Source organism: Gemmatimonadota bacterium (genome assembly GCA_009692115.1).
Classification (GTDB): Bacteria; Gemmatimonadota; Gemmatimonadetes; order Gemmatimonadales; family GWC2-71-9; genus SHZU01.
Genome location: SHZU01000004.1, coordinates 230,685 through 283,199, shown reverse-complemented (window position 1 = coordinate 283,199; position 52,515 = coordinate 230,685). Strand labels below are relative to the sequence as shown.

The 52,515-nt window shown below is 65.7% G+C and carries 54 protein-coding genes (1 of these 54 cut by a window edge); 23 read left to right on the top strand and 31 right to left on the bottom strand.

Annotated elements, in window-relative coordinates:
• The 5 genes from EXR94_07145 to EXR94_07125 form a co-directional block, all read left to right on the top strand.
• On the top strand, positions 1–1,378 hold a 1,378-nt coding region (locus EXR94_07145; protein ID MSR02501.1), incomplete at its 5' end, for a benzoyl-CoA-dihydrodiol lyase.
• A 3-nt stretch (positions 1,379–1,381) separates the two neighbouring features.
• Positions 1,382–2,830 (top strand): benzoyl-CoA 2,3-epoxidase subunit BoxB, encoded by a 1,449-nt coding sequence (gene boxB / locus EXR94_07140; GenBank protein ID MSR02500.1) that lies wholly within the window; start codon positions 1,382–1,384, stop codon positions 2,828–2,830.
• A gap of 56 nt (positions 2,831–2,886) precedes the next feature.
• On the top strand, positions 2,887–3,387 hold the full coding sequence (locus EXR94_07135; protein ID MSR02499.1) for a hypothetical protein: 501 nt from the start codon (positions 2,887–2,889) through the stop codon (positions 3,385–3,387).
• Positions 3,384–4,778, top strand: coding sequence for a peptidase S41 (locus tag EXR94_07130; GenBank protein ID MSR02498.1), 1,395 nt, complete (start codon positions 3,384–3,386; stop codon positions 4,776–4,778). The genes EXR94_07135 and EXR94_07130 overlap by 4 nt, the downstream gene beginning before the upstream one ends.
• 5 nt (positions 4,779–4,783) lie before the next feature.
• Positions 4,784–5,338: a YaeQ family protein gene (locus tag EXR94_07125; protein MSR02497.1), complete on the top strand. Its 555-nt coding sequence runs from the start codon at positions 4,784–4,786 to the stop codon at positions 5,336–5,338.
• Here EXR94_07125 and EXR94_07120 read toward each other — a convergent pair.
• Positions 5,335–5,535: a hypothetical protein gene (locus tag EXR94_07120; GenBank protein ID MSR02496.1), complete on the bottom strand. Its 201-nt coding sequence runs from the start codon at positions 5,533–5,535 to the stop codon at positions 5,335–5,337. The two genes, EXR94_07125 and EXR94_07120, sit on opposite strands and share 4 nt — an antisense overlap.
• Positions 5,536–5,614: 79 nt before the next feature.
• On the opposite strand from EXR94_07120, the gene EXR94_07115 reads away from it, so the two are divergent.
• The gene (locus tag EXR94_07115) at positions 5,615–6,145 is read left to right on the top strand and encodes a hypothetical protein (GenBank protein MSR02495.1); all 531 of its coding nucleotides are present in this window, start codon (positions 5,615–5,617) and stop codon (positions 6,143–6,145) included.
• Here the strand turns inward: EXR94_07115 and EXR94_07110 are convergent.
• The 13 genes from EXR94_07110 to lysW all read right to left on the bottom strand — a co-directional run bounded on the left by EXR94_07110 (position 6,096) and on the right by lysW (position 15,559).
• Positions 6,096–6,299 carry a 4Fe-4S dicluster domain-containing protein gene (locus EXR94_07110; GenBank protein MSR02494.1) on the bottom strand — a complete coding sequence of 68 codons (204 nt, stop codon included), beginning with the start codon at positions 6,297–6,299 and terminating at the stop codon, positions 6,096–6,098. The two genes, EXR94_07115 and EXR94_07110, sit on opposite strands and share 50 nt — an antisense overlap.
• 206 nt (positions 6,300–6,505) lie before the next feature.
• Positions 6,506–7,276 (bottom strand): hypothetical protein, encoded by a 771-nt coding sequence (locus EXR94_07105; GenBank protein MSR02493.1) that lies wholly within the window; start codon positions 7,274–7,276, stop codon positions 6,506–6,508.
• Between the two features lie 651 nt (positions 7,277–7,927).
• Positions 7,928–8,401 carry a phenylacetate-CoA oxygenase subunit PaaJ gene (paaJ, locus tag EXR94_07100; GenBank protein MSR02492.1) on the bottom strand — a complete coding sequence of 158 codons (474 nt, stop codon included), beginning with the start codon at positions 8,399–8,401 and terminating at the stop codon, positions 7,928–7,930.
• 20 nt (positions 8,402–8,421) lie between these two features.
• Positions 8,422–9,171 carry a phenylacetate-CoA oxygenase subunit PaaI gene (paaI, locus tag EXR94_07095; protein ID MSR02491.1) on the bottom strand — a complete coding sequence of 250 codons (750 nt, stop codon included), beginning with the start codon at positions 9,169–9,171 and terminating at the stop codon, positions 8,422–8,424.
• A complete protein-coding gene (locus tag EXR94_07090; protein ID MSR02490.1) occupies positions 9,171–9,473 on the bottom strand; it encodes a 1,2-phenylacetyl-CoA epoxidase subunit B in 303 nt (100 codons plus the stop codon). The genes paaI and EXR94_07090 overlap by 1 nt, the downstream gene beginning before the upstream one ends.
• A gap of 19 nt (positions 9,474–9,492) precedes the next feature.
• The gene (locus tag EXR94_07085; protein MSR02489.1) at positions 9,493–10,458 is read right to left on the bottom strand and encodes a 1,2-phenylacetyl-CoA epoxidase subunit A; all 966 of its coding nucleotides are present in this window, start codon (positions 10,456–10,458) and stop codon (positions 9,493–9,495) included.
• A gap of 184 nt (positions 10,459–10,642) precedes the next feature.
• On the bottom strand, positions 10,643–10,846 hold the full coding sequence (locus tag EXR94_07080) for a hypothetical protein (protein MSR02488.1): 204 nt from the start codon (positions 10,844–10,846) through the stop codon (positions 10,643–10,645).
• A gap of 71 nt (positions 10,847–10,917) precedes the next feature.
• Positions 10,918–12,126 carry an aspartate aminotransferase family protein gene (locus EXR94_07075; protein MSR02487.1) on the bottom strand — a complete coding sequence of 403 codons (1,209 nt, stop codon included), beginning with the start codon at positions 12,124–12,126 and terminating at the stop codon, positions 10,918–10,920.
• Positions 12,065–12,856: an acetylglutamate kinase gene (locus tag EXR94_07070; protein MSR02486.1), complete on the bottom strand. Its 792-nt coding sequence runs from the start codon at positions 12,854–12,856 to the stop codon at positions 12,065–12,067. The genes EXR94_07075 and EXR94_07070 overlap by 62 nt, the downstream gene beginning before the upstream one ends.
• A 14-nt stretch (positions 12,857–12,870) precedes the next feature.
• Positions 12,871–13,509, bottom strand: coding sequence for a hypothetical protein (locus EXR94_07065; GenBank protein MSR02485.1), 639 nt, complete (start codon positions 13,507–13,509; stop codon positions 12,871–12,873).
• Positions 13,510–13,512: 3 nt separating this feature from the next.
• Positions 13,513–14,547, bottom strand: coding sequence for an N-acetyl-gamma-glutamyl-phosphate reductase (locus tag EXR94_07060; protein ID MSR02484.1), 1,035 nt, complete (start codon positions 14,545–14,547; stop codon positions 13,513–13,515).
• Positions 14,547–15,389: a lysine biosynthesis protein LysX gene (lysX, locus tag EXR94_07055; protein ID MSR02483.1), complete on the bottom strand. Its 843-nt coding sequence runs from the start codon at positions 15,387–15,389 to the stop codon at positions 14,547–14,549. The genes EXR94_07060 and lysX overlap by 1 nt, the downstream gene beginning before the upstream one ends.
• A gap of 2 nt (positions 15,390–15,391) precedes the next feature.
• Positions 15,392–15,559, bottom strand: coding sequence for a lysine biosynthesis protein LysW (lysW, locus tag EXR94_07050; protein ID MSR02482.1), 168 nt, complete (start codon positions 15,557–15,559; stop codon positions 15,392–15,394).
• A 114-nt stretch (positions 15,560–15,673) separates the two neighbouring features.
• Between lysW and EXR94_07045 the strand changes: the two genes are divergently transcribed.
• On the top strand, positions 15,674–16,321 hold the full coding sequence (locus tag EXR94_07045; GenBank protein ID MSR02481.1) for an aspartate kinase: 648 nt from the start codon (positions 15,674–15,676) through the stop codon (positions 16,319–16,321).
• A gap of 12 nt (positions 16,322–16,333) precedes the next feature.
• Here EXR94_07045 and EXR94_07040 read toward each other — a convergent pair whose 3' ends face one another.
• Genes EXR94_07040 through hpaB form a run of 3 tightly spaced genes read right to left on the bottom strand, consistent with a single transcriptional unit; the run spans position 16,334 to position 19,319 of the window.
• Positions 16,334–16,870: a flavin reductase gene (locus EXR94_07040; GenBank protein MSR02480.1), complete on the bottom strand. Its 537-nt coding sequence runs from the start codon at positions 16,868–16,870 to the stop codon at positions 16,334–16,336.
• Complete coding sequence (locus EXR94_07035; GenBank protein ID MSR02479.1) at positions 16,867–17,844, bottom strand: phosphoglycerate dehydrogenase; 978 nt, start codon at positions 17,842–17,844, stop codon at positions 16,867–16,869. The genes EXR94_07040 and EXR94_07035 overlap by 4 nt, the downstream gene beginning before the upstream one ends.
• Complete coding sequence (hpaB, locus tag EXR94_07030) at positions 17,841–19,319, bottom strand: 4-hydroxyphenylacetate 3-monooxygenase, oxygenase component (protein MSR02478.1); 1,479 nt, start codon at positions 19,317–19,319, stop codon at positions 17,841–17,843. Before hpaB ends, EXR94_07035 begins: the two co-directional genes overlap by 4 nt.
• Positions 19,320–19,437: 118 nt before the next feature.
• Between hpaB and EXR94_07025 the strand changes: the two genes are divergently transcribed.
• The 3 genes from EXR94_07025 to EXR94_07015 all read left to right on the top strand — a co-directional run bounded on the left by EXR94_07025 (position 19,438) and on the right by EXR94_07015 (position 21,617).
• Positions 19,438–20,100, top strand: coding sequence for a GntR family transcriptional regulator (locus tag EXR94_07025; GenBank protein MSR02477.1), 663 nt, complete (start codon positions 19,438–19,440; stop codon positions 20,098–20,100).
• Positions 20,101–20,132: 32 nt separating this feature from the next.
• Positions 20,133–20,888 carry an enoyl-CoA hydratase/isomerase family protein gene (locus EXR94_07020; GenBank protein MSR02476.1) on the top strand — a complete coding sequence of 252 codons (756 nt, stop codon included), beginning with the start codon at positions 20,133–20,135 and terminating at the stop codon, positions 20,886–20,888.
• Positions 20,889–20,981: 93 nt separating this feature from the next.
• Complete coding sequence (locus EXR94_07015; protein ID MSR02475.1) at positions 20,982–21,617, top strand: porin; 636 nt, start codon at positions 20,982–20,984, stop codon at positions 21,615–21,617.
• 4 nt (positions 21,618–21,621) lie between these two features.
• On the opposite strand, the gene EXR94_07010 is transcribed toward EXR94_07015, so the two are convergent.
• The gene (locus EXR94_07010) at positions 21,622–22,626 is read right to left on the bottom strand and encodes a glycosyl hydrolase (protein MSR02474.1); all 1,005 of its coding nucleotides are present in this window, start codon (positions 22,624–22,626) and stop codon (positions 21,622–21,624) included.
• Positions 22,627–22,699: 73 nt separating this feature from the next.
• Between EXR94_07010 and EXR94_07005 the strand changes: the two genes are divergently transcribed.
• Positions 22,700–24,022: a M20/M25/M40 family metallo-hydrolase gene (locus EXR94_07005; protein ID MSR02473.1), complete on the top strand. Its 1,323-nt coding sequence runs from the start codon at positions 22,700–22,702 to the stop codon at positions 24,020–24,022.
• Between the two features lie 299 nt (positions 24,023–24,321).
• On the opposite strand, the gene EXR94_07000 is transcribed toward EXR94_07005, so the two are convergent.
• A complete protein-coding gene (locus EXR94_07000; GenBank protein ID MSR02472.1) occupies positions 24,322–24,624 on the bottom strand; it encodes a hypothetical protein in 303 nt (100 codons plus the stop codon).
• On the opposite strand from EXR94_07000, the gene EXR94_06995 reads away from it, so the two are divergent.
• Positions 24,607–25,170 (top strand): hypothetical protein, encoded by a 564-nt coding sequence (locus EXR94_06995; protein MSR02471.1) that lies wholly within the window; start codon positions 24,607–24,609, stop codon positions 25,168–25,170. The genes EXR94_07000 and EXR94_06995 overlap by 18 nt on opposite strands.
• Before the next feature lie 41 nt (positions 25,171–25,211).
• Here EXR94_06995 and EXR94_06990 read toward each other — a convergent pair whose 3' ends face one another.
• The gene (locus EXR94_06990; protein MSR02470.1) at positions 25,212–25,679 is read right to left on the bottom strand and encodes a hypothetical protein; all 468 of its coding nucleotides are present in this window, start codon (positions 25,677–25,679) and stop codon (positions 25,212–25,214) included.
• Positions 25,680–25,714: 35 nt separating this feature from the next.
• Positions 25,715–27,478 (bottom strand): CocE/NonD family hydrolase, encoded by a 1,764-nt coding sequence (locus EXR94_06985; GenBank protein ID MSR02469.1) that lies wholly within the window; start codon positions 27,476–27,478, stop codon positions 25,715–25,717.
• A gap of 102 nt (positions 27,479–27,580) precedes the next feature.
• Here EXR94_06985 and EXR94_06980 point away from each other — a divergent pair, with 102 nt between their 5' ends.
• The gene (locus tag EXR94_06980) at positions 27,581–28,024 is read left to right on the top strand and encodes a hypothetical protein (protein ID MSR02468.1); all 444 of its coding nucleotides are present in this window, start codon (positions 27,581–27,583) and stop codon (positions 28,022–28,024) included.
• Positions 28,025–28,040: 16 nt separating this feature from the next.
• Here EXR94_06980 and EXR94_06975 read toward each other — a convergent pair whose 3' ends face one another.
• From EXR94_06975 to EXR94_06960, 4 genes are all read right to left on the bottom strand, one after another.
• Positions 28,041–31,334: a glycosyl hydrolase gene (locus EXR94_06975; GenBank protein ID MSR02467.1), complete on the bottom strand. Its 3,294-nt coding sequence runs from the start codon at positions 31,332–31,334 to the stop codon at positions 28,041–28,043.
• Between the two features lie 309 nt (positions 31,335–31,643).
• Positions 31,644–33,695, bottom strand: coding sequence for a S9 family peptidase (locus EXR94_06970; protein ID MSR02466.1), 2,052 nt, complete (start codon positions 33,693–33,695; stop codon positions 31,644–31,646).
• Between the two features lie 106 nt (positions 33,696–33,801).
• Positions 33,802–35,250, bottom strand: coding sequence for an aminotransferase class III-fold pyridoxal phosphate-dependent enzyme (locus EXR94_06965; protein MSR02465.1), 1,449 nt, complete (start codon positions 35,248–35,250; stop codon positions 33,802–33,804).
• Entirely contained in the window at positions 35,177–35,620 is a 444-nt protein-coding gene (locus tag EXR94_06960) for a hypothetical protein (protein ID MSR02464.1), read from the bottom strand. Before EXR94_06960 ends, EXR94_06965 begins: the two co-directional genes overlap by 74 nt.
• Positions 35,621–35,705: 85 nt before the next feature.
• On the opposite strand from EXR94_06960, the gene EXR94_06955 reads away from it, so the two are divergent.
• The gene (locus EXR94_06955) at positions 35,706–37,550 is read left to right on the top strand and encodes a S9 family peptidase (GenBank protein MSR02463.1); all 1,845 of its coding nucleotides are present in this window, start codon (positions 35,706–35,708) and stop codon (positions 37,548–37,550) included.
• Here EXR94_06955 and moeB read toward each other — a convergent pair.
• The 3 genes from moeB to thrC are packed head-to-tail and all read right to left on the bottom strand — an operon-like array spanning position 37,547 to position 40,250.
• On the bottom strand, positions 37,547–38,704 hold the full coding sequence (moeB, locus tag EXR94_06950) for a molybdopterin-synthase adenylyltransferase MoeB (GenBank protein ID MSR02462.1): 1,158 nt from the start codon (positions 38,702–38,704) through the stop codon (positions 37,547–37,549). The genes EXR94_06955 and moeB overlap by 4 nt on opposite strands.
• 5 nt (positions 38,705–38,709) lie before the next feature.
• Positions 38,710–38,994 (bottom strand): MoaD/ThiS family protein, encoded by a 285-nt coding sequence (locus EXR94_06945; protein ID MSR02461.1) that lies wholly within the window; start codon positions 38,992–38,994, stop codon positions 38,710–38,712.
• An 8-nt stretch (positions 38,995–39,002) separates the two neighbouring features.
• On the bottom strand, positions 39,003–40,250 hold the full coding sequence (gene thrC / locus EXR94_06940; GenBank protein ID MSR02460.1) for a threonine synthase: 1,248 nt from the start codon (positions 40,248–40,250) through the stop codon (positions 39,003–39,005).
• A 385-nt stretch (positions 40,251–40,635) separates the two neighbouring features.
• On the opposite strand from thrC, the gene EXR94_06935 reads away from it, so the two are divergent.
• From EXR94_06935 to EXR94_06925, 3 genes are all read left to right on the top strand, one after another.
• Entirely contained in the window at positions 40,636–41,934 is a 1,299-nt protein-coding gene (locus tag EXR94_06935; GenBank protein ID MSR02459.1) for a hypothetical protein, read from the top strand.
• A gap of 2 nt (positions 41,935–41,936) precedes the next feature.
• Positions 41,937–42,809, top strand: a complete 873-nt coding sequence (locus tag EXR94_06930; GenBank protein ID MSR02458.1) for an alpha/beta hydrolase — start codon at positions 41,937–41,939, stop codon at positions 42,807–42,809.
• A 126-nt stretch (positions 42,810–42,935) separates the two neighbouring features.
• Entirely contained in the window at positions 42,936–43,355 is a 420-nt protein-coding gene (locus EXR94_06925; GenBank protein ID MSR02457.1) for a hypothetical protein, read from the top strand.
• On the opposite strand, the gene EXR94_06920 is transcribed toward EXR94_06925, so the two are convergent.
• Positions 43,352–45,055 (bottom strand): M28 family peptidase, encoded by a 1,704-nt coding sequence (locus EXR94_06920; protein ID MSR02456.1) that lies wholly within the window; start codon positions 45,053–45,055, stop codon positions 43,352–43,354. The genes EXR94_06925 and EXR94_06920 overlap by 4 nt on opposite strands.
• A 69-nt stretch (positions 45,056–45,124) precedes the next feature.
• On the opposite strand from EXR94_06920, the gene EXR94_06915 reads away from it, so the two are divergent.
• The gene (locus EXR94_06915; protein MSR02455.1) at positions 45,125–45,436 is read left to right on the top strand and encodes a methyltransferase; all 312 of its coding nucleotides are present in this window, start codon (positions 45,125–45,127) and stop codon (positions 45,434–45,436) included.
• Positions 45,433–46,128, top strand: coding sequence for a haloacid dehalogenase type II (locus EXR94_06910; protein MSR02454.1), 696 nt, complete (start codon positions 45,433–45,435; stop codon positions 46,126–46,128). Before EXR94_06915 ends, EXR94_06910 begins: the two co-directional genes overlap by 4 nt.
• Here the strand turns inward: EXR94_06910 and EXR94_06905 are convergent.
• Positions 46,125–46,370, bottom strand: coding sequence for a GlsB/YeaQ/YmgE family stress response membrane protein (locus EXR94_06905; protein MSR02453.1), 246 nt, complete (start codon positions 46,368–46,370; stop codon positions 46,125–46,127). The genes EXR94_06910 and EXR94_06905 overlap by 4 nt on opposite strands.
• A 91-nt stretch (positions 46,371–46,461) precedes the next feature.
• Between EXR94_06905 and EXR94_06900 the strand changes: the two genes are divergently transcribed.
• On the top strand, positions 46,462–48,879 hold the full coding sequence (locus tag EXR94_06900) for a glycoside hydrolase family 95 protein (GenBank protein MSR02452.1): 2,418 nt from the start codon (positions 46,462–46,464) through the stop codon (positions 48,877–48,879).
• An 8-nt stretch (positions 48,880–48,887) separates the two neighbouring features.
• On the opposite strand, the gene EXR94_06895 is transcribed toward EXR94_06900, so the two are convergent.
• On the bottom strand, positions 48,888–50,525 hold the full coding sequence (locus EXR94_06895; GenBank protein ID MSR02451.1) for a class A beta-lactamase-related serine hydrolase: 1,638 nt from the start codon (positions 50,523–50,525) through the stop codon (positions 48,888–48,890).
• A gap of 331 nt (positions 50,526–50,856) precedes the next feature.
• On the opposite strand from EXR94_06895, the gene EXR94_06890 reads away from it, so the two are divergent.
• From EXR94_06890 to EXR94_06880, 3 genes are all read left to right on the top strand, one after another.
• The gene (locus EXR94_06890; protein ID MSR02450.1) at positions 50,857–51,072 is read left to right on the top strand and encodes a cold-shock protein; all 216 of its coding nucleotides are present in this window, start codon (positions 50,857–50,859) and stop codon (positions 51,070–51,072) included.
• A gap of 186 nt (positions 51,073–51,258) precedes the next feature.
• Positions 51,259–52,317 carry a radical SAM protein gene (locus tag EXR94_06885; GenBank protein ID MSR02449.1) on the top strand — a complete coding sequence of 353 codons (1,059 nt, stop codon included), beginning with the start codon at positions 51,259–51,261 and terminating at the stop codon, positions 52,315–52,317.
• A gap of 66 nt (positions 52,318–52,383) precedes the next feature.
• On the top strand, positions 52,384–52,515 hold the 5' end (the start) of the coding sequence (locus EXR94_06880; protein ID MSR02448.1) for a damage-inducible protein DinB. The gene runs 336 nt beyond the window's last position; 132 of the gene's 468 nt are visible here — the first part of the coding sequence; it begins with the start codon at positions 52,384–52,386; its stop codon lies beyond the right edge, outside the window.

Sequence of the window (52,515 nt, the reverse complement as noted above, 5' to 3'; positions counted from 1 at the left end):
CGCCGGAGCCAACATCCGGATGCTGAGCCAGTCGAGCCACGGCCACAAGGTGAACTTCTGCAAGTTCACCAACGAAACCCGAAACGAAATCGAAGACGCCAGCGAATCCAGCGGCCAACGCTACCTCGCGGCCGTGAGCGGCCCGGCCGCCGGCGGGGGCTATGAGCTGGCCCTGGCCGCCGATCATATCATGCTGATCGACGACCGGAACTCCTCGGTATCGTTTCCGGAAACTCCGCTGTTGGCAGTCCTCCCCGGCACCGGGGGCTTGACCCGGATTACCGACAAACGGAAGGTCCGCCGCGACTTGGCCGATGTCTTCTGTACCCTCGAAGAAGGGGTTCGGGGCAAGAAGGCCGTTGACTGGCGGTTGGTCGACGAGGTGGTGCCGAAGTCGAGCTGGCAGGAACGCGTGCTGGCCCGCGCCCACGCGATGGCCGAAGAATCGGACCGGCCCGCGACCGGCGCCCGTGCGCGGCTCACGCCGTTGAACCGGGTCATGGGCGACGATCGGATCGACTATCCGTCTGTTGGCGTGGAGATCGACCGAGCTCGCCGTCTGGCCCACGTGACGATTCGCGGCCCGATGGCGCCGGTGCCAGGGGCGGTCGAAGCGGTCGACACGTTCTGGCCCCTGGCCTGGGCTCGTGAACTCGACGATGCCATCCTCCATCTCCGATTCAACGAGCCGGAGATCGGCCAGTTGGTGTTCCATACCGTGGGCAGCGCGGCAGCGGTCCTTCAGTACGACGAGTTCCTGGAGGCCCACCAGCACGACTGGTTCATCCGAGAAGTCCGGCTGTTCATCAAGCGGGTGCTCAAGCGGGTGGACCTCACATCCCGCACTTTGGTCGCGCTGATCGAGCCGGACAGCTGTTTCGCGGGCACTTTGGCCGAAATCGCCTTCGCCGCCGACCGCTCCGCCATCCGCGACGGCGGCGCGCCCAAACCCGCACTGGTTCTGTCGCGGCTCAACTTCGGTGCCTACCCGATGAGCAACGGTCTCACCCGTCTGGCCACCCGTTTCCTCGGCGAGCCCGAGAGCGTGACGCGGGCCGAGGGCCTGGTCGGCGCGACCCTCAACGCCGAAGCGGCCGCCGAGGCCGGACTGGTCACCTTCGTCTACGACGACACCGATTGGTCCGATGAAATCCGGATCATGCTGGAGGAGCGGGCCAGCTTTTCGCCCGACGCGCTGACCGGCATGGAGGCCAACCTCCGGTTCGGCGGGCCCGAAACGATGGAGACCAAGATCTTCGGCCGGCTCACCGCCTGGCAGAATTGGATCTTTCAACGCCCCAACGCCGCCGGCGACGACGGCGCGCTCAAACGATACGGTACCGGCATTCAGCCCAGCTTCGACCGCAAGCGAGTGTAACCCATGATTGATGAGACTACAGTCGACTACGACGGATTGATCCCCAACAATGTCGGCTTGAGCAGCGACGAGCGGGTCAAGAAAGCCCTGGAGAAATGGCACCCCGGCTACATCGACTGGTGGATGGGCATGGGGCCCGAGGGCTTCCAGGAGTCACTGGTGTACCTCCGGACCGCCATCGGCGTCGGGGCCAACGGCTGGGCCCGGTTCGACTACGTCAAGATGCCGGAGTACAAGTGGGGCATCTTGCTGGCCCCCCAAGTGCCCGACCGGCGGGTTCCGTTCGGCGCCAACCTCGGCGAACCGGCCTGGCAGGAAGTGCCCGGCGAGCACCGCGCCATGCTCCGGCGGCTGATCGTGATCCAGGGCGACACCGAGCCCGCCTCCGTTGAGCAGCAACGCCACCTCGGCAAGACCGCGCCCTCGCTCTACGACCTCCGGAATCTCTTCCAGGTCAACGTCGAGGAAGGTCGCCATCTCTGGGCCATGGTGTACCTGCTCCAGAAGTATTTCGGGACCGATGGCCGCGAGGAGGCGGAGGACTTGTTGAAGCGCCGCTCCGGCGACGCCGATTCACCGCGGATGCTCGGCGCCTTCAACGAGGCCACGCCCGATTGGCTGTCGTTCTTCATGTTCACGTTCTTCACCGATCGGGACGGGAAGATGCAACTCGAGGCCTTGGCGCAGTCGGGCTTCGATCCGCTGTCGCGCACCTGCCGGTTCATGCTCACCGAAGAGGCGCATCACATGTTCGTGGGCGAGACCGGCGTGGGCCGGATCGTGCAGCGGACCTGCGAGGCGATGAAGGCGGCCGGCATCGACGACCCCTCCGACATCGAGCGGGTCCGAAGCCTGGGCGTGATCGACCTCCCGACCATCCAGAAGAAGGCCAACCTCCACTTTTCGCTCACCCTCGATCTCTTCGGGGCCGAGGTGTCGACCAACGCGGCCAATGCCTATCACGCGGGGATCAAGGGCCGGTATCGGGAAGACAAGCTCGACGACGATCACCGGCTCGAGCACGCCACCTATCCGGTGCTCCGGCCGGTCGACGGCAAGATCCTGACGATGGAGGTTCCGGCGTTGTCGGCGCTCAACATGCGGCTCCGGGACGACTACGTGAACGATTGCCAGAAGGGAATCGACCGGTGGAACCGGGTCATCATGAACACCGGGATCGAGTTCCAGATCCGGTTGCCGAGCGTGGCGTTCAACCGGAAAATCGGCGAGTTCAAGAACGTGGCGGTCGACTTGGAGGGGCGGTTGGTGTCGGAGGCGGACTGGATGGCGCGCCGGGATTCGATGCTGCCGAATGGCCAGGACCAGGCCTTCATCGAGCACCTAATGAGCCAGCCGGTCATGGACATCGGTCAATACGCGGGGTGGATTGCGCCGCCGCGGGTCGGGATCGACAATCGTCCCGGCGATTTCGAGTACGTCAAGATTGCCTGAGCGGGTCAGCCGGCGGGTGTCGTCCCGGTGCTCTGGACCATGCCTATATTCAGCCCATGACGACACTCACCAGACTCGCCGGGGCCCTGGTAGGCTTGGGATCCTTGGCCGGATGCCGCCCGGCTCCGACCGCGACGCCCTTCGACCCAGCCGCCCGGGCGGCCATCGCCGACACCGTCCGAGCGGTATCCAACGCGATGATCGTCGCGATGCGGGCCCGGCAGATCGATTCGGTGCTCGCCTTCTACGGCAAGACCACGGCCTATGTCGGCAACGGTGAAATCGGCGACTGGGGCGGGATCCTCCGCGGCGCGCCGCCCCGCTACGCGACCTACACCAAAGTCGAGTGCGCCTGGGGCGAGCCGTTCCGGGTCGACGTGCTGAGCCCCACCTCGGCCGTGGTCACCGCCATGTTCGATTGCACCAAAGCCGACACCAGCGGCAGAACCTGGCGAGAACTCGTGGCCCGGACCGAGGTACTGGCGCCGGAGGACGGCCGGTGGCGGATCGTGGCCGTCCATGAGTCGATCAAACCCGGAACCGGTGAGCTCCAATGAAGAAGCTCCTCGTTGGCATCGTTGCCCTGGCAGGAACCGCCTGCTCGAACCCGAAGGCGCCGGCGCCCCCGGCCCAGACCGGCCTCGAGGGTGCGTGGAAGTCCGACGGCTACGGGTTCGTGATCGTGGCCACGGGCGACTCACTCCAGGCGTACGAGGTCACGCAAACGACCTGTCTTCCGTCCTTCACGGGCCTGCGGCGCGCCGCCACCGACCCGGGAACCGAAGCCACCTATGAGAGCGACGGGCGGGTTCTGGCCGTTTCGGCGGGCCTCGACCCAAGCCAGAAGCAGCTGAAGAGCGACGGCGCGGCGTCGTACATGGTCCTCCGCCGGTTACCGACCCGCCCGGCGGTGTGCGACCGACCGACGCCCGATACCCCCGAAGGCAATTTCGAGGTCTTCGCCACCACGTGGGCCGAGCACTATATCCTCTTCGACGAAAAGGGCGCCGACTGGCCCGCCATCGTGGCGGCGGCCCGGGCCAACGTGACGCCGGCGACGACGCCGGAACAGCTCTTCGACATCATGCAGGGGATGATCGCCGGGCTCGAAGACGCCCACACGTTCATCGTGGCCGATTCAATCAAGCGGCGGTTCAGGACCTTGCGCGGCGGCACCGACCGGGTCGCGAAGAGCGGGATGGCTGACTTCCGGACCAAGGATCTGCCGTGGATTTTGTCCGTGACCGATCGACGACTCACGGGCGCGCTCCAGAAATGGTGCAATGATCAGGTTCAGTACGGCCACGTCGACGACTCGACCGGCTACCTCCGGATCCTGTCGGAGAGCGGGTACACCAAAGACGGGGATTTTGCTGCCGGCCTGGTGGCCTTCGAGGCGGCGCTCGATACGATCTTCTCCGATCCCGCGCTCACCGGATTGGTGATCGACGTCCGGATCAACTTCGGCGGCGCCGATCCCTACGGGCTGGCCCTGGCCTCTCGTCTTGCCACCGCGGAGTACGTGGCGTACGCGAAGGAGGCCCGAATCGATCCTGCCGATCGCACCAAGTGGACGCCCGGACAGGCAAGCGTGGTCCGGCCCGGCAGCCGGCCGGGCTTCAAGGGTCCGGTCGTCGAACTGATCGGCCCCCTGACGATCAGCGCCGGCGAAACCACGACCCAGGCTCTGATGGGACGAGCCCCGAAAGTCCTTCGCATCGGCGAGCCCACCCAAGGCGTCTTTTCCGACGTCTTGGGCCGGCGCATGCCTAACGGCTGGCGGTTCGGACTGCCCAATGAAGTATTCCGGACCGCGGACGGCAAGACGTTCGACGGGCCCGGGATCCCGCCCGACATCGCGGTCCCGGTGTTCGCGGACCGGGACCTCAAAGCCGGCCGGGATCCCGGTCTCGAGCGGGCGGTGGCCGCGCTTCGATCGGGCCGCTGAGCCGGATGGCACTCAGTTCGACGGTCTACACGTTCGACATCCAATTGGCCAACATGGACCGAGGGGTCTATGAGACGCTCGGACTCCGCGTCGCCTGTCACCCGTCGGAAACCGAGGAGCACCTGCTGACCAGAGTGCTCGCGTACTGTCTCGAGTTCACCGAGGGGATCGCTTTCTCGGCCGGGGTGTCCGACACGACCGAGCCCGCGATTACGGTGCGCGACTTGACCGGCGCCTGGAAGAGTTGGATCGAGATCGGCACCCCGGACGCCGCCCGGCTTCACCGCGCCAGCAAGGCGGCGCCCCGCGTCGTCGTCTACACTCACAAACAGCCGGCGACGTTGTTGAAGGCCCTGACAGGGGAACGGATCCACCGGGCCGAGGCGCTGGAGCTCTATGCGATGGACCGGGCGTTGATCGCCGAGTTGGCGGGCCGGCTCGAGCGGCGCCTTACGTTCGAGCTTTCGATCACCGAGCGGCACTTGTATCTGGGGATCGGTGGCGACACCCTGACCGGCGTGGTGGAACGGTTCACCATTCCCGGGCCGGACGGCCGTTAGGCCGCCACGATCGCCGCGCCCGACTCGGCTTCCGTTTGGGCGGCGGCGCTCAGGTCCTGGCGGCCGAACGCGATACCCATCCCCTCCAAGAACGTCTTCGGCAGAGTGCCCCCGGCAAAGATCCAGACGTAGTCGGCCGGCACCTGCTTGGCTTGGCTTGGCCTGGCCTTGGACGTTGAGGGTGGCCGACCCCTCACGAATCTCCGCTGGCTTCGAGTTGAACACCACCGATCGGGTCTTGGCCGCGATCATCTCCTGGAGCCGGACCTCGTTCCGGTGCTTGAGACGCTTGAACTCGGCCTGCCGATAAGAGATCGTGACCCGGTTGCCCTTCTGGACCGAAAGTCCCATCGCGGCTTCGACCGCGCTGTGACCACCCCCGACCACCAGAATCCGCTTGCCCTCGTAGGCTTCGGCATCGAGGAGGCTGTACATCACGTGGGGAAGCTCTTCGCCGGGGATGCCGAGCTTGTTGGGGGTACCGCGGCACCCAATCGCCATGAGCACCACCAAGGCATGGTATTCACCCTTGGCCGTCCGGACGGTGAAACGGCCCACCGAATCCCGGAGCACGGCCTCGACCGGTTCTTTGGTTCGCACGTCGAGCCCCCCCTTCTCGGCGGCGCCCGACCAGATGGCCAGGAGGTTTTCTTTGGTAATCTCACGTTTGGTGAGTTTCCCGTAGAGCGGAAACTCGACCGGGCTCGTCATCACCAGTTTCTGGCGCGGATACTTGGCCACCGTCCCGCCGAAATCTTCAGCTTCCAAGGTGACGAAGCGGAGACCACGCTCGGGTGCCCGGAGTGAACCGGACAGACCGGCCGCTATGCACCAACGCCGCCTTGCCACCGATGACCGCCAACACGTCACCTTCGGGGCACGCCGTGACGCACGCGCCGCAGCCAATGCAGTGGTCCACATTGATGGCCGGATGCTGGGCTCGGGGCCCATCGCCGCTCAATCCGGCCCGCTTGGCGGCTTCGACGGCGGCCTTTTCGGTGGTTCGCCGCTGCCGGACATGGCGCGCTCAAGGGCGGCCATCAGAAAGTGGCCTGCGCCGCCTGCCACAAATCGGAACCGGGGCCGCAGGGTACGACGCGAGTCATTTATCGGCCGGTGGCCTCGAAGTGCGAGGCCTGCCCCAGGAAATAGGGCCGGTACCCTGGTCTACTTGAGGGGTTTGGCCGCGCTGGCCGTCCTCTTGACCTCCTCCAACATCGCCCGGTGTTCCTGATACTCGGGCTTGGCCGTCTTGAGTTCGGCGTCATACTGGGCCACGAACGCCTGGTAGACCTTGGCCTGTTCGGCCTCGTTCTTGGTCCAGCGGGCCACCGCACCGCTCACCACATAGCTGAACAAGTGCTTGGGATCAGCCAGTTTGATCGAGTCGGCCTGGGCCTGAGCACCGGCCACGTCGCCGACGTGGAGCTGGAGCATGGCCAGGTGGTATCGGGCATCGGCGTCGACTTGGTCGAGCATACCGAACGCCGAGAGTGCCATCGGGGTGAATTGCTCCACGGTGGCCTGGTCGCCCTTCTGGGCCGCCTCGATGATTCGGGTATAGAGGCGGTCGAATCGCTGGCGCGGAGTCAGGTGACTGATGTCAGGCGGAGTCCCCGCAGGGCCCGCCACCTGCTCACCGGGCGCGCCCATCGGGGCCGCCGTGCCGGCCGATCGGAACAGGGTCGCGACCAAGGCCACCACCACCGCGCCACCCAACGCCCACGGAACGTACCGGCTCATCCCGCCACCGGCGGCCGCACCCGTAAGCGAGGTGCCGCAGGCGGCACAAAACTGGGTACCTGCCGGCGAACCGTGCCCACAGCGGGGACAGGCTCGCGACGCCGCGGCGGCTCCGGCAGAGGTGCCGCACTGGGAACAGAACTTTCCCGCGACGGCACCGCCGCAGGAGGAACACTTCATTTCGGGATTGGTCACGGCGGGCTCCTTAGAACCGATAGCTCAGACCCGCGTAGAGTAGTTCGGTGGTCGGGGTCAGGTGATCTCGTCCCCACTCCTTGGTGAAGTTGACGAGGCCGAACCAAGATCGCATCAGGAACACCTCGCCGTCTACCCCGCTCCACAACCGGTCGTCGGTCCGGAAATTGGGCTCCTGGCGGGTGCCGAGCGAAAACTCGAGGACAGTTCTGGTCGAAATGGGCCGCTTGGTGCGGCGGCGTGTTGGCTTGATCGAAGTTGACCAGATGGCCCAACACGCAGGTCTTCGACCGACCCGTGAAGATCTTGTCGCCGTGGCAGGCCTGACACGTCACCGCCTGGTGGGCCCCGGTCAGCGCAAAGTCGCTCTGGCTGTGGTCGAAACTGGCTCCCCGCCAAGTGGCCTTGCTATGACAGCCGGTACAAGAGGACGAGCCATCAGGCTCGGATCGCACGCCCTTGCAGTCCGAATCCGCCGGCAGCCCAATTATTCACCGGGCATTAATCCAGGAGGGCGATTTCGGCTTCAGCGGGTGCAGCTGGGGGCTGGCGGTTGGTGCCCCCAAAATTCACCGTAGATTTAGGGGGACTTTGGGGACGGAATTCGGTCGGTAATCTGCCAGGACGCCGGGCCCTGCACCTGAAGCCGGCTTAGATCGCCTTGAAGTGCTCGAACGGCTGGCGACACGCGTGGCAGACATGAATCGACTTGCAGGCCGTGGATCCGAACTCGCTCTCGCGCGAGGTATCGGATGACCCGCAGTACGGACAGGGCACCGTTTTCGTCGGACCGCCTAACGATACCAGCTGAAGGCCGTTCTCCGCCTTTCCCGGCGGAGCGATCCCATAGGCCCGGAGCTTCTCGCGGGCTTCCGGATTGATCCAATCGCTGGTCCACGGGGGGCTGAAGACCGTCTTGACCGTCACCTCAGTAAAGCCATGGCGCTCGAGCGCCTGGGCAATGTCTCGCTCGATGACCTGAGTGGCCGGGCACCCAGAGTAGGTCGGGGTCACCCGGACCGTCACCCGCGTCCCGTCGACCTCCGCCCCCCGGACGATGCCCAGGTCCACCACGCTGATGGCGGGCACTTCGGGATCGAGCACTTCCTTGAGGATCGCGAACACCCGAGCCTCGTCATTCGCGGTCACCACGTTGCGCCGGGGTGGGAGCGAGCCACGATCTGCATTTCGGCCAAGAGCCGGCCGAGATATTCGGTATGCCGGCCCTGGCGGCCGCTGACCATCCGGCCCGGGGTCGTCGGGACCGCGAGCGTAGCCTGCCCCATGACCTCGGCCACCATCGCGTCCCAGGGGGCCCGGAGACTGGCCGGCGAGGGGCCGTGGCCGGCGGCAACGGCGGCCCGGTCGGTGTCGTCTTCACCGAAGAACTCCACTGTCCAGGGCCACAACTCGTCGAGGGCACTTTGCGCCCGGCGGTGGCTTTCGTCGGTGCCCCCGCCGAGGCGGACCACCCAACCGCTGGCATGGCGAAGATGGTAGCGATTCTCCTTGCCCGCCTTGGCCGCGATACCGGTCAGATCCTGATGGGCTGACTTCGCCACGCCCTCGAGCAGGAAGTGGCTCCACGCCGAAAACAGGAACTGGCGCATCATGGTGAACGCAAAATCGCCGCGGGGCAATTCGACCAGTTGGAGGTTTCGAAACTCGGTCTCACCGCGCCAGTAGGCCAAGGCGTCCGCGTCGCGACCCACGCCTTCCACTTGGCCGGCCAACGTCAAGAAGAGCTGCGCCTGGCCGATCTGATCGAGGGCAATGTTGGCGATCGCGATGTCTTCTTCGAGAATCGGCCCATGCCCGCACCACTCGGCGTTGCGTTGGCCGAGGATCAGCCGATCATCACCCAAGCGGAGGAGGTATTCGAACAAAGCGGACATCAGAAGACCTTGATTCCTCGGGGCGTCTTGTAGAATTGGGGGTGGCGATACGGCTTGTCGTTGCCGGGGTCAAAGAACGGGCCTGCGTCGCCGGGGGCGGAGGCCACGATCGCAACGCTCGGCACGACCCAGAGGCTCACCGCTTCACCGCGTCGGGTATAGACGTCCCGGGCATTCTGCATCGCCACCTCGGCATCCGGGGCGTGGACACTCCCGGCGTGCTCGTGGGGTTTGCCGCCCGGCGGCTGAGTAAACACTTCCCAAAGCGGCCACTGGCCGGCACCGTTGGTTTCGGGGGTCATTGTCGTCGGGCCTCGTCGGTTAGGCGGCCTGACCGGCCGCCGGCTGCTGTTTGGCGGCGTAGGCCGCCGCGGCTTCGCGGACCCAGGCCCCTTCCTCGTGGGCCTTCCGCCGGGCGGCGATCCGCTCCCGGTTGCACGGGCCGTTGCCCGCGATCACCTGATTGAACTCCGCCCAATCGATCGGGCCGAACTCCCAGTTCTTGGTGGCCTCGTTGTATTTGAGATCCCCGTCGGGCAAGGTGAGCCCAATGGCCTGGGCTTGCGGCACCGTCATGTTCACGAACCGCTGGCGCAGATCATCGTTCGATTTGAGCTTGACCTTCCACTTGAGGAGGTCGGCACTGTTCGGGGAGTCCTTGTCGCTTGGGCCGAACATCATCAGCGACGGCCACCAAAACCGATTGACGGATTCCTGGACCATGGCCTTCTGCGCCGGGGTTCCCTTGGCCAAGGTCGCGCAGAGCTCGTAGCCCTGGCGTTTGTGGAAGTTTTCCTCTTTGCAGATCCGCACCATGGCCCGCGCATACGGCCCGTAGGAGGCGTGGGCCAGCATCGTCTGATTGACGATGGCGGCACCATCCACCAACCAGCCGATCACGCCCATGTCCGCCCATTGCAACGTCGGGTAGTTGAAGATGCTGGAGTACTTGGCGGTGCCGTACAGATACTGGTCCATCAACTCGGCCCGATCGGTACCGAGCGTTTCGGTGCCGCAGTAGATATAGAGACCGTGGCCGCCCTCGTCCTGCACCTTGGCGATCAGCGACATCTTCCGGCGAAGGCTCGGCGCCCGGCCGATCCAGTTGCCCTCGGGCAGCATGCCCACGATTTCGGAATGCGCGTGTTGGGACATCATCCGAGTCAACTGCTTCCGGTATTTCTCCGGCATCCAGTCTTTCGGTTCGACGGTTTCATCCCGGGCCAGCCGAGCGTCGAATGCGGCGAGGTTGGCGGACTCTTCAGCAGGTTTGGTTTCGGCGGCCATGGTGACACCCTAATCTGAGTGGACTGCTTTGGATCCAATCTAACCCGCCCCCTCTGAGGTGTCCAAACCTTTCTCCGGTATGGTTTTATGGTATCTTCACACAGGTCGGCGCTGCCTCCCCTCACTCCAAACATGGGCGACATGACGAATTCGAGACGCGAGTTCCTGGAACGATCGCTGGCCGTCACGGCGGGAGGGTTGTTGATACCAAAGCTTGGGATCCACACCAAGGTCCCGCCGGGCCCGACCGGAACAGGAGTTTCTTCCCGTCTCCGGACACGGCCACTTGGCCGGCGCCTTTGACGAACACCTCGGCCTTCGCCTTGGCCAGCGTGAACTTGTGGAGCGTCACCCCGGGTTGATTGGCGATCTGCTCCCCGATGAACACCGTGCCGGCCGGGCCGGCAATGGCGTAGGCGTAGTGACGGACCGGCAGGCCCAGCGGCCCGGCGCAACCCGTCAGGGATCGAGGGCGCTGAGAACCCGATCGAGCGCCTCAGTCGCGTGCGCGAGCTGGTCGGCGTCGACGACGAGCGGCGGCAAGAATCGAATCACATCCTCCCCGGCGGGAATGGCGAGCACGCCTTCCTTTTGGAGATGTTTCAGCGCCCGATCTCGATCGCCCCGGACCACAACGCCGACCATCAGCCCCCGGCCCCGCACCAGCGCGAGCCGGTCACTCTCGATCGATGCCAGCCGCGCCCGCCAGTCCTGCCCCAGGCGCTCGACGCCGGCCAGGAACTCGGCGGTCAGGACCGAGAGGGTCGCGAGCACGCCCGCCGCGGCCAGAGGATTTCCCCCGAACGTCGACGTGTGCACGCCCTTGGCTAAGCGCTCCGACACAGCCGGCGTGACCGCCGTGATCCCAACCGGGATCCCGCCGGCCAGCCCCTTGCCCAGACAGAGGATATCTGGCTCGACCCCCTCGCGCTCCGACTCCGTGAACCTGCCGGTCCGGCCGGCCCCGGTTTGGATCTCGTCGACGACCAGCAACACCTTCCGCGCCGAACAGAGATCCCGAAGGGCGCCGAGGTACCCGTTAGGCGGCACCACGATGCCACCCTCGCCCTGGATCGGCTCGACGATCACCGCCGCGGTGTCGGCGGTGATGGCGGCATCCACCGCCGCCACCGATCCAAACGGCACGTGGTCCACCGGCAGCAGGCATCCGTCGAACAAGGCCCGGTACTTTCCCGCGTGGGTCACCGACAGGGCCCCGAACGTTTTGCCGTGGTAACCGCCCGCACCGGCCACGAAGTGCCGCCGACCCGTGGCCACGATCGCGAACTTGAGCGCGGCCTCGATCGCCTCGGTGCCGGAGTTGAGCCAGCAGATCCCGGCGCCCGGCATCGGCAACCGATCCACGATCGCCATCGAGGCGCGGGCCCGGACGTCGCTCCCGAAGCTTCCATGCATCGTGACGACCCGGCCCAACTGCTCCGCCAGTGCCGCCGTCACCGCTGGGTGGCTGTGGCCCAAGAGGCTCGCCCCGTAGTTCGTCATGAGATCGAGATAGCGGGCCCCATCCCGGGTGAACAAATAGGCCCCTTCCCCCCGGACGAACGAGAGCCCCCGATTCGGGTAGAGCGCGATGACGGCCGGCCGGTCAGCCAATCCGCGTCCCCTGGCCGGCCAAGGCGTCGACCACTGGATGCGGAGTCCGGCCATCGGCGATCATCACGACGGGCGCGCCCTCGATGAAGAGTTTCTTCAACGCGTACAACTTCCGCTTGAAGCGACCGGTGGCCGCCGCCTCTAACCGCTCGAGTTCCGCCGGCGAGACCCGGGTCAACACCGATCCGGGGTCGTCGCGGTCCGCGAGCAAACCCGGCGCCTCAATCAGCTGCAGGATCCGGGCGGCTCGGACGACGCCCTGGAGGGCCACCACGACGTCATCGTTTTCGGCGTTGACCGCGGCGCCGGTCTCGTCGATCAACGGCACTGTGATGACGGGGGTGTAGCCATCCGCGAGCAACTGTCGGAGCAGGGGGCCGTTGACGCTGGTCGGTTTGCCGGATCGGTCGCGCACCAACAACGTCTTGGAACCCTCCCGGACCCGGACGCCCTTGTTGCGCGTTGCCACGACCAGGCGGCCGTCCATCCCGGTCAGGCCGATCGCGTTCCGGCCCTGCCGCTGGAGGTGCTCCACGATCCGTTTGTTGGCGAGCCCCGCATAGGCCATCATCAAGAGGTCGATGGTATCATCGTCGGAATAGACGCTGTCGTACCCCGACACCGAGGTGATGACCCGTTTGGTGCGGCCGAGCGCATCGGCCAACCGGTCGCGGAGGGCGTTGGCGCCGTGGACCACCACCACCGGCCCGGGCACGGCGGCCAGGTCGGCGGCGATACCCGGGAGGTTGAGGTCGGCACCGCCCCCGATTTTGACCAATAGCACCTCAGTCAACCCGGTCATGACCACTCCAACAGGTCGCCGTTGGCGATCGGTGTCCAACCCGACTCGGCGGCAAACGGCGCGGAACACACCGTCCGCCGCGTCCCGGCTTCTTTCTGGTACATCGTGAAGTAGTCGGGATCTTCGCTGAACCGCGACCCGATCCGGATCGTGTCGCGGTTGGCCACGACGAAATTCATGGCCCGGATGTATCCGGTGCGCCGGGTCACGACCCGGACCGCGCGTTCCAGGGCCGCCGTATCGGCGTCGCCCCCGAAACGGCGGATGACGTTGAACAGTTTCTCCGCTCCGATCCGTCCGGGGGCGGTGAAGCGCACTCCGCGGAGTTCGCCGTTGAAGGCAAACGCCACGTCACCGTCGACGAACGGCATGTTATTCTCGACCGCAATGCCCTCGTTGCGGAACGCGCTCCGGGCATGTGCCACCAGCACCCGGGTCGGGCCGAATTGATCGAGCCGGTCCTCCCAAATCGGCGTAATCGACCGATACGCCTTCCACGCCTCCCCGTCCCACCAGCTGCAACCCCACCCGTCGCCCTGAAATTCCTTACTCTCTCGGGCAATAGCCGCCAACGCCCGGAGTTGATCCGGCACGGGGAATGCCTCGACATCACGAACGGCCAGGAGACGGCACATTGGTCAGATCGGGTGGAGGCCTGGGAAGTCGAGGCCGGCGGTTTCCGGAAAGCCATGCATCAGGTTGAACGCCTGCACGGCCTGGCCGGCGGCGCCCTTCATCAGATTGTCGATCGCGCTCATCACCACGAGCCGGTTGCTATGGCGATCGCGCTCGAACCCGATGTCGCAATAGTTGGTGCCGGACAAGAGCTTCGGCTCCGGATATCGATGGACACCGTCGCGAGCCTTCACGATCCGAACGAACGGTTCGTCGCCATAGGCCTGGCGGTACACTCGCCAGATCTCCCGCTCGTCCAGCGGTTGGTTGAGGAAGACGTGGCAGGTCGCGAGGACACCCCGGACCATCTCGACGGCCGTGGCCGAGAAATGGATCTGGCCGGCGCCGAGCTCCTGGATCATCTCGGCGGCGTGCCGGTGCCCGGTGGGCCGATACGACCGGACGCAGCCGCTCCGCTCGGGATGATGGGTCGCCTCGGAGAATTCGGCCCCGCCTTCGCTGGACCCCACTTTGGCCTCGACGACCGTGGCATTCCGGTCGACCAGCCCGGCGGCAAACAACGGATGGAGACCGAGGATCGTGGCGGTGGCATTGCAGCCGGCGCTGGAAACCCAGGTAGCGTGGCGGATCGCTTCCCGGTGCAATTCCGGAATGCCATAGACGAACCGCGACAAGAGGTCGGGCCGCGCGTGGGCCAGGCCATACCATACCGGATACGCCGAGGCGTCGCGGAGCCGGAAGTCCGCGCTCAAATCGATCAGCTTGGGGGCCAGGCCCGCGTACCGTTCGATCGTCTCCATGGCCCGGCCGTGCGGCAAGCAGAGAAAAAGCAGATCGGCCGCCTCGAGGGTATCGACCGATCGGAAATCCAGACGGGAAACATTGCGAAGATTCGGATGCCGGTCGGTAATCGGACGGCCCGCATAGCGTTCGGACGTCACTTGGGTGACCTCAACAGACGGATGGCGGACCAGCAGCCGGACCAACTCGCCCCCGACGTACCCCGAGCCACCCACCACCGCCACCCGGACGGGCATCACGCGCCGGCCCCGCGTTGGAGGACGTAATCGACGATCAACGCCGGGATGTTGACGCCGGTCGGCGCCACACTGTTCTTGAATTCCATCGTGTAGTTGATCTCGTTGACCAAAAGGCCGTCGTCGGTCTCGAACAGATCGAGCGCCACGATCCCGCCGCCGACCGCCCGGGCCCCGGCCACCGCAATCCGGGCCAACTCGTCGGTGACGGGGCACACCGTGGCCTGCCCTCCCCGGGCCGTGTTGGTTATCCAATGGGGCGAGGTCCGATAGATGGCGGCCACGCACTGGTCCCCGATCACGAAGGCCCGAATGTCCCGGCCCGGCTTGGCGACGAAGCGTTGGATGTAGAAGATCGAGTGGTGATAGCTGCCGAGGACGGTCTTGTGTTCGAGCAGCGCCTCGGCGGCATCCCGGTCATTGACCTTGGCGAGCAGCCGGCCCCACGACCCGACCGCCGGCTTGAGCACCACCGGGTAGCCCATCTCCTCGATGGCGGCCAACGCCGACTCCGGCGTGAAGGCCACCCGGACTTCCGGCTGGGGCACCTGATGCTCTTGCAGCGCCACGGAGGTCAGCAGCTTGTCGCCGCAGGTCGTGGCCACGGCCGACGAGTTGACGCAGACGAGGCCCTGGCTCTCGAACAACCGGAGGGCATGGAGCGCCCGGGAGTGATTGATCGAACGCTCCATCACGACATCGACGTCGACCGGCGTTTGCCCCAGCGTGAAGGTGAGGACCCGGTCGTCGAGCAGCACGACCTCGGCGCCCCGGCGGGCGAACTCCTCCAGCAGCATCTTCTCTTCGAGACGAATCAGGGAATGCAGAAAGCCGACCCGCATCGCTATTGGCCCCAGTCCTCTGCCTCGGCCGGGGCTTCCCGGACCGCGGGAGGATCGAGGCTCGCCACTTCGAGTTCCGATCCGCATTCACGGCACCGCAACAGTTCCGACACCACGGCGTCAGGGGCCAGGGTCAGGGACGCGTCACACACTGGACAGGGTACCGACATCGTTGCCACTCCACGGGGATTCTGAGTGGAGACAAGTCTGCACTCTTCGTGGCTGCCCAACCAACTTTGAGAAGAAATTTGTGGCAAGAAGGAACAAAGTGTTAAATTCTACGAATGGACCGAATCAGCGATATCGTGGAGGACGAGATCCGCCGGACCCCATTTCTGGAGGCGGCTCTGATCGACGGCATCATCAATCATTCGGCGTTGGCCAGGCGGCTACGCCCCCGGATCGAGCGCCGGCTCCTCCGGAAGGCGAGTGTCGCAGCCATCATGATGGCGCTCCGCCGCCTGGGGACCAGAATCGGCAAGCGGACGGGGGGCCGGGCCCGGGCCGGGCCCGAGCTCGGTGAGCTGACGATCCGATCCAACCTGATGGAGTTCACGTTTCGAAACAGCCCGACGCTTCGCGCCAAGCACCGGCGGCTGCTTGGCCGCCTGGCCAACGCCCCGGAGGCGTTCGTCACCTACACCCAGGGCATCTCGCAGGCAATGCTGATCGTGAGCGCGGGATTGGAACGGGTGGTGGAGGAGTCCTTTGCCGGGGAGGCCCGGATTGCCACCCTTCGAAATCTCTCCGCCATGGTGCTCCGGCTTCCGCCGGCCGTCGTCAAGACGCCGGGCGCCTACTATCGGATCTTGAAGCAGCTCGCGTGGGAAAATATCAACGTGATCGACGTGGTCTCGACCTACACCGAGTTCACCCTCGTGCTCGACGACAGCCAAGTCAGCGCGGCCTTTGCCGCCCTCCGGGGACTTTGAGCCCCGTCACTACTACGGTTCGTGGAACAACCTGGCGGCCTCGGCCGGATCCAGGTCAGGGGCAGCCTCCCCCGGGCCGGTGTCGAGTCGTTGATAGCGCCGGTCGAAAAAAAGCAGGGGGTTCCGCGGCGCCACTCCAAGATGGGCCCCACCGACTTCGGCGATCACGACCAGATGGTCGCCGCCATCGGCCAGCGCCGTGACCCGCGCCGCCAAGGTCACGATGACGCCTTCGAGCCGCGGGACCTCGTTCCACGGCACGAATCGGTGCGGCGGCGGAGCGGGGTCCTTCCACGACCCCGCAAAGTAGGTTGACAGCGCGCCCTGATCCTCCCGGAGCACGTTGATCGAGAGCGCCGCCTCCGGAACCAACCGTGGCGCCATCCGGGCCTGCCGCCCCACGCAGATCACCACCAATGGCGGATCGAGCGACAAGGACGTGAACGACCCCACGGTCATGGCCTCGACGCCGTCGGGGTCCGCCATCGCGACCACGGACACACCGGTCGGATATTGGCTCATGGCTTGGCGAAAATCGGCCGCGTTCATGCCCGGTACACCACGTTGACCAGCGGCTCGCCCCTGGCAAACCGGTCGAGATTGGCGGCGATCGTGGCCCACCGCCGCTCGATCATGCCGGTAGTCCAGGCCGAAGAGTGGGGCGTCATCAAGACGTTCGGCAAATCCTGAAATCGAAACCGGGAGGGCGGCACGGTCAGATCGTCTCGGGTCGGGTACTGGTACCAGGCGTCGATGACGGCGCCGCCGATTGAACCGCTGAGTAGAGCTTCATACAGCGCCGCCTCCTCGATGATTGGTCCCCTGGACACATTGATCACGACGCCGGTCCGCTTCATCGTGGCCAGCCGTCGCCGGTCGAGCAAGCCCAACGTGTCCGGGGTCAAGGCACAGGTCACCACGACAAAATCGGCCCGCGCCAGCAGTTCGTCGAGCCGGTCCGGTCCGCCGATCCAGGCCACCCCGGGCTCCAGCGGTCCCGGCGTCCGCGTCGAGACGATCACCTCGGTGCCCATGGCCAGGGCCCGCGGGATCAACGCCCGGCCGATCTGCCCGAGCCCGAGAATACCCACGGTCTTGCCGGCCAACTCCTGCTGCAGCGGCGCTCCGGTCCGGCCCCCGAGGCGCCAATGCCCCTCGACCCGAAGACTCCGCTCCGCCTCGATGAATCGCGAGCACCATTGGAGCATCGCGAGGATCACGTATTCGGCAATCGGAACATCGTGACCGAACGCGTTGCACACTACCGCACCCGGCGGAAGGTAGTCGAGATCGATATCGTCATAGCCCGCGCCCCCGACATGCAGGAGGCCGAGGGCCGGGGCCGGCGGCATGCCGCGCTGGTATTTGAGCGTGACCATGGCTGGTGTCGTCCCCAACGTGGCCGCGACCTCGGCCATCGGCGCACCGTCCGGCAGTGGCACGAGTTCGAACGGCATGGTCACCAGACCCGCCAACCGCTCGCGTTGTTCACAGGCCAGCGTGCCCAGAAGGGCAACCTTCACTCGACGGCTCCGTCGACGGCGGCCCGTTTGAGAAATGACCGGATCCGGTCCATGTACTCGGTCCGGTCGTGGTTGGCGACCAAGACCCCGGCCATTCGCACTGGATCGCCGAAGAAATAGCGCTCATAGAGCACTTGGCGGTTGGCAAATGCCGAGATCGCCGTATCCCACGCCAAGCGAAACAGCGGAATTCGTTCCAGGGCGTCGAGCCGGGCGGCCTGGAAGTACCGGGCGATCTCCGGGGCCAGCGGTCCGTTGACGTCGGCTTCGGTGGGCATCGCCACGAGGCCGGAGGCCGCCAGTTGCTGGATGATCTCGATCATCCGCGGATAGAGCCGCGGATAGAGATTCCGGGCCGCATCGAGCGGGGCCCACGCCGGTCGCATCACCCCGTACTTGTCGATGGCGGCGCCGGTCTCCGCGGCCACCAAGAATGCCCGCATCGTTTCCAAATTGATCCAGATTTCGGCCAGCTTTTCCTGGACATGCTGGAAGGAATCGATGGCAATCGAGTCGACGATCAGCGAGGCCAGCCCGAGCAGGTACTCCGTCTTGGCAATGTTCTTGACCAGCACTTGGTGGGCCATGTTGGCCAAGGCGCCGGTCTCGGCGTACGCCGCGTTGCACCGGGGCACATCGCGGTACAGGAAGACCCGCTCCCACGGGACGAAGACATCGTCGAAGAACACCACCGCGTCCATCTCCTCGAACCGTGACGCCAACGGATGATCGTAGTGCGAGCGGCCGTAATCGGCGGTTTCCCGGCATTGGAACTTGAGCCCGGGCGCATCGGTCGGAAGACAGAGGGCGTAGGCGTAGCGCTGGTCCTCCTCGATGTTCCGAAGAAACGTCGAAGGAAAGACCATGATCTCGTCCGACACCGGCAGGGTCGCCAGCATCCGGCAACCGCGGATCACGATGCCGGCGTCGGTTTCATCCTTGACCTTGGCGGCCAGGAACGGATCGGCCTGCTGGGCCGCATGGACGGATCGGTTGGCCTGCGGACTGCTCAGCGTGTGGGTTAGACAGAGATCGTGATCGCGGACGTAGGCGTGGTAGGCCCGGGCGTTGGCGCCGAACCGGGGGTCGGTCTCGCCGAGAAACGCGGCGCCGGCCGCATAGCCGGTAATCGACCGGTTGATGTAGTCCGGGAGCCGTCCCATCATCCCGAGACTGTGTTGCGCCCACTGGCCCATCGAGCGGGACACGGCCTTCAACTCGGCCAGCGTCTTCGGAACCTGAAACGACCGCCCCACCTTGGCGCCGATATCGGGAGAGTCGAAGAGGGTGTCGTCCGGATTGGTCCACTGGAGGTCGTAGAGCCGGGCCAAGGTATGGACGCCCGCCCCGATGCCGGGCGCGGTGGTAGGATCCTCGATCCGCTCGCCGCGATGCCAGAGTGCCGGGGGGCGCTCCTTGAGCCGAGCCAGGAGTTGGGCCCCACGCCGGGCCCCGGTTGCGGGGGGGGTCTTCATCGCGAATCCTTTGTTGAACAACCAGATTATCAGCCCGCAACTGCCACCGCAAGTGTCTGTTAGATAAGGAGTAAAGTGATATTGCGATGTTCAACCAAGCTCAATAACTTCCGGCCTCATGGAACCACCTATCAGCATCGCTACCGGCCGCGCCGATCTCGTCGCCACGAAGCTGGCCGATCGGATCGCCCGCGGCACACTCGCCGCCGGCACGCCGCTTCCGGAAGTCGAACTCGCGGCGAGCCTCGGGGTGTCCCGCAACACTCTCCGGGACGCGATCAAGCGACTGGCGGAGCGAGGCTTGGTGCGGTTGGCCCCCCATCGAACGGCGGTCGTGGCCTCCCTCAGCCGGGCCGGCGTCATCGACCTCTATCGGGTCCGGCGGCTCCTCGAACTCGGGGCGATCGACGCCACCCGGGGCGCACCGCCCGAAACCTACCACGAGGTCGGCGCCGCCCTCGAGCGGTTGGTCGGCGTGACGGGCGCCGGTGGGGCTCAAGTTATCGACGCCGATCTCGGTTTTCATCGAGCCATCGTCCGGCTCCACCGGAGTCCCCGAGTCGAGCAGGCCTTTGCCGGGTGCCTTGACGAGCTGCGGCTCGGGCTGGTTTACCTCGACGGCCACTCGATGTCGCTGGCCGGGCTGGTCGACGAGCATCGGGCGGTATATCGATTCTTGACCCAGGGCCGCCACGACGAGTGCCGGGCCCTGTTGGCAGGCCATCTCGACGCCTCCGAGCGGCAGGTCCTCTCGGCCACCGGCGTCCGGAGCAACCCCTAACGAGCAACGGAGGTCGGGTGTCTGAGGATCCGATTCACGATGGACACGTCATCCGGACCACCGCGGACGGGATCGCCACGATCACCTTCGGCCATCCGAAGAGCAACTCCCTGCCCAGCGCCATCCTCAACCAGTTGGCGGAGGCGGTGGCCGCCGCGGGACAAGACCCCGGCGCCCGGGTCATCGTGCTCACGAGCACCGGCACCGGGCCGTTCTGCGCCGGGGCGTCGTTCGATGAACTCCGATCGATTGCCACTCCGGAACAAGGCCAGCGATTCTTTTCAGGATTTACCCGGGTGATCCTGGCCATGATCCGGTGCCCCAAGTTCGTCTTGGTTCGGGCCCACGGCAAAGCGGCGGGCGGCGGCGTCGGAGTCATCGCCGCGGCCGACTGGGCCATCGGCACGTCCGGATCGGCGGTCAAGCTGAGCGAACTCGCGGTGGGGATCGGGCCGTTCGTGGTGGGCCCGGTCATCGAGAAGAAAATCGGCCTCGGGGCCTTTGCCGCCATGAGCGTCGACGCCGATTGGCGGACCGCCGACTGGGCCCTCACCCACGGGCTGTATGCCGAGGTTGCTCTGAACGTCGAGGCCCTGGACGACGCGCTCGGCCAGCGGGCGCGGTGGCTGGCCGGATGCAATCCGGCGGCCATGGCCGAGTTGAAAAAGGTGTTTTGGGCTGGAACCGAGCGGTGGGATGAACTACTGGCCACCCGCGCCGGCATCAGTGGGTCTCTGGTCTTGACCGACGCGGCCCGGGTTGCGATTGACAGGGCAACCACTCGGTAAGCGGTCTAGCGATCGGGCGTCCACGGGGTATGTTTGCTCGGCACTCGGCACTCGGCCGAGCGCCGAGTCCGAGACCCCACCACCGAGGTCGCTGTGCGGAAGCTGCTGACTGAGTTTATCGGGACGTTTTTTCTGGTGCTGACCGTTGGGCTGACGGTGACGGCCGGGTCCGAGTTTACGCCACTTGCCTACGGCACGTCGGTGATGATCATGGTTTACATGGGCGGCCAGATCTCGGGCGGGCATTATAACCCGGCGGTGTCGCTGGCGGCCACCATCCGGGGGGCGTTGCCGGCGGGTGATTTCTTCCCGTATGTCCTGAGTCAGCTCGTTGGGGCAACGGCGGCGGCGTTCGTCGTCAACTTGATTACCGGGCAGACCTTTGCACCGGCGCCGAGTGCCAACGCGTCGAATCTGGCGGTCTTGTTGGTGGAAACCCTCTATACCTTTGCGTTGGCCCTGGTGGTCTTAACCACGGCCACTTCCAAGAAGACCCAGGGCAACTCGTACTATGGACTGGCCACCGGCATGACGGTGATGGTGGCGGCTTTTGCGGGCGGCGGGATCTCCGGTGGCGCCTTCAACCCGGCGGTCGGGATCGGCCCCACGCTCATCAATGCGACGATGAGCGGGGGCAGCTGGGGGGCGCTTTGGTTCTACGTCGTCGGCCCGTTGGCCGGGGGGGCACTCGCGGCGGCGGTCTTCACAATTCTGGACCCTGAAGCGTAGACCACTAGAACGTCACCTTCGCGATCCGGCCTTTCGGGCCGGAGATCCAGCCGGCCCCGGCCCGGCCGAATCCGATTCCCCAGTAGTCATTGCCGTCGAGGGTGCTCCAGGTCTTGCCGTTGTCGGCGGACCAGGCGGCGCCCTTCATACCGATCGCGACCACCGTCGTCGGGCGGGACTGCACATAGGCCAGCCCAAAAACCGCCCCGCTGAACGGGGGCCGGGCGCCGGCGGTCCAGGTGCGGCCCCCATCGGTCGTCACGGCCACGTTGTCGGAGAACTGGGTTGGCTTGGTGTAGTCGCCGCCCCCGGCCATCCCGGTCCGCGCATCCCGAAACACCAGCGTCGAAATTCCTTCGGACGCCCCGCCACGGAGCATCGGCGGTTCGAATGCCTCGGCTTTGTCCATGCCAAATCGAAGAACCCGGCCGGCCTTGGCAGTTCCGACCCAGACGCTTTGGTCCGGTTGCAGCACGACGCAGGTGCCGCTCGCCGCAAACGCGCCTTCGCCGTCAACCGCGCCAAGGGCGACGGCGCCCGGCGGCGTGTATGGAGCCCAGGTTCGGCCCCCATCCGTCGTCTTCAGCAGCGGAAAATGTCCGGCCACCGCGTCACCGACCACCACGCCGGCCAATCCATGGAAGTCGATGCAATCGAAAAAGCCTTTGGGGTCGGGATTGGTCCACGCCAGCGTCCAGTGGGCCCCGCCGTCGCTGGTGTGATAGAGGCGGGATTTGTCGCCGGGGCCGGCCGCCAGTAGCACTGCCCGATCGGCATCGAAGCCATGGACATCGCGGAACTCGAGCGAATCGGCGCCGGGTACAACGCCGGCCAGCCAGGTGGCGCCGCCGTCGACCGTCCGGGTGAAGGTGCCACCGGTGCCGCTGGCCCAGGCCACCCGGTCGGTGACCGCGGATACTGCCTGAAGCCGAACGGTGGTGCCGGAATTCTGCTGCTCGATCGAAGGGGCCTGGGACACCAAGGCCGCGAGTACGATCAGATGCGTCATGAGGAATCCTCCCGAGTGAACAATCGCCGCGACGGATCGTGCGGAGCAAGGTGCCGGTCGGTATCTTTGCGGCATGACCCGACTCTGCCTCATCGCCACCCTGATCGCCGGGGCCTCGTTCACCAGCGCCCGGGCCCAAGCGCTCTCACCACTCGAGTCCCGGATCCGGGCGGCCGTTGCGGCCCACTACGATTCGGCCGTCGGGTTGCTCCAGCGCACCGTGGACATCCCGAGCGGTACGCTCAACTTGGCCGGCGTCCGGGCCGTCGGCCAGGCATACCAGCGTGAACTGACGGCGTTAGGTTTCACGACCCGTTGGGCTGCAATGCCGGCCTCGCTCGGTCGGGCCGGTCACTTGGTGGCCGAGTGGCGCGGTCCCCAGTTCGCAACCGGGGGCAAGCGGATCCTGCTGATCGGCCATCTCGACACGGTGTTCGAAGGCCAGGGACAGCGATTCGTCCAGCGGGATTCGGTGGCCCGGGGCGCCGGAGCGGCGGATATGAAGGGTGGCAACGTGGCGATGATCCTGGCGCTCCAGGCCCTGAAGCAGGCCGGCGCGCTCGATCAAGTCCAGGTCATCGTCGTCATGACGGGCGACGAGGAAAGCGCGGGGCGGCCGCTCAGTGTCTCCCGGAAAGACCTCCTCGATGCGGCCCGCCGGAGCGACGTGGCCCTCGCGTTCGAAGGGGGCGACGCCCGCACCGCCACGATTGCCCGCCGGGGTGCCTCGGGTTGGATTCTCACCGTCCGGGGCCGCCAAGGCCACTCGTCGGCCATTTTTCGGGACGGGTCCGGTTACGGCGCGATCTTCGAGGCCGCCAGGATCCTGAACGAGTTTCGAGAACGGCTGTCGAAGCAGCCGTACCTGACCTTTAATCCAGGCACCATCGTCGGAGGCACCGACGTGTCGTTCGACAGCACCGCGGTGAGCGGCAAGGCGGCGAGCAAAACCAACATCATCGCCAAGCATCTGGTGGTCCAGGGCGATCTTCGCTCGCTGACGCCGGGGCAGCTCGACTCGGCTCGAACGGTGATGAGAGAGATCATTGCGAACAATTTGCCGGGTACGACCGCCACGATCTCCTTCGAGGACGGGTATCCCGGGATGCCGCCCACCGACGGCAACCGGGCCATTCTCGCGATCTTCGATCGGGTGAGCCAGGATCTTGGCTACCCGGCCATCGAGGCCCTGCCACCCGAGCGGCGCGGGGCCGGCGATGTGTCGTTCGTCGCGCCGATCATCGATGCGATCGACGGCCTCGGCGTGGAGGGGTTCGGGGCCCATGCTCCTGAGGAGGGGGTCTATCTCCCGTCGCTCAAGATGGCGGCGGAGCGGGCGGCGGTGTTGATGTTCCGGCTTTCCCGCCCCGCGCGGCCGGCCACCAGCGACCAGTAAGTCGCGGTGGCCCGGCCCGGGCGTCTACTTGGACTGCGCCGCCTCCGAAGAGCGCCCCGATACCGCGAACGATCCAACCACCCCGGCGTGATCCGACGGCCAGATTGGCCCGGCCGGTTCCCGGACGCGCTCCCAAGGCAGGATCCCGACCCGGCGTACGCTTCCCCGAAGGTCCTTCCCGCAGTCGAGTCCCCGGACGAAAAGAAGTCGATTCGGCTTTGGCAGTGCGGCGCGGGGTCCGACAGGTCCGGCTGGAAGCAGCCACCGGTCAATCCGCTATCATTCGGCTTGAGTGCAAGCTAGGCATCGGTGAAGCCCGCGCCCCGGAGAACTTGGTCCATGGGAGAACCGGTCACGTCGTTAAGGTCGCCGAGAACGATGGCCCGGGGGGTCGACCCGAGGACTCCGGCGATCTCGGCGACTTGGGCGGCCCAAAGTCGGCTCACCAATGGAGAGCTCCCGGGTCCGAGATCGGCTTCGAGATGCGTCGTGACCAGGGTGACATGGAGGTCGCCGATGGTGACCGGCGCCGCGATGAAGCCAGCCTTTTTGTCGATTCCCGGTGCGAGGACGCCGATATTGTTTTGGAAAGTACGCGCCACGAGGCCCGCTTCCGTTCGCACGCGGGTGGTGTCGATCAGCAGCACGTCCCGATCGATCAATTCGATCCCTGGCAGCGGTTGGAAATGGGCACCCACGACGGCGGCAACCCCTATCGCCAATACGACCACACGACCGGCACCACCGGACCGCTATGCGATCCCGGCCGGCCGATCAACGAGTCAAGGGCCAACTCTGGCCTTCGAGAGTTCCCGAAGGCCCTGCCGGCATTTATCTGGTATCCCTACCCGGCGTCGCCCGATTTTCCAGCGACCGGTACCAGCGGCCGGTCCGCGATGGCGGGACCGGTGTTTCGGGCGGAGCGTTATCCTGGGGGCGGCGCGGTGCCCGGGTACTACGACGGCAAGCTGCTGATCTACGACTGGATTCGAAACTGGATGAAAGTGGTGACGTTGACCGCCGGCGGCGACTACGAGGCAATGGAGCCATTCCTGCCCGGGGTGAAGTTCGCGGCACCGATCGATGTGGAACTTGGACCGGACGGGAGTCTTTACGTCCTCGAGTACGGGATCGGGTGGTTCAAGTAGAATTCGGACGCTGGGCTATCTCGGATCGCCGCGGTGGCCCGCTAGAATCCCGCCACATTCCACGCCCCGTTTACCTGTTCGAGCGTCACGAACCAGGAATTGGCCTTGGTTTCGAAGGTGACCATGCCGCGGTTCTCGTGAATCTTCACGCTCTTGATCCTGGCCTGGAGGTCGGCGGGCTCGGCGGGCAGGTCAGCGAGCATCATGCTCTTCGTGTCCTGGTATTCCGGCGTGGGTTGGTCGGATTCCTGCCGGATCCGTACCGCTTGCTCGGCGGTCGTGAGTTGTCCCAACATGTCCTGGTCCGCTCCACGAAGGGCGGCCAGGAAGTCGATCGCGAGTTTGGCGTCCGGACTGCTCTGGGCGGCTTCGCCCGTCAGGGGTACGTCGCCGCCCTTGAGGATGAGGCCCGCGATGGTATCTCGCTGGATGAACCCGACGATGACGACGACCAACACCAGAAGGCCCAGGATCAACCGGGCGGGACCACGTTTCGCGGGAGTGCTCATAACGATGTTCCTATTCGATCGAGGGTAGGTCGGGGCTACCGGGGTACCACCGGCAACGTGAGCCGCGACGGGCGGTTCCGGTCGTGCCAAATCGTTTGGTGCGCCACACTCAACTCAGACGACTGGCCGAACGGCGCGCCGGTGTTGGGATTCCGATCGTAGCGGGGAAAGTTGCTACTGGAGACCTCGAGCCGGATCCGGTGGCCTGGCAAGAACAGGTTGCTGGTGGCGCCGAGGTCGATGGTCAACTCGTAGGGTTTGCCGGGTTCGAGCGGCGCGGGAGTGGTCTTGCCTGACCGGTAGCGGGCCCGGAGAATCCCGTCGGTCAGCGCCCGGGTGGTTCCATCAGGATGGACGTCCACCAGACGGCCGGTGAAATCCGTATCCTTGGCCGAGGACGAAACCCAGAGCGTCAGCACGACCGGCCCGGTCACCTCCACCGCGGTGACCAACGGTTCCGTCGAGTACACGAGAACGTCCGGTCGCGACTCGACGGCCCGCTGATCGGTTGGCGCCCGGGAATAGGCGCCGGTGGCGCCGGTCGGCACCGGATTCGCCGGATCGTAGTCGAACCGATCGGGTGCCTCGGCCGGAGCGGGCGCCACTTGGCTCAATCTCCGGCCGCCGCCCAGATAGTATTCGGTCTGCCGAGCCCGAGCGAGCGGCCACTCCGACTCATCGCGCCACCGGTTCTCACCCATCACGAAGATCCGGACCGGTGCACCCGAATAGTCCGACTCGTTACCCGCCCGCATCCAGTGATCGAACCACCGGACCATCAACTCGAACGACTCGAGGCCGGCGTCGGCCCCGTAGCTGACCGTCCCAATCGTTGTCGAGCCGACGGTAGGCCTAGCGTGGGTCCACGGGCCGACGATCAACCGCTGATTTCGGCGGGCCCGGTCGGTCCCGGCCCCCGACCGAAGGCCCGAGAAATTCCGGAGGGTGCCGTTGAGCAGCGCGTCGTACCACCCGGTCAGGTGGTAGGCCGGCACCTCGAACCGTGAGTAGCGCGCCGCCACGTCGAACCGGGCCCAATAGTCATCGTAGGACGGGTGCGCCAGCATCTCGAAATAGCCCGGCATGGATCGTTTGAGGTCGAGTGCGTCCATCGCCACCAGCGGAAGGTCCCAGAGCCAGCGGGTCTGGAGGAGCTGCCGGTCGGCCGGCGACAGCCCGATTTCGCCGTCCCGGTCGGCGGTCGGTTGGAGAACCCGGCGGCGGACATCCATGGCTTGGCCGAGATTCCAGGACAGACCGTCCGCGAGATAGAACGCGCCGCCCTGGAACACCATGTCGTACCGGCTGGCGTAGGACGCGGAGGGAAACAATGCCACCAGATGCGGCGGGCGGAGCGGCGCCGCGAGCAGTTGGGTCGTGGCGCTGTAGCTCCCGCCGAACATCCCGACCTGGCCATCGACCCACGGCAAGCCGGCCAGCCATTCCACCGTGTCGTAGCCGTCCGTGCCCTCATCGTGCGGGCGGGCCGCGCCATCGGACATATAGCGGCCCCTGGTATCCTGGACCGCCACCACGAATCCCCGCGCCGCTAACCGGCGGAACCGGTCATCGCCGGGGCCCGGGTTCTTCGAGTAGGGCGTTCGCTGCAGCAAGGCCGGAAACCGGCCGGCGGTGGCGGGCCGGTAGAGATCCGCTCGGAGGACCACGCCGTCACGCATCCGGGCCTCGAGGTTCTTCTCGACAACGACCGCCAGGTCCTGGCACTCGGCCGGACCCGGAGTCCCGGAGAGCGCCGACCACACGAGCCCGGCCACCAGCGTCACCAGCGTCACCCGCATCAGATCGATCCTCGAGGAATAAGCCCGCCGCTCCTATGCTACCGTCGAGAGGAGTGACCGGCAACCGTCGCGTTCGCCCGCCGGGCATGATAGGTTCCGGAGATGAAATACCTCATCTTGGTTGTCGCCCTCGCTGGTTCAATCGCTCCGGCAGCCCGGGGCCAGTCGCCGGAAGAGCTCGACCGAGCCCTCAACCGGCTCGTGAGTGACTACATCGATCTTTACACCAAGGAAACGCTGCCGCAGTGGCGATCCTTGTTCCTCCCCACGTTCTCGGTGGCATCGACTACCGCCGCGGGGGCGGTCTCGGTTCGGGGGCTGGATCAATTCTACGGGTCGCAGGAGCGCGGTTTTGCCACCACCCAGAAAATGGGCGAGCGGCTCGAAAACGTCCGGATCGAGCGCCGAGGCCGGATGGCGAGTGTCTGGGCGGACTTCGTCTTCTGGCAGAACGACGAGTCGAGCCGAGGCCGGCTGGTGCTGCTGGCAATCCATCAGCGCGAGGGGTGGCGGTTCCACGCGCTGATGTTCTCCTACCAGGATTAGGGCGAACCCGACCCCATCAGGGAACCGGCACCCGCCTCCCCGGAGTCCACGGAGCGCCCGCCGCTTCGAGCGCGGCTTCAATCTTCACCAAATCCCCCTCGACCACCTCCGCCAGCGCGCGCGCCACCACCCCAAACTCGGCCGTGGCCACCTCGATCTCCCGGCGCTGGGTGGCCGTCGGGGTTTGTCGGGTCTCCCAATGCCCGCCGATGACCTCGCCGACGCGATCTTGAATCGACGGGACCGCCGACTCGTCGAGCCGCCGCCGGATCGGATCGCCCCGCAGCCGGAGGCTCAATGCCGAGAAGGTCCGGGTCACCGAATCCATCCGAGCCGAGAGACCGGGATCGGCCCGGGGGGCCTCCACCAAAGCGGCCCGCATATAGCGGAGCCGTTCCCGGGCCCGGTCGATCTCCGCACCAGCCCCGTTCAGTTTCCGCATCAGTTCGGCGACCTGGTGCTGGAAGGCCGCGACCGCGACATAGTCGGTCCCGGGTAGGGCGTTAGGCACCGGCTTGACCTCGAAACCTTGCGGTTCCCCGATTCGGCGGGCACCGGCCGCCGAGACGATCATCAATTCCGCCGTGTACCGGCCGGGCGCCGCCAGCGGGCCCAGCGGGGAAGACTCCCACGGTGCCCGGAATCCGGGCTGACTGAATTCGCCCGGGTCCGGAGCCGGCCCGCGGAGATCCCAATTGACCCGATGCAAACCGGCCGCCCCGGACCCGACGATCCATCGGACCGGGCGGCCGGCGGCGTCGGCAATCCGGATCAGGACCCGCGGCGCGGTCTCGGCCGCCTCGGCGCGGAGCTGGTCAAACCCCGGAAACGGCGTGTCTTTGGCCCCGTCCCGAAGCGCCCGCTCGGCGGCCTCCCGGCGTTCCCGAGCCGTGGTCAGTGCTTCGCGGAGGTAGTAGGTGAAGATCGCCCCCATCGGTGGATTGGCCGCGGTGTAGTCGTCGCTCCCGGCCTCCGGCCGACCCGCCGCCTGGCCAAGCTGAGACGGAACGAACCACCACGCATCCCGGACCGAAAAGAGCCGAGCCTCGGCGGCAAACGCGGCGGGGCCGAACTCTCGGAGCGGGGCGTAGTCATCGAGAATGTAGAAGCCGCGTCCGAAGGTCGCGCCGACCAGATCGTTATCGCGGCGGTGAATCTTGAGATCTCGGAATGAAATCGTCGGGACCCCGCCACTCAGTTTGACCCAGTTGGCGCCCCGGTTGATGGTGAAGTAGATCCCGGATTCGGTGCCGGCAAACAACAGGTCGGGCTTCACATGGTCCTGCTGGATGCTCCAGACCAAGGTGCCTTTGGGAAGATCACCGGTAATCGGACGCCAGGTCCGGCCCGCGTCGGTCGTCTCGAAGAGGTACGGAGAGAAGTCGCCGATCTTGTGGGCATCCGCGGCCACGTAGGCCGTCCGGGCGTCGAACAGCGAGGCCTCGACGTCGTTGATGAACGAGAGCAGAGGCAGCCCGGGTAACGGCGCGGCCGGGATCCAGTTCTGCCCGCCATTCGCCGACACCTGGACCGTTCCGTCGTCGGTGCCGACCATCAGAACGCCGGCTTGGACCGGCGACTCGGTGATCGCGGTCAGGGTCGCATACTTCGACATCGCGCTGTTGTCGTGGAGCGCATCGACGCTCCAGACCCGGCCCATGAACCGACGCTCGTAGCGATTGGCGCCCTGGGTCAGGTCGCCGCTGATCGCCGTCCAGCTGCTCCCGCGGTCCTCGCTCCGCCAGACCCGTTGCGAGCCGAAATAGACCCGATCGGGATTGTGGGGACTCAAGAGAAGCGGCGAATCCCAATTCCACCGCTCGGGCGGGTCGCCGGGCGCCGGCTGGGGCCGGATGTTGAGTCCCTCTTCGGTCCGCCGATCTTTCCGGTAGAGGTTTCCCTCTTGGCTCATCAAGTACAGGATGTTGTCGTCCCGCGGGTCGATCGCCACGCCGTAGCCATCGGCCCCGAACGGGACATACCAGTCTTGATTCCGGATTCCGTCCCGGTTCATGGTGCGGGACGGACCATGCTGGGTCCCGGCGTCCTGGGCCCCGCCGAGCACTTGATAGAAGGGGACCGTATTGCTCAAGGCCACTTTGTAGAACTGGCCGAGCGGCAGGTTCCGGAAATGCCGCCAGGTGGCGCCCTCGTCGAAGCTTTCGTAGACCCCCGAGTCGGTCCCGGCGAGGAGGTGCCTCCCGTCGGCGGGATCAATCCAGAGGGCGTGGTTGTCGCTGTGCTTCTCGTGGCCGGTTTCGAGATAGTCGAATGTGGCGCCGCCGTTCCGGGTCACGTGGAAGAACACGTCCATCTGGTAGACCCGGTTCGGATCGGTTGGCGAGGCTTCGATTTCCTGGTAATAGTGCGGCCCGGTCCCGCCCGAGATGTACCCGTTTCGCTTGTCCCAGCTTTCCCCCTTGTCACGGGAACGATAAAAGCCCCGTTCCCCCTCCCCCGCTTCGATGGTGGCATAGACGAGACTTGGATCGGCTGCGGTCACCGCCAAGCCGATCTTTCCCATGTCGCCCTTGGGGAGGCCGGTCGCGAGTCGGCGCCACGTGACCCCGCCATCGGCCGATTTGTAAATCGCCGATTGAGGACCACCGCCCAGGAAGCCCCACACATGGCGGCGGCGCTGATAGGCCGCCGCATACACTACCTCGGGATTCGACGGATCGAACTCGAGGTCCGTCACCCCGGTATGCTCGTCGATCTGGAGCACCGGCGTCCACGTCACCCCGCCATCCTTCGAGCGGTAGACTCCACGTTCACCGCCGGCCGACCAGAGCGGGCCCTCGGCGGCCACCAGCACCACATTGCCGTCTTTCGGATGAACCAGGATCCGGCCGATATGCTCCGACTTGGCCAGCCCCATCCGCTGCCAGGTCCGGCCACCGTCGCGACTCCGGTACACGCCGTCGCCCCAGCCGACATGACGACCGCTCACATTCTCACCGGTGCCGACCCAGACGATCTCGGGGTTGGACGGATCGAGGGTAATCTCGCCGATGGAGTAGGAGGGCTGGTCGTCGAACACCGGCGTGAAGGTGGTGCCCGCGTTGGTGGTCTTCCACACGCCGCCGGAACCGGCCGCGACGTACCACGTGGACTTGTCGCGCGGGTTGACCTCGAGGTCGGCGATCCGGCCGCTCATGAGGGCCGGCCCAAGACTCCGCACCATCAAGCCGGCCGCTGCCTTCTTAATCGCATTGGTATCAGGTACTTGGGCGCCGGACGAGCCGATGAAGCCGGCACTGATCGCAACCACGAGCAACCCGCCGCGTCGGATGGAGTGAGGATTTGTCATTCGGCAAGGCTAGCACGCGGGACTGGCTCAGCGCAACCGTCGGCCCACGTTTATCCCTTTCGGCGCCGGAGAGTACCCTCGGATACCCTCCACGGAGCCTTGATGAACCTGATCGCCCGCGTCAAAGCCATCCTCCTCTCGCCGAAAACCGAGCGGGCCGTCATTGACGGCGAGCCGGCCACCGTCGCCTCCCTGTACACCGGGTACGTGGTTCCGCTCGCCGCGAATGCTGCTCGAGGGCCGGCGTGTCCGGGTCCCGCCGTAAGGCATCGATCACGGCCGCCAGACGGGCGGAACCCGGCACGGCCATCAGGGAACCAAACGGCGGAACTTCGCGAACCACCCTTCGAGTGTGGTGATCTTGGAGGCCTCGTGGCTCGGCCGGCGGCGAATGCCGTGCGGTTCCTCGGGCACTCGGACCAGCACCGACTCCACCCCAAGCATCTTGAGCGCCTTGTAGTACTGCTCGGATTCGGACATCGGGGTTCGGAAGTCTTCCTCGCCGGTCATCACCAACGTCGGCGTCTTGACGTTCTTGACCACCGAGAGCAGCGAGCGCTTGGCGTAATTCTCGGCGTTGTCCCACGGGAAGCCAGGGAACCAGTTATTGACCGAGGACGGCGCCATGTCGGCGGTCAACGAGAAGCTCTCCCAGTTGATCACCGGATAGAAAGCCAGCGCCGCCTTGAACCGGTTGGTGTGGCCGATCATCCAGGCCGTCAGCACGCCGCCGCCACTCCCGCCGGTCACGAAGAGATTGTCCGGATCGACGTACCCCTTGGCCACGACGGCATCGACCCCCGAGTTCAGATCGAAGAAGTCATCGCCGGGGTAGGCATGGTGAATCAGGTTCCCGAATTTCTCGCCGTAGCTGGTACTGCCGCGGGGGTTGGTGTAGAGGACCACGTACCCCGCGGCGGCCATCAACTGCTTTTCCTCGTCGAACCGATCGCCGTAGTTCGCAAACGGCCCGCCGTGGATTTCGAGGATCATCGGATACTTCCGGCTCGGGTCGAAGCCCGGGGGCTTGATGATCCAGCCCTGGATCGGCAGGCTGTCCTTGGATGACTTCCACCAGATCTCCTCGACCTGACCGATGGCCCGATCGGCGAGCACGTCGGCATTGATCGCGGTCACGATCTTGGCGGCCGCCGCCGCGATCGGCGTGGGACGGACCACCGCCACCTCGGACGGCTGACCGGTGGTACTCCACGAGAAGGCAATACTGCCGTCCTTCGACACACTGAAGCTCCCGCCCGAGTAGGCCGAGGTGCCGGAGCCCAGGTCTTTCGCAACGACCCGGACGGTCCCGTCGAGCGCGATCAGGTTCACCTTGGTGTTCCCGCGGTCGTCAACCTGGACGTAGACGCCCTTGCCGTCCGCGGCCCACACCGGACTCCCGACGCTGTTGTCGATCCGGGACGAGAGGACCCGCTTCCCGGAACCATCCCGGTTCATCAAGTAGAGCAGGGTGTTCTGGTAGCCCTGCTTCCGGTCGTCGTACCCGGTGTAGGCAATCAGCCGGCCGTCGGGTGACACCGCCGGGCTTTGGTCGGGACCGAACCGATCGGTGAGCCGGCGGAGGGCGCCATCCTTGACCGCCACGGCAAAGAGTTCGGACTCGCGGGAATTCCACTCCGGGTTCTCGCCCCGACGGGCGGAGATGAGGACCTCGGCGCCGTCAGGCGCCCACGCGATACTGCCACCGCCATAGGGCGTCCCACCGTGGTTGAAATCACCGCTGGTCAACTGCCGGGCCGTGCCGCCCTCGGCCGGGACCACGAACACATGGACGAAACCGGTTGGCACCTCGCCGACACCGTCGAAGCGGAAGACCAGCTTGTCGGTGTATTTCGGCGGGGGCGCCCAGGTGGCCCCCGGCGGAGCCGCGAGCGGCTGGCCGACGACCAACGCCGGCTTTCGAACCAGACTGAGAAACGCGATCCAGTTCCCATCGGGCGACCACGTCGGGGTCGTGGGAGGACTCATCGTGTTGGTGACGGGCTGGGTGAGCCCACCGTCCAACCAGCGGACGTACACCTGGGGCCCGCCATCCTTATCGCAGAGGTAGGCAATCCGTTTCCCGTCCGGCGCCCACCGCGGATGTGACTCCACGAACTTGCCGGTGGTGAGGGGCCGGTGATCCGAGCCGTCGGCTTTGACGAGCCAGAGATTCGAGTACCGGCGGTCGGTCATCGGATCCTGCCACTGACGGACGTAGACGATCAGCTGTCCGTCCGGAGAAATCTGAGGATCGGCGACGTACTCGAGCTGGAAAATGTCCGCGGGAGTGAGTTTCTGTTGGGCCGCGGCGGGCACCGCCAGCAACAGCAGCCAAACGAGAAGCCGAGTGAATCGCATCGGACCTCCTGGATAGGAATGTGGGAGGATCGGGAACTGTCAGCATGTTAGCGCGCAAAAGGGTCGGAGACAACAGCCTGCAGTTTGAGCCGACCGGCCGGCTGACTCAGGCCAGTCCGCCCTCTTCGATCAGGGCCCTGACCGCACTCTCGAACGCCGCGACGGTCCGGTCGACATCGGCCTCCGAATGGGCGGCTGAGAAGCAGAGCGCCTCGCCCCGCATCGTCGCGATCCCGCGCTCCAGGAGATGGAGATCGAGCCGCTGGTGCCGGGGTGTGGATGCCGGATCCATCAGCTTCGCGGTAGCCGCGGGAGCCGCGGTATCGTCCACCGGATCCTGGTCGACCGGCCCGAGATAGAGCTGGACGATCGACCGGCCATAGCACCGCGCCGGTGCCCCGATCCGGCGGAACATCGCGTTGACATCCCGCCGGAATCGATCGGCTCGCGCTCGTGCCGTTCGCTGCGGTGTGCCATCGGGATAGAGATCGCACGCCGCGATCCCGGCAGCGCAACTGATCGGGACGGCATTCCAGGTGCCGCCATGAACCACCCGGCGGTCGGCCGCCGCGGAGGGGCTCAACGCCGCCAGCAAATCAGCCCGGCCGAGCAGTGCGCCGGCTGCGAGGCCGCCGCTCGCCGCCTTCCCAATCGTGGTGAGATCCGGCACAATCCCAACGACCGATTGCCAGCCACCGGGCGCTTCCCGAAACCCCGTCACCACCTCGTCGAGCAGCAACACCGTCCCGAATCGCCGACAGAGCTCCGGCAAGGCCTGGAAGAATGCGACGCTGGTCGGGGCCCGGCCCGAGGTCCGCCCGCCGCCGCCCTCGATCAATACCACCGCGACATCCCGGTTCACCAAGTGCTGTTCCACCAAGCCAAGATCGTTGGCCGGAATGACGGTTACCTGATCGTCGATCGCCCCAGGGGCGCCCTTCGGCGCCAGCTCATCGGCCCAGCCGTGGTAGTTGTGCTGGAACTTGAGGAGCTTCCGTCGGCCGGTACTGGCCCGGGCAATCCGAATCCCCATCTGGTTGGCTTCCTGGCCTGACGCGCAGAACTCAATCCGCTCCGCTGTCGGCATCAGAGCTCGAATCCGCTCGGCCCATTCCACTTCGAGTGGGTGGTTGTCCCCGTAGTGAAGGCCGAGCGCGGCTTGGCGCTGAATGGCCTCGACCACCGCGGGATGCGAGTGGCCAAGCACCAGCGAGCCGTGCCCCATGACGTAGTCGAGGTATTCGTGTCCGTCGATGTCCCACTTCCGGGCACCGGCCGCCCGCACGATGTAGGGCCGGTACGGGTTGTGAACCCGGGAGAAGTGGGTGGCGCCTTGGGCCGGAAAGAGCGCGGTGGCGCGGGCATGGAGCTCGGCGGACCGAGGGTGATGCCGGCGGTAGGCTTCGATTGCTGAATCAGGGGTCGGCACAAGCGCTCCGGAGTCGATGGGGCTGGGGTAGTCTGCACCGATCGGGGCTCCTTCACCAGAGCCCCGGCTCTTGGAGGGCGCTGTGGGCTCCGCCCCGGGCGGCCAAGGCCTCGACCGGGTCGCCATGCGACGTCACCCGATAGCCGGCCCGGCCAAGAATTCGGCTGAGGATCCCGAGCACCATCGGATCATCGTCGACCAAAAGCACCCGGCGGCCGCCCCCCAAACCGGCCTTCGGCAGCTCGGCCTTGGCCGCACTCGCTGGAGCGGGAACCGCGTCGTCGGCCGGCAGGTAGGGTGAGAACGCCGACCCGGTACCGAGCGCCGTCTCGACCTCGATCGCCCCGCCGTACCCTCGGATCACGCCATCGGCGACCGCCAAGCCAAACCCTGATCCCCGCCCCACCGGTTTCGTCGTGAAGAACGGCTCGAAGATCCGGTTCCTGGTCTCGGCACTCATCCCGCCCCCGTCGGGCCGCTTGCTTAGGATCGACATACCGCCAAGTATCGGCGGAACCCGCCCGGGGCTTGACCAGGCGAAGGCCTAGCCGTTTTCCCGGCCTGAGCGAGATTGTAGTACCATGTCACTCTTGCTCTCACTGTCGTTCGGGGCCGCGGCAGCGGCCCAGCAGCCGGTTGCCCTGACCATCGAGAACATCCAGACCCGGAGCCGCGGCGCGGTCGAAGCCGCGATGGCGCCGGACGGTCAGTCGGTGGCGGTCGTAGCCAACGCCCCGGCCGGCCGCGGGATCTTCCTCGTGGCGGCTCGGCCCGAGCCTGGCCCGCCGCGGTTCTGGATGGCCGGCAGTTCCCCGAGTTGGTTTCCCGACAGCCGAAGCATTGCCTTCCAGAGCGACGGCGATCTCTGGACCGCATCGATCGGCGGCACCGCCCGCCTCCGGGTGACGGCCGATCGCGACGACGAGCGGGCACCCGTCGTGTCGCCGGACGGCCGATTGATCGCGTTCTACTCGACCCGAAGCGGAGCCCAGGACATCTGGGTGGTCTCGGCAGCAGGCGGCGCTCCCAGGCAACTCACCCGCCAGGCCATGGCCCTCGACGATCCCCGGTTTGCCCCAGCCTGGTCCCCGGATGGGCGCTCGATCGCCTACGTGTCCAATCAAGGCGACTATTGGGCCGACGACCTCTGGGTCGTGGACGTCCAGTCCGGATCCGCCCGCCAACTTTCCCGGGGCCTGATGGCCTCAACCACGCCGGCGTGGTCACCCGACGGACGGTCGATTGCCCTCCTCTGCACTTCAAAACAAGGGTATTGGTACGAGGACCTTGCCGAGATCTGCGTCGTCGATGCGGCCACCGGCGCCGAGCGGACGGTGGCCATGCAGATTTTCGGAACCGACTGGCTCCATAGCCAGCGGGTCGTCTGGGCCGCCGACGGGCGGTCGCTCCTCTTTCCGTACCAGGAACGGGGAGCCTTCCACCTCTGGTCGGTCCCCTCGGCCGGGGGCGTGGCCACCCGGGTGTCGCACCTGGGCGGCGCCATCCGGTCCATCGACATGTCCAGCAGCGGCAACCGGATCAGTTTCATTCAATCGGGGCCGACCACCGGGCCCGAGGTATTCCTGATGGACCGGCGTGGCGGACCACCCCGGCCCCTCACCGCCTTCGCCGACCGGTGGGAGTCGGTTGAGACCCCCGAAGAGATCTCGTTCGAGAGTTACGACGGCCTCTATGTGCAGGGTTTCCTCTTTCGCCCGCCCGGCTGGAAGCCTAACGGCCGGTACCCCGCCCTGGTCCAAGTCCACGGCGGCGGTACCAACTCCTACCTCCAGACCCTGAACCTGCTCGAGCAGTACCTCGCCTCGAAAGGCTATGTGGTGCTCGCCATCAACTATCGCGGGGGCTCCGGTTTCGGGCGCGCATTCCAAGACTTGGGGGTCAACGACTGGGCCAACGGGCAAGCCCAAGACGCAGCCGCGGCCGGCCGGTTCCTCAAGGCCCAGCCCTGGTCCAACGGCAAGGTCGGGATCTACGGCTACAGCTATGGCGGGATCCAGACCATGGCGGCCATCGCGCGAGCGCCCGGCGTGTTCGACGCGGCGGTACCGATGGCGGGGATCTACGATTTCGGCGATGCCTACACCAATGCCGACCGGCTGGGCCGGATCTTCACGAAAACCGGGCACGGCGGTTCGCCCGAGGAGCGCCCTACGATCTATGCGGTGAGCAACACGCTGGCCCGGTTGCGCCACATCACCACCCCGTTGCTGGTCATGCACGGCGAGGCCGACGTCCGGGCGCCCTACCGGCAGTACCTTCGCGCCGTCGATTCGCTTCGGGCCCATCACAAGGTCTTCGAGTCGAGGAGCTACCCCGGCGAGCCACATGGGTTCCGGGACCCCGCCAACCGGATCGACCTCTACCGCCGCCTCGAGGCCTTTCTCGACCGCTATCTGAAGTCCTAAGACCCCGGCGTCAACCGATCCTGAGCAGGCAACGACGGGTCGATCTCGGCCCCCCACCACGCCAGGATCCCGCCGAGCAGATGCTCAACCCGCAGGTATCCCGCCTCGCCCAGCAAGTGCGCGGCTTGGGCGCTCCGCGCCCCGCCCTTGCAGTACACGACCACATCCCGGTCCCGGGGCACCCGGTCCAGCGACCGGAGCAGTTCGCCTAACGGCACCAGCTCGGCGCCCTCAATCCGTCCAATTTCCCACTCATGCGGTTCGCGGACATCGAGCAAGAACAGGTCGCGCCCCGCCCGGAGGCGTTCGGCCAATTCGAGCACCGAAATATCCCAGCCCTTCTTCACCTCCGGTACGGCACACTCGACCTCGAGATCCTGAAGCTCCCGGATCTCTCGGGTGCCGCACGCCGGACACTCGGGATCTTTCCGGACCTTGAGCCGCCGGAACTCCATGTCGAGGGCGTCCACCAGCAACAGCTCCCCGATCAGCGACCGCCCGATGCCGAGCAGGAGCTTGATCGCCTCGGTGGCCTGGATGGTCCCGACCAGCCCGGGAAGCACGCCAAGCACGCCGCCCTCGGCGCAGTTCGGCACCGCGCCGGCCGGGGGGGGCTGCCGGAACAGACAGCGATAGCACGGGCCGTCCTTCGTCGCGAACACCGAGGCTTGGCCCTCGAACCGATAGATGCTCCCGTAGGCGTTCGGCACTCCGAGGATGACGCAGGCGTCATTGACCAGATACCGGGTCGAGAAATTATCGGTCCCGTCGACCACCACATCGTAGCCCTGGATGATCTCGAGCGCATTGGCCGCCACCAGCCTGGTCTCATACCGCTCGACCCTGACGTACGGGTTGAGATTGAGAAGCCGCGCCTCCGCCGAGTCGAGTTTCGATTGGCCGATGGCACTCGTGCTGTGGAGAATCTGCCGCTGGAGGTTCGACGCATCGACGTGGTCGAAATCCACCAAACCGAGGTGCCCGACCCCGGCGGCCGCGAGGTAAAGCGCCACCGGCGACCCCAACCCCCCGCAGCCCACGATCAGCACCCGCGACCCCTTGAGTCGCTGTTGACCCGCGAGCCCTACTTCGGGGAGAATGACATGCCGGCTGTACCGGACGAGTTCCGGCGGCGAAAGCGTAGCGGTCGTCATGGTCGTTAGCCCCCCGCGATCGCCGACACGATACTGACGTCGTCGCCCGCCTTGACCGGGGTATCGAGCCCCCCAGCAAACCGGGCGTCCTCGTCGTTCAGATAGACGGTGACGAACTCGTTGCCGGGCAACGTCGCTTCGGTGAACCGCTTGCCGAACTCCGGGTAATCGCGGGTGACCTGATCGATCGCTTCGCGGACGGTCGCGCCGGCTACCACATGTTGCCGCTGTCCCCCCGCATGGCGGGCGAGCAGAGCGGGAATATTGACGGTAATAGCCATGAGTTTCATTCCTTGGGTTAGGCTGATTCAATGACCCGCGCCACGTCGCTCAGGCGACTCGAGGCAATCGGCAGGTCAAACAGGTCAGGAGAGACGGCATCCGGGGTCTTCAGCCCGTGAGCCGTGATGCAAAGTACTACTTCGTCGCTGGGCGCGAACTGACCCGCCCGCGCAAGCGCCAGGGCGGCCGCACAGGTCACTCCCCCGGCTGTTTCGGCAAACACACCCGAGGTCTCGGCCAGGACCCGAATGGCGTCGATCAAATCCGGATCCGAGACCGCGGCGGCGTACCCCCCGCTGGAACGGATCGCTTGGAGCGCCCGGGCTCCGTCCGCGGGAGCCCCGATGGCGAGCGACCGGGCAATCGTGTTCGGTTGGACCGGCGTGATCCGGCTTTCCCCCGCCTCGAGCGCCCGCACAATAGGGGCACATCCCGACGCCTGCGCGCCGAACAGCCGGGGACGATCGCCGGTGGCCAACTCTGCATCGAGGATTTCCCCGAAACCCTTGTGCAGTTTGCTCAAGAGCGAGCCGCCCGCCATCGGGGAGACCACCGCGGTCGGCAACCGCCACCCCAACTGCTCGGCGATCTCGAATGCCACGGTCTTGGAGCCCTCGCCGTAGTAGGGCCGGAGATTCACGTTCACGATCCCCCACCCATACCGGTCCGCGAGCTGGACGCACAACCGGTTCACGTCGTCGTAGGTGCCCTGGATCCGAAGCACCCGGGCCCCATGCACCGCACTGGCCAGAATCTTGGCGGGCTCCAAGTCCTCCGGCACCAACACCCAGGCCGGCAGGCCGGCCCGGGCCGCATGGGCCGCGACGGCAATCGCCAGGTTGCCGGTTGAGGCGCAGGCAACCGTCTCGAGACCCAGGCCAACGGCGGCGTTGATGGCCGACGCGACGACCCGGTCCTTGAACGAGAGACTCGGGTGGGACACCGTGTCGTTCTTGATCCACACCCGAGCGACGCCGAGCCGCGCGGCCAGTCGCGGAGCCTCGACCAGTGGCGTGAAACCAGTATCGAGGGAATGCACCGGCTGGCCCTCGAACGGGAGCCACTCGCGGTAGCGCCACATCGAGGGAGCCCGCCTGGCAATCTCTTCACGGGATGGCAACGTCCGCCCGGCCCGGTAGACCGGTTCGAGCGGCCCGAGACACTCCAGGCACACGGCGGACGCGACGGGTTCGTGGATGGCGGCACAGTGCGCACAGGCGAGCGGCACCGGCCGAGTGGACGATTGGAGCGAAACGACGGTCATAGGCTTTCCCCTTGCCCCACCATCCGCTGGCTCGTCCTGGCCCGGGAAACGACAAACGCCCGGTGCCAAAAAAGACACGCGGACGCGTGGCTTTTTAGCTGTGGATTAACGTGGCCAGCAATACGCCGACAAAACGCCACGGTGAACAATTGTGACCAGACGATAACGCCGAACCCCAGACCGCGCAAGCATGGCGCGATTTTGGCCGGTTCAATACCTTGCCTGACATGTTCAGTTACTCACCGTCCATGACCACGACGACCATGCGGGCCACCATGACCGGTGGCCGGGGCAACGGGCGTTACTGACGGGTTCGTGAATAACTCGAACACCACCGCCCCGCGCCTCGATCCGATGCGCGGGGGTTTCGCTGTTCGGAGACCTCATGACCGCCAGCAAAATCCCCGTCGCCATTCTGGGCGCCACCGGCACCGTGGGCCAGAAATTAGTCCGCCGGCTCGAACACCACCCCTGGTCCGAGATTCAATACCTCGCCGCCTCGGCCGCCAGCGCCGGGCGGCGCTACGCCGACGTGGTCCGGTGGCGAGAAACCACCCCACTCCCCAGCCGTATCGGCGATTTGATCGTCCAGCCAAGTGACCGCCCAACCGGCCTCCCGCTCGCGTTCTCGGCCCTCGATACCGGGGCCGCCACCACCATCGAGCCCCTCTGGGCCGGTGCCGGAACCGTCGTGGTCACCAACACGAGCCCGTTCCGCCTCGCATCCGACGTGCCGTTGGTCATTCCCGAGGTCAACGCCGAACACCTCGCACTCTTGGCCGAGCAACGGAAGCGCCGTGGGTGGCGGGGCGCGATCATCGTCAACTATCGTGACGCCTTGCGCGAACGGATTCTCGGGCAAACCCTGCTCACCGTTCGGCTGAAGACCCCGTTTCTCCTCCGGACGGTCGAGGCCACGCTCGCGAGTTGCCACGGGCACCGGGTTGCCGAGGTTCAGCGAATCGGGAAACGGCTCGCCATCCGGCTCGACCACGAGGCCTGGCTGGTGATTCACCTGATGATCGCCGGCCGGTTGCATTGGAAGCCGGCCGGGACCGCCATCGGGGCAAAGTCTGCTCTGGCCGCATTCGATTTCGGCACCGGGACCCTGCTCCTGACCGAGGCCGGGAGCAAGCGACGCGCCTCCCTGCACGTAGCCGAGGATCACGCCGCGCTCGATCAGTTCGAGCGGGGCGGACTCGACGTACTCCACGCGAGCGAGGCCGTGTTCGCCGAACGGCCGGTTCGGGGCAACCACACCCTCAAGCGAGCGCTTACCGATCCCCAGACCTTCGATGGCATCGGCAACTCGTTCTCCGATGAAATCCTCCATGCGGCCCGGATCTCACCGCTCCAGTTGATCCGGAATCTCGACGCACCGGAGGTCACCAGGCTCTACCACGCCTGCCGGCGGATCCTGACCGAGTGGACCGACCTCCTCACCAAGGATCGGAACGGTGCCTTTCCCGCTAGGGTCACCGCGTTCCGTCCTGGCATGGCGGTCCACGGCAAGTTCAGGCAACCCTGCCCCGACTGTGGCAGCCCGGTGCAACGGATTCGCTACGCCGACAACGAAACCAACTATTGTGCCCGGTGCCAAACCGAGGGCCGGCTCTTGGCGGACCGGGCGCTGTCGCGTTTGCTCAAGCAAGACTGGCCCAAATCACTCGACGAACTGGACTGACAATGCCGCTTCGGATGGCTCGCTATGCCCTGCTGGGTCTGCTGTCTGCCGCGCCACTCTCGGCCCAAACGATGATGACCGCTCGCGACCTGGTGGCCCTGCCCCAACCGGCGCCCGACACCACCATCTGGTACGGCGCGGATTCCCTCCAGTTCGGCGAATTGTTCCGGGCCAGGGGTAGCGGCAGGGCACCGGTGGTGGTCCTGATTCACGGCGGGTGCTGGCTGGCCGCGTTTGACCGGCGGCACATCCGAAGCCTGGCGGGGGCGATCGCCGCCGAAGGCATTGCGGTCTGGAGCCTCGAGTATCGGAGGGTCGGCAACCCGGGCGGCGGATGGCCCGGATCGTTCGATGACATCGGCGCCGGAACCGACTACGTCCGGCAACTCGCCCCGGCGTTCGGTCTCGATACCGGCCGCGTCATCGTGGCCGGGCACTCCGCCGGGGGGCACTTTGCCCTCTGGACCGGCGTCCGCGCCAAGCAATCCAGCGGGGCACTCCGACCCACCGCCATCCTCGCCCTGGCCGCGGTACCGGATTTGGCGTGGGCCAGGCCGGACGGAACCCAGATTTGCGGTGACGCCATTCCCCGCCTCATGGGTGGCACCGCGGCCGAGTTTCCCGACCGCTACCGCGACGCGTCGCCCGGCCGGCGACTTCCGTTAGGCATCACCCAAGCGATCCTGACCGGCGCCAACGATCAGATCGTACCGCCGGAATTGTCTCGAACCTACGCCGCCGCGGCCCGGGCCGCCGGCGACCAGGTCCGGCTGATCGAAGTACCGGCGGCCGGGCACTTCGAGGTCGTGGCCCCGAACACCGCGGCTGGCCGCGAAGTGCTCGCGATTCTCCGGGCGATGGCCCGGTCACCCTGACCGGCCCGACCTGCCCGCCCAAAACGACCCCAGACTGCGGCCCCGTTCGGCGGCCCAATCTCTTATTTCACGAATAGTTGCATTGTTCAGCCGTGGCCGGGTGCGGGACCTGCTGAGAGGCCAACCATGATCAGCAATCATGTCGTTGCCAGATTTCGGAACGGTACCCCGATGAAGGGTACCAGTCTCAACGTCGATCCGACCAAGAAGACCCGCCATATTCGGGGAACCGATCAGCAGGTGGTCGAGGTTCGATGCATCGACCTGAAGGCCCTGTTCTTCGTCAAAGATCCGACCGGGAACCCCGCGCACAACGAGGCCACCGATCCGACCCCCGGCGACCCGAGGTTAGTTGGCGAAAAGAAGATCGCGGTCCGGTTTGCGGACGGGGAAACCATCGTCGGGATGTCGAACCGGTTTCCACCCCTGGGCAACAACTTCTTCATGCTCCCGATCGACCCCAAGAGCAACAACCAACGGATCCTGGTGAACCGCGACGCCACCGTCGCGATCACGGAGGCGCCCGCGACGGCCGCCCTGACCTAACGTCCGAGCTGTTTCTCTCGCGCCGCCCGAAACTCGTTACCCGGCCGCCACTCTGGAAACCGATCGGCCTCCGCCACCCAATAGCCTACCGTCAGCAGTAACCGGAGGTCCTCCACCGCCCCGTCGAGCTTCCAGAACGGCTTGACCTGGTCCGACGGCTTGTGATAATCCTCCGCCACGTACTGCTCCCGGGCTTTGATCCCGTAATCTGCCGGCTGACCGATGTAGTCCACTCCACCCTCGGCGTACAACGCCGGCACCCCTTGCTTGGCGAAGTTGAAGTGATCGGATCGGTAGTAGTACCCCTTTTCCGACTCCGGATCGGGCCGAATCACCCGGCTCTGAATGGCCGCCGCATCCCGGATATAGTCGTCGAGTTCCGACGCGCCGAGACCAATCACGGTCAGGTCCTTGGTCCGCCCGCTCAGGTTGAGTCCGTCGATGTTGATGTTGGCCAGGGTCTTCGCCAACGGATACAGCGGCGTGACCGAGTAGTACTGCGACCCCAGCAATCCCTGCTCCTCGGCCGTCACCGCCAGGAACAGAATCGACCGCTTCGGGGCCGTCGGTAGCGCCTTGAACGCCCGGGCCAACTGCAGCATGCCGGCGGTGCCGGAGGCGTTGTCGAGCGCGCCGTTGTAGATCGAATCGCCGTTGATCTGGTCGCCGATGCCGAAGTGATCCCAGTGGGCCGTGTAGACGATGTACTCATCTTTGAGCTTGGGATCGCTACCGGTGATCTTCGCCACCATGTTTCTCGATTGGACGGTCCGGAGACCGTTCTTGATCGTCATCGAGGCCGAAACCCCGAGCGGCACCGGCGCGAAGTCCCGGGTCGATGCCTTGGCCCGGAGTCCATCGAAGTCCTGCCCGGCCATGGTGAACAACGCCTTGGCCTGGTCCAGGGTAATCCAGCCTTCGATCGGGGCCCGGCCCAGGTTCTTGTCCGGCGTCACCAAATCGAACTGCTCGCCGGTCTTGCCTTGCACCACGGCAAAGGGATAGCCGGCCGGCCCGGTTTCGTGGACGATCAGCACCGCCGCCGCCTGGTGCTTCATGCCTTGCTCGTATTTGTAGGTCCACCGGCCGTAGTACGTCATGGCTTTGCCGCCGAATTGGGTCGAGTCGGCCAGCGGCGGATCGTTCACCAGCATGACCAGAGTCTTCCCGGCGCCATCCAGTCCCTTGTAGTCGTCCCACTCGAATTCCGGGGCCTGGACCCCGTATCCGACGAAGACCATCTCCGAGTTGGCGATCGACGCCGAGTCGGCCACGTGTTTGGTCCAGGCCACGACGTCGGTCTTGAACGCCAGAACTCGCTTGTTTGAACCCTTGGTAAGAACCAACTGCGGTGTCGGCTTCGGCGTGATCCCGACCAATGGCACCTGCTGGATATAGGTTCCGTCCGGGTTGCCCGGCTCGAGGCCGATGGCCTTGAACTGTTGTTCCAGATAGGCCACCGTCCGGTCTTCGCCAGCGGTTCCGGGTCCGCGTCCCAGGAACGAGTCGGAGGCCAGCATCGTGATCTCGTCGAGCAACCGTTGCTCCTGCAGCACGGCGGTAGCCGCCTCCGGCAGCGACGGCCGGGCACCGCCGGTGTTGCCGCTGTCGCGCGGGTCGGATTGGGAACAACCCAACACTGTTAGGCACGCTACTACCGAGGCGAAAGTCTTCTGCATGGGAACCGAGCCTGTTGTCATGGGGACGAAGGGCGGGAAGAACCCGGAACCTACGGCGCATCGTCGGTCCCGTCAACGTATCTTCATGACGTGAGCGCTTCGACCTACCAGCGGATCTATGCCTGGGTCCGGAAGATTCCCCGGGGCTCGGTGGCCACCTACGGCCAGGTGGCACGGCTCGCCCGGTTGCCGGGTCGGGCTCGCCAGGTGGGGTACGCGATGTTCGCGCTGCCACCGGGATCCACCGTCTCCTGGCACCGGGTCATCAACGCCCGGGGCGAGGTGAGCCTGAGGAGCACCCCGGGCGCCGAGCTCACCCAACGCCTGCTCCTCGAATGGGAAGGCGTTCGGTTCAACGCCCGAGGCCGGATCGACCTGACCCGTTACCAGTGGAAGCAATGAAATTCGATCGCTTCAGTGTCATCACGTTCGACTGCTACGGAACCCTGATCGACTGGGAATCCGGGATCCTCGCCGCGCTCCGAGGCGTCCTCGAGCCGCGCGGGATCGAACGGCCGGACGACGAGCTCCTCGCCCTGTTCGGCGAGATCGAGTCCCCAATCCAGTTCGGGACCTTCCGGAGGTATCGAGAGGTGCTCGACCTGACGATGGGGGACCTCTGCCGGCGGCTGGGCTTCACGCCGAATCTGTCCGAAATCACCGCGATCTCGAGAAGCCTCCCTGAATGGCAGCCGTTTCCGGACACCGTGGCCGCCCTCCAAAGGCTCTCGACCCGATACCAGCTCGGGGTCATTTCCAACGTGGACGATGACCTGTTTGCCGGATCAGCCCGTCACCTCGGCGTGACCTTCGATTGGGTCGTGACGGCACAACAGGTCAAAAGCTACAAGCCGTCGCTCAGCAACTTCCGCCAAGCCCTGCACCAAATCGGCAAGCCGTGGGACCAGGTGCTCCATTGCGCCCAGAGCCTCTTTCACGACATCGGGCCGGCTCATGCCCTCGGCCTGGCCACGGTCTGGGTCAACCGCCGGGCCAGAAAACCCGGCCCGGGTGCCACCCCGCCGTCGACCGCCAAACCCGATCTGATCGTCGACGATATGGCCACCCTGGCGCGGGTGGCCTGTGCCTCTTAGACGGCCTTCCTCGCGCGGGTCCAGTTGTAGATCATCAACAGCAGCACCGCCCCGATCACCGAGCCGATGAACCCCACCCGGCCGCCCATTCCAAGGAAGCCGGCTAGCAACGATCCAAACCACGATCCCGCGATCCCGAGCAGCGTCGTCATTATGAACCCGCCACCTTCCCGGCCCGGCACGATGAACTTGGCCACCAAGCCAACGCAGAAACCGATCAAACACGTCCAGATCAAGCCCATGGAACCCTCCGAGGATTAGGAACGCGAAGCTCGGGACCTACGGCAATCCCGCCGGTTTGTGTCCATTGCATCCCAACGGATACATTCCGGCATGAGCTACCCATTCATCGCGCTGCTGCTGCTTGCCCCGCCCGGCCGCATTGGGCCGGATCTCCGCCTCTGGTACCGGCAACCCGCCGAAACCTGGAACCAGGCCCTTCCAGTCGGGAATGGCCGCCTCGGCGCGATGGTCTTCGGTCGCACCGGCGACGAGATCATCCAGCTCAACGAAGAAACCCTCTGGTCCGGCGGCCCCTACGACCCGGTGGTGGTCGGAGCCCATCGCGCGCTGCCGGAAATCCAGCGCCTGCTGTTCGCCGGCGACATCGCGGCGGCGCACGATCTGTTCGGTCGCGCCATGATGGGCCGCCCCTTCGAGCAGATGAAGTACCAGCCGCTCGGCAACCTCCGCCTGACCTTCCCAGGCCACGACCGAGTCACCGAGTACCGTCGCGAACTCGACCTCGATGCCGCCGTCGTTCGGGTCTCCTACACCGTCGACGGCACCCGCTACGTCCGCGAGATCTTCTCGAGCGCGCCCGACCAAGTCCTCGTGGTCCGAATCTCGGCCGATCGGCCCGGGGCCGTCTCGTTGACGGCGGCCCTCGAAGGGGCCCGGAACCAAGCCCACTCGAACTATGGAACCGACTACTTCCAAATCGACGGAATCGCGCCGAATACCCTCCGCCTAACCGGCAAGAGTTCCGACTACCTCGGCATCGAGGGCCGGCTTCGGTATCAAGCCAACCTGGTTGCCCGCCCGGAAGGGGGCCGGCTCGAAGTCGGCCGCCGGACCCTCACCGTCGATCGCGCCGATGCCGTGACGCTGGTCTTCGCCGCCGCCACCAATTTCATCAACTATCACGACGTAACCGGCGATCCGGCGGCGCGGGTGGCAGCGGTGCTCGAACCCGCCGCTAGACGAAGCTATCCGGACCTCCAACGCGACCACGAGGCCGAGCATCAACGCTGGTTTCGTCGGGTGGGTCTCCAACTCGGCTCCGGGCTTCCCGAGGCCGACAGCTTGCCCACCGACCTTCGGATCAAGCGGTTCGCCACCGCGCCGGACCCCGGCTTGGCGGCCCTGTACTACCAGTTTGGCCGCTACCTCTTGATCGCGAGTTCCCGGCCCGGCACCGAACCGGCCAATCTGCAGGGGATCTGGAACGACAACTCCAACCCGTGGTGGGACTCGAAGTACACCGTCAACATCAATCTGCCCATGAATTACTGGCCCGCCGAAACCGGCAACCTGGCGGAGTTGGTCGGCCCCCTCGAGAAACTGGTGCGTGAGGTGGCCGAGGCGGGCACCCGAACGGCCAAAGAACACTGGGGCGCCCGGGGCTGGGTCCTCCACCAAAACACCGACCTCTGGCGATCGACCACTCCAATGGACGGCCCCTCCTGGGGGGCCTGGCCCGTGGGTGGAGCCTGGCTGATGACCAATCTGTACGAGCGTTACCGGTTCTCCGCCGACCCCGCTGATCTCGAGCGAATCTACCCGTTGCTCCGCGACCAAACCCGATTCCTCCTCGATATTCTGGTCCCGGAACCGAAGCACGGATGGCTGGTCACCGCCCCCTCGAACTCGCCCGAGAATTTCCCGAAATCGCCGGGTAACGGACCCTTCTTTGACGAAGTGAGCGGCGGCGAACTCACCGCCCGTACCATGGCGGCCGGGCCCACGATGGACCTGCAGATCATCCGGGAGGTGTTCGCCATGTTCGATGAAGCGGCGACCGGCCTCGCCGTCGATTCCGCCCTCGTGGCCGAAGTCCGTGCCGCCCGGCCCCGGTTGGCACCGAACCAGATCGGCAAACACGGTCAACTTCAGGAATGGCTCGAGGATTGGGATGAGTTCGAGCCGGACCATCGGCACGTCTCACCGCTCTGGGGCCTCTATCCCGGCCGTGAAATCACGCCCGAGTCCTCGCCGGCGTTCGCCCAGGCCGCAAGGGTGACGTTGGAACGCCGCGGCACTGGCGGGTGCGGGTGGTCCTACGGCTGGAAACAGGGCCTTCAAGCTCGGCTCTACGACGGCTCGGCCGCCCTCGATCAGTTCCGGGCCCTGCTCACCAAGTCGTCGCTGCCGAACCTCTTCTCAATGTGCGGAAAGGCCCTTCAGGTCGACGCCAACTTCGGAGCCTCGGCGGCCATTGTCGAGATGCTGCTCCAATCGCACCAGAACGCCATCCACGTGCTCCCGGCGCTGCCCATCGAATGGTCCACTGGATCAGCCTCCGGCCTGAGAGCCCGGGGTGGCTTCACGGTCGATCTGACCTGGGCCGACGGCCGGCTCGCCAAGGCCACACTCGTGGCGGCCCGCCGGGGCCGCGCGGTCCTCCGGGCGGTGGGCGCAACCGGCGTAACCGCCGGCCGTCGACGCGTGAGGCTCGAACGGGTCGGAGCAGACACGATCGCATTCACCGCCGAAGCCGGGGTGCCCTATCAGGTCGGATTCGTCCGCTGACGGTCTCCTTAGCGACCCTTCACGAACGCAACACTTCGAACCCGGCCCCCGGTAAGCCGAAACCCAGACACCACTCCCTTGGTCCGGACGAACCTCACGGTCCCGGCTTCTCCGCCTACGAAGGCGTCGGCAAAGGCTGGCCGCAACGGCTGCGCCGGATGCTTAAACGGATGGAGCACCAGCACCGAATCCTTGAGCTCGACCCGGTACGACACCCGGAGCTCGTCGCTCCAGTAGGAACCCGCGAACTGAGCCAACTGAGCTGCGGCCGGGCGAACTGCCGGCACTCGAACCATCGAATCGCCAGCTGCCGCGATCTTGATTGCGAGGGGCACCGCCCCCGTTGGTCCAACAAACTCAACCGGCGTTCCAAACACGGTGAAATGACTGGGATCCACCGGCTCGAGCGCCAAACCATAATTGTCGAGCACCAGCTTGCCGTCTTTCACACTCAACACAAACACTTGATCGCTCGCGGCCGCTTTGTAGACCCCGGCCAGTTGTTCGAGCCGGGCGGCGGGGACCGCCACCGTTGCCCGCTTGGTTGGAGCGGGACGGGGCTCGAGTTTCCCCTCCAACACGATGTCGGCCACGGCCCTGGAGTAGGTGTTCGGGGTGGCCTCTCCGAAATTGCAGGCCACGGCAATCTCGAGGTGATGGGCCGGAAACTGGATCACATCGGCCCGATAGCCGGCGTCGGCCCCGCCATGACCGAACCCCTCGGCGCCACGGTACTTCTCGATCGAAATCCCGAAACCGTAGTTGGCCGGCTTGCCGTTGGTCAGGATCGCCGAGGTGAGGGCATCCTTGATCAAGCCTGGCGAGCCCACCACCTTGGACTCGAAATTGTGCTGCCATTTGAGAAGATCGCCCACGGTGGTGAACAGGCTGGTCGCGCCGTGAGTGTCAAAATTGGGCACGCTGAGCTTCCAGCCCGAGGGCCCCATGACAAAGGCACTGGTCCGACCCGGCACGATCATCGAGTGATCATCATGAACATGGGTGCTGGTCATGCCGAGCGGCTGAAAAATCCGCAACTCGGAAAACTCCCGTAGCGACTTTCCCGAAACCCGCTGAACGATCATGGCCAGCAGACTGTAGCCTGAGTTGCTATAGACGTACTCGTCGCCCGGGCTGAAGTTGAGCGCCTTTTGGCGGATCACGATGTCGAGGACGTCCTCCTGGGTGAAGAGGTCATCCGGGTACCGCCAGCCGGCCATGCCAAGCAGCTCCCAGTGATCCCGAATCCCGCTGGTATGGTAGATCAGGTGACGGATCGTGATCGGCTTCTGATACTCCGGCAATTCCGGAATGTATTTCCGGACCGGGTCGTCCAGCGAGATCGCCCGATCTTCCGCGAGCAGCCCAATCGCAAAAGCGGCGAACTGCTTCGACACCGAAGCAACATGGAAGATCGATCGCGGGGTGATCGGCGTCCCTTGCTGAAGGTCGGACATGCCGTATCCACGGCTATAGAGAGGCACTCCGCCCTGCCCGACACCGACGGCGCAGCCCGGACGATTGGTGCCGTCAAACTGGGCAAAGACACTGTCGATTCGCATGATTTGCCCAGGGGTCAGCGCCTGGGCGCCGACCGTGGTGGTCAGTCCAAACGAGACGACTGCGGCAAGCAGGAACGATCTCATGGTGGTTTCATCCCGGTTGAGAATATCTGACTAGAAGGCCCTAACCTATTGAGTATAAGGGGCCTCACCAAACTCGACTGTTGCCGTTTTTGGCTTTTGCTGCTATGTTGTTGTCAGCGGTCGAAGCGCCTAAGTGCGGACAAGTTCCGAGTGGACGTAGGGGGCCCCAGCTTTGCTATGGCCCCCTTATTCATGATGACCGCTGGTAACGCAGGGGAAAGGCCCCTCGTTGTGGGAACGTCCCGTCTCGTGAGGGTTTTTCACGGGGGTTCAGTAATGGTTCGGCTCTCTGGTGCGCCAGGAACGGACCAAGTCAACAAGGATTACCGCAATGCGAACGACTGGTACGGTCAAGTGGTTCAACGACGCCAAGGGCTTCGGGTTCATCACGCCGGAAGACGGAACGAAGGATTGCTTCGTTCATCATTCGGCCATCTCCGGCGAGGGCTTCAAGTCCTTGACCGAGGGTGAGCGGGTTGAGTTCGACGTCGTCCAGGGCGCTAAGGGCCCGGCGGCTGAAGGCGTCAAGCGGATCGCCAGCGCGTAAGCAAGCGTCCGGGGAACCCCGACCCTCCAAGGTCGGGGTTCTTTTTTTTGCCCAAAATCCCCACTCCTCTTGACAACCCCGAACAAATACCGATATTGAGTTCGTGACGATACCGAACAAACCCCGTAACTATGGAACAACCCAGCGGCCCGCCGAGCCGATGCCTGCAATTCGGGTCTGTCCGGAATGCGCCAGTCCGATAATCTCGACCAGTGCCTGCCTTTCCTGCGTCCAATGCGGATGGTCACGATGCGGCTGAGCCAGAGCGCCGAAGCCCAACTCGGCCTGCCGCTCGCCCTGCCGCCTCGGGCGCCTCCGACCCTCGATCAACGGCTCCGCGGAACCGAGTTCATCGGGCTCACGGTCCGTCGAATTGCCAATCCGCCCGAAGCCACCGGCAGGACGTTCTGGTCCATGAACCCATACATCGGCTGCGAATTCGGCTGCGCCTATTGCTACGCCCGCGACACTCACCGATGGACCTCGGAACGGAACGACCGCGCCCACCAGAGCGTCGATCCCCGAACCGCGTTCGAACGGCAAATCTTCATCAAACAGAACGCCGCTGACGTACTCCGACAAACGCTCGACCCATCCAAAGTCGGCAACCGGACCATCCTGATCGGCACCGCCACTGATCCGTACCAACCGGCCGAACGACAGTTCGGCGTCACCCGGTCGCTACTGGAAGCCTTGCTCGGCTACCGCGGGCTCCGGATCAGCATCACCACGAAATCCCCCCTCGTCGCTCGCGACGCCAACCTGCTCAAGTCCCTCTCGGCTCGACATCGGGTCTCCATCAACATGTCGATCATTTCACTCGATCCCGACCTGATCCGGCGGCTCGAGCCCAAGACGCCCCTGCCCCATGCCCGCCTTCGGGGCATCCGGGCCCTGGCCGACGCCGGCCTCGAGGTCGGACTGATGATCGCGCCGATCATCCCTGGTCTCACCGATGGATGGGGCGCGTTGGGCGGACTCATGGCCGCCGGGAAGGACGCCGGGGCGCGGTACGCGGACGGGTTTGCGCTCAGACTCGGCCCCGTAGCGCGGTCCGGTTTCCTTCCCATTCTCGAACGGGAGTTCCCCGAGTTGACCGCTCGATACCGACGGCGGTACCAGGATCGTCACAACGCCGGGGCGGACTACACCGCCGCGCTGACACGGCGGTTGCGAACTCTCCAACAAATCCACAGCTTTCCCCTCAACCGTTTCGGGGCACCGACCCCTTCTAACCGGGCCTGACAACTCTCACGGAGCCGATATGTCGAATAATATTCCCAGTCGATCCTACCTGAGTTCGACAATGAGATGGCCAACACCAGGAAAGTCCTCGAGCGCCTGACCGACGCCACCGCCACCTGGAAGCCCCACCCGAAGTCGTTTTCAGCCGGCGACCTCGGACTCCATGTCGCGAGCCTGATCGGATGGACATCGTCGACC

What these genes read in the sequence shown, in the direction of transcription:
- boxB (MSR02500.1), top strand. Translation starts at nt 1,382, where the DNA reads ATGATTGATGAGACTACAGTCGACTACGACGGATTGATCCCCAACAAT.
- EXR94_07135 (MSR02499.1), top strand. Translation starts at nt 2,887, where the DNA reads ATGACGACACTCACCAGACTCGCCGGGGCCCTGGTAGGCTTGGGATCC.
- EXR94_07130 (MSR02498.1), top strand. Translation starts at nt 3,384, where the DNA reads ATGAAGAAGCTCCTCGTTGGCATCGTTGCCCTGGCAGGAACCGCCTGC.
- EXR94_07125 (MSR02497.1), top strand. Translation starts at nt 4,784, where the DNA reads ATGGCACTCAGTTCGACGGTCTACACGTTCGACATCCAATTGGCCAAC.
- paaI (MSR02491.1), bottom strand. Translation starts at nt 9,171, where the DNA reads ATGTCCGCTTTGTTCGAATACCTCCTCCGCTTGGGTGATGATCGGCTG.
- EXR94_07090 (MSR02490.1), bottom strand. Translation starts at nt 9,473, where the DNA reads ATGACCCCCGAAACCAACGGTGCCGGCCAGTGGCCGCTTTGGGAAGTG.
- EXR94_07085 (MSR02489.1), bottom strand. Translation starts at nt 10,458, where the DNA reads ATGGCCGCCGAAACCAAACCTGCTGAAGAGTCCGCCAACCTCGCCGCA.
- EXR94_07075 (MSR02487.1), bottom strand. Translation starts at nt 12,126, where the DNA reads ATGGCCGGACTCCGCATCCAGTGGTCGACGCCTTGGCCGGCCAGGGGA.
- EXR94_07065 (MSR02485.1), bottom strand. Translation starts at nt 13,509, where the DNA reads ATGTGCCGTCTCCTGGCCGTTCGTGATGTCGAGGCATTCCCCGTGCCG.
- EXR94_07060 (MSR02484.1), bottom strand. Translation starts at nt 14,547, where the DNA reads ATGCCCGTCCGGGTGGCGGTGGTGGGTGGCTCGGGGTACGTCGGGGGC.
- lysX (MSR02483.1), bottom strand. Translation starts at nt 15,389, where the DNA reads ATGCGGGTCGGCTTTCTGCATTCCCTGATTCGTCTCGAAGAGAAGATG.
- lysW (MSR02482.1), bottom strand. Translation starts at nt 15,559, where the DNA reads ATGTCGGTACCCTGTCCAGTGTGTGACGCGTCCCTGACCCTGGCCCCT.
- EXR94_07045 (MSR02481.1), top strand. Translation starts at nt 15,674, where the DNA reads ATGGACCGAATCAGCGATATCGTGGAGGACGAGATCCGCCGGACCCCA.
- EXR94_07040 (MSR02480.1), bottom strand. Translation starts at nt 16,870, where the DNA reads ATGAACGCGGCCGATTTTCGCCAAGCCATGAGCCAATATCCGACCGGT.
- hpaB (MSR02478.1), bottom strand. Translation starts at nt 19,319, where the DNA reads ATGAAGACCCCCCCCGCAACCGGGGCCCGGCGTGGGGCCCAACTCCTG.
- EXR94_07025 (MSR02477.1), top strand. Translation starts at nt 19,438, where the DNA reads ATGGAACCACCTATCAGCATCGCTACCGGCCGCGCCGATCTCGTCGCC.
- EXR94_07010 (MSR02474.1), bottom strand. Translation starts at nt 22,626, where the DNA reads ATGACGCATCTGATCGTACTCGCGGCCTTGGTGTCCCAGGCCCCTTCG.
- EXR94_07005 (MSR02473.1), top strand. Translation starts at nt 22,700, where the DNA reads ATGACCCGACTCTGCCTCATCGCCACCCTGATCGCCGGGGCCTCGTTC.
- EXR94_06990 (MSR02470.1), bottom strand. Translation starts at nt 25,679, where the DNA reads ATGAGCACTCCCGCGAAACGTGGTCCCGCCCGGTTGATCCTGGGCCTT.
- EXR94_06985 (MSR02469.1), bottom strand. Translation starts at nt 27,478, where the DNA reads ATGCGGGTGACGCTGGTGACGCTGGTGGCCGGGCTCGTGTGGTCGGCG.
- EXR94_06980 (MSR02468.1), top strand. Translation starts at nt 27,581, where the DNA reads ATGAAATACCTCATCTTGGTTGTCGCCCTCGCTGGTTCAATCGCTCCG.
- EXR94_06975 (MSR02467.1), bottom strand. Translation starts at nt 31,334, where the DNA reads ATGACAAATCCTCACTCCATCCGACGCGGCGGGTTGCTCGTGGTTGCG.
- EXR94_06970 (MSR02466.1), bottom strand. Translation starts at nt 33,695, where the DNA reads ATGCGATTCACTCGGCTTCTCGTTTGGCTGCTGTTGCTGGCGGTGCCC.
- EXR94_06965 (MSR02465.1), bottom strand. Translation starts at nt 35,250, where the DNA reads ATGGCGACCCGGTCGAGGCCTTGGCCGCCCGGGGCGGAGCCCACAGCG.
- EXR94_06960 (MSR02464.1), bottom strand. Translation starts at nt 35,620, where the DNA reads ATGTCGATCCTAAGCAAGCGGCCCGACGGGGGCGGGATGAGTGCCGAG.
- EXR94_06955 (MSR02463.1), top strand. Translation starts at nt 35,706, where the DNA reads ATGTCACTCTTGCTCTCACTGTCGTTCGGGGCCGCGGCAGCGGCCCAG.
- moeB (MSR02462.1), bottom strand. Translation starts at nt 38,704, where the DNA reads ATGACGACCGCTACGCTTTCGCCGCCGGAACTCGTCCGGTACAGCCGG.
- EXR94_06945 (MSR02461.1), bottom strand. Translation starts at nt 38,994, where the DNA reads ATGAAACTCATGGCTATTACCGTCAATATTCCCGCTCTGCTCGCCCGC.
- thrC (MSR02460.1), bottom strand. Translation starts at nt 40,250, where the DNA reads ATGACCGTCGTTTCGCTCCAATCGTCCACTCGGCCGGTGCCGCTCGCC.
- EXR94_06935 (MSR02459.1), top strand. Translation starts at nt 40,636, where the DNA reads ATGACCGCCAGCAAAATCCCCGTCGCCATTCTGGGCGCCACCGGCACC.
- EXR94_06930 (MSR02458.1), top strand. Translation starts at nt 41,937, where the DNA reads ATGCCGCTTCGGATGGCTCGCTATGCCCTGCTGGGTCTGCTGTCTGCC.
- EXR94_06925 (MSR02457.1), top strand. Translation starts at nt 42,936, where the DNA reads ATGATCAGCAATCATGTCGTTGCCAGATTTCGGAACGGTACCCCGATG.
- EXR94_06920 (MSR02456.1), bottom strand. Translation starts at nt 45,055, where the DNA reads ATGACAACAGGCTCGGTTCCCATGCAGAAGACTTTCGCCTCGGTAGTA.
- EXR94_06910 (MSR02454.1), top strand. Translation starts at nt 45,433, where the DNA reads ATGAAATTCGATCGCTTCAGTGTCATCACGTTCGACTGCTACGGAACC.
- EXR94_06905 (MSR02453.1), bottom strand. Translation starts at nt 46,370, where the DNA reads ATGGGCTTGATCTGGACGTGTTTGATCGGTTTCTGCGTTGGCTTGGTG.
- EXR94_06900 (MSR02452.1), top strand. Translation starts at nt 46,462, where the DNA reads ATGAGCTACCCATTCATCGCGCTGCTGCTGCTTGCCCCGCCCGGCCGC.
- EXR94_06895 (MSR02451.1), bottom strand. Translation starts at nt 50,525, where the DNA reads ATGAGATCGTTCCTGCTTGCCGCAGTCGTCTCGTTTGGACTGACCACC.
- EXR94_06890 (MSR02450.1), top strand. Translation starts at nt 50,857, where the DNA reads ATGCGAACGACTGGTACGGTCAAGTGGTTCAACGACGCCAAGGGCTTC.
- EXR94_06885 (MSR02449.1), top strand. Translation starts at nt 51,259, where the DNA reads ATGCGCCAGTCCGATAATCTCGACCAGTGCCTGCCTTTCCTGCGTCCA.